The following is a 57,671-nucleotide window of genomic DNA, read 5'->3' as shown; positions in this document are numbered from 1 at the left end:
CCTTCAGCCAGACTTGGGTATACCTCCAAAAATATTAAAATGGTGGAGCCTAGCGGGATCGAACCGCTGACCTCCTGCGTGCAAGGCAGGCGCTCTCCCAGCTGAGCTAAGGCCCCATTTATCATGAAAGATGGTCGGAATGACAGGATTCGAACCTACGACCCCTTGGTCCCAAACCAAGTGCTCTACCAAGCTGAGCTACATTCCGTAAACGTGAATTTATTGGCGCGCCCGACAGGAGTCGAACCCATAACCTTCTGATCCGTAGTCAGACGCTCTATCCAATTGAGCTACGGGCGCATATTAATTAAAAAATGATGAGCCATGAAGGACTCGAACCTTCGACCCTCTGATTAAAAGTCAGATGCTCTACCAACTGAGCTAATGGCTCGTAAAATAAAAAATGGCTGGGGTACTAGGATTCGAACCTAGGCATGACGGAATCAAAATCCGTTGCCTTACCGCTTGGCTATACCCCAATTTTGAAATGGGGCGACTGATGGGAATCGAACCCACGAATGTCGGAACCACAATCCGATGCGTTAACCACTTCGCCACAATCGCCACTATAAAATAATAGCTATATATGAACGAGTACCTCAATACCTGGCAGGGGCAGTAGGAATCGAACCCACACCAAAGGTTTTGGAGACCTCTATTCTACCGTTGAACTATGCCCCTAAAATGGTGGAGGGGGACGGATTCGAACCGCCGAACCCTAAGGAGCGGATTTACAGTCCGCCGCGTTTAGCCACTTCGCTACCCCTCCAAGGGAATGGTGCCGGCGATAGGAGTCGAACCCACGACCTACTGATTACAAGTCAGTTGCTCTACCAACTGAGCTACACCGGCAATAATAATGGCGGTCCCGACCGGGATCGAACCGGCGATCTCCTGCGTGACAGGCAGGCATGTTAACCGCTACACCACGGGACCATAATGGTGGAGGATGACGGGCTCGAACCGCCGACCCTCTGCTTGTAAGGCAGATGCTCTCCCAGCTGAGCTAATCCTCCACAAAAAATAAGCGAAGCGATGTCCTACTCTCACAGGGGGAAACCCCCAACTACCATCGGCGCTAAAGAGCTTAACTTCCGTGTTCGGTATGGGAACGGGTGTGACCTCTTTGCCATCATCACTTCACTTATTCAGTTGAAAGACTTATTCTTTCAAAACTGGATAAACGTGCATTGAATGTGTCAAACGTTTTGGTTAAGTCCTCGATCGATTAGTATTCGTCAGCTCCATGTGTCACCACACTTCCACCTCGAACCTATCTACCTCATCGTCTTTGAGGGATCTTACTTACTTGCGTAATGGGAAATCTCATCTTGAGGGGGGCTTCATGCTTAGATGCTTTCAGCACTTATCCCGTCCACACATAGCTACCCAGCGATGCCTTTGGCAAGACAACTGGTACACCAGCGGTGTGTCCATCCCGGTCCTCTCGTACTAAGGACAGCTCCTCTCAAATTTCCTACGCCCACGACGGATAGGGACCGAACTGTCTCACGACGTTCTGAACCCAGCTCGCGTACCGCTTTAATGGGCGAACAGCCCAACCCTTGGGACCGACTACAGCCCCAGGATGCGATGAGCCGACATCGAGGTGCCAAACCTCCCCGTCGATGTGGACTCTTGGGGGAGATAAGCCTGTTATCCCCGGGGTAGCTTTTATCCGTTGAGCGATGGCCCTTCCATGCGGAACCACCGGATCACTAAGCCCGTCTTTCGACCCTGCTCGACTTGTAGGTCTCGCAGTCAAGCTCCCTTGTGCCTTTACACTCTACGAATGATTTCCAACCATTCTGAGGGAACCTTTGGGCGCCTCCGTTACCTTTTAGGAGGCGACCGCCCCAGTCAAACTGTCCGCCTGACACTGTCTCCTGCCCCGCTAAGGGGCATGGGTTAGAATTTCAATACAACCAGGGTAGTATCCCACCGACGCCTCCTTCGAAGCTGGCGCTCCGAGATCTCTGGCTCCTACCTATCCTGTACAAGTTGTACCAAAATTCAATATCAGGCTACAGTAAAGCTCCACGGGGTCTTTCCGTCCTGTCGCGGGTAACCTGCATCTTCACAGGTACTATAATTTCACCGAGTCTCTCGTTGAGACAGTGCCCAGATCGTTACGCCTTTCGTGCGGGTCGGAACTTACCCGACAAGGAATTTCGCTACCTTAGGACCGTTATAGTTACGGCCGCCGTTTACTGGGGCTTCAATTCGCAGCTTCGCTTGCGCTAACCACTCCTCTTAACCTTCCAGCACCGGGCAGGCGTCAGCCCCTATACGTCACCTTACGGTTTTGCAGAGACCTGTGTTTTTGCTAAACAGTCGCCTGGGCCTATTCACTGCGGCTCTCATGCGCTTGCACGCTCAAGAGCACCCCTTCTCCCGAAGTTACGGGGTCATTTTGCCGAGTTCCTTAACGAGAGTTCTCTCGCACACCTTAGGATTCTCTCCTCGACTACCTGTGTCGGTTTGCGGTACGGGCACCTCTCACCTCGATAGAGGCTTTTCTTGGCAGTGTGAAATCAGGAACTTCGTCCATACGGACTCGCCATCACAGCTCAACGTTACAGTGTGCGGATTTGCCTACACACACGCCTTACTGCTTGGACGCGCATATCCAACAGCGCGCTTACCCTATCCTACTGCGTCCCCCCATTTCTCAAACGGTGAGGAGGTGGTACAGGAATATCAACCTGTTGTCCATCGCCTACGCCTATCGGCCTCGGCTTAGGTCCCGACTAACCCTGAGCGGACGAGCCTTCCTCAGGAAACCTTAGTCATACGGTGGACGGGATTCTCACCCGTCTTTCGCTACTCATACCGGCATTCTCACTTCTAAGCGCTCCACCAGTCCTTCCGGTCTGACTTCAACGCACTTAGAACGCTCTCCTACCACTGACATCGTAGATGTCAATCCACAGCTTCGGTGAATCGTTTAGCCCCGATACATTTTCGGCGCAGCGTCACTCGACCAGTGAGCTATTACGCACTCTTTAAATGATGGCTGCTTCTAAGCCAACATCCTGGTTGTCTGTGCAACGCCACATCCTTTTCCACTTAACGATTACTTTGGGACCTTAGCTGGTGGTCTGGGCTGTTTCCCTTTTGACTACGGATCTTATCACTCGCAGTCTGACTCCCGTGTATAAATATCTGGCATTCGGAGTTTGTCTGAATTCGGTAAACCGGGATGGCCCCCTAGTCCAAACAGTGCTCTACCTCCAGTATTCTCATCACGAGGCTAGCCCTAAAGCTATTTCGGAGAGAACCAGCTATCTCCAAGTTCGATTGGAATTTCTCCGCTACCCACACCTCATCCCCGCACTTTTCAACGTGCGTGGGTTCGGGCCTCCAGTAAGTGTTACCTCACCTTCACCCTGGACATGGGTAGATCACCTGGTTTCGGGTCTACGACCACGTACTATTTCGCCCTATTCAGACTCGCTTTCGCTGCGGCTCCGCCTTCTAAAGCTTAACCTCGCACGTAATCGTAACTCGCCGGTTCATTCTACAAAAGGCACGCTATCACCCATTAACGGGCTCTAACTACTTGTAGGCACACGGTTTCAGGATCTCTTTCACTCCCCTTCCGGGGTGCTTTTCACCTTTCCCTCACGGTACTGGTTCACTATCGGTCACTAGGTAGTATTTAGCCTTGGGAGATGGTCCTCCCGGATTCCGACGGAATTTCACGTGTTCCGCCGTACTCAGGATCCACTCAGGAGGGAACGAACTTTCGACTACAGGGCTTTTACCTGCTCTGGCGGACCTTTCCAAGTCGCTTCATCTAACTCGCTCTTTTGTAACTCCGTATTGAGTGTCCTACAACCCCAAGAGGCAAGCCTCTTGGTTTGGGCTCTTCCCGTTTCGCTCGCCGCTACTCAGGGAATCGATTTTTCTTTCTCTTCCTCCAGGTACTTAGATGTTTCAGTTCCCTGGGTCTGCCTTCAAGACGCTATGTATTCACGTCAAGATACTACGCGATTAAACGTAGTGGGTTCCCCCATTCGGAAATCTCCGGATCAAAGCTCACTTACAGCTCCCCGAAGCATATCGGTGTTAGTGCCGTCCTTCTTCGGCTCCTAGTGCCAAGGCATTCGCCGTGCGCCCTTAATAACTTAACCAAGTTATTAAGCCTATAAAAAACTTAAAAAATAAATGTGTTTGTTACAATTTCAATGTCGTTTTATCCAGTTTTCAAAGAACAAGTTTTGAAGTGTTTCATTCAGAAAGAATGAACCTTCAAAACTGAACGCAAAACGTAATCTTACAAACCCAAGGTTTGTATTCCGAAATAATCCTTAGAAAGGAGGTGATCCAGCCGCACCTTCCGATACGGCTACCTTGTTACGACTTCACCCCAATCATCTATCCCACCTTCGGCGGCTGGCTCCAAAAGGTTACCTCACCGACTTCGGGTGTTACAAACTCTCGTGGTGTGACGGGCGGTGTGTACAAGGCCCGGGAACGTATTCACCGCGGCATGCTGATCCGCGATTACTAGCGATTCCGGCTTCATGTAGGCGAGTTGCAGCCTACAATCCGAACTGAGAACGACTTTATCGGATTAGCTCCCTCTCGCGAGTTGGCAACCGTTTGTATCGTCCATTGTAGCACGTGTGTAGCCCAGGTCATAAGGGGCATGATGATTTGACGTCATCCCCACCTTCCTCCGGTTTGTCACCGGCAGTCACCTTAGAGTGCCCAACTAAATGATGGCAACTAAGATCAAGGGTTGCGCTCGTTGCGGGACTTAACCCAACATCTCACGACACGAGCTGACGACAACCATGCACCACCTGTCACCGTTGCCCCCGAAGGGGAAACTATATCTCTACAGTGGTCAACGGGATGTCAAGACCTGGTAAGGTTCTTCGCGTTGCTTCGAATTAAACCACATGCTCCACCGCTTGTGCGGGCCCCCGTCAATTCCTTTGAGTTTCAGTCTTGCGACCGTACTCCCCAGGCGGAGTGCTTAATGCGTTAGCTGCAGCACTAAGGGGCGGAAACCCCCTAACACTTAGCACTCATCGTTTACGGCGTGGACTACCAGGGTATCTAATCCTGTTTGCTCCCCACGCTTTCGCGCCTCAGTGTCAGTTACAGACCAGATAGTCGCCTTCGCCACTGGTGTTCCTCCAAATCTCTACGCATTTCACCGCTACACTTGGAATTCCACTATCCTCTTCTGCACTCAAGTCTCCCAGTTTCCAATGACCCTCCACGGTTGAGCCGTGGGCTTTCACATCAGACTTAAGAAACCACCTGCGCGCGCTTTACGCCCAATAATTCCGGACAACGCTTGCCACCTACGTATTACCGCGGCTGCTGGCACGTAGTTAGCCGTGGCTTTCTAATAAGGTACCGTCAAGGTACAGCCAGTTACTACTGTACTTGTTCTTCCCTTACAACAGAGTTTTACGAACCGAAATCCTTCTTCACTCACGCGGCGTTGCTCCATCAGGCTTTCGCCCATTGTGGAAGATTCCCTACTGCTGCCTCCCGTAGGAGTCTGGGCCGTGTCTCAGTCCCAGTGTGGCCGATCACCCTCTCAGGTCGGCTACGCATCGTCGCCTTGGTGAGCCGTTACCTCACCAACTAGCTAATGCGCCGCGGGCCCATCCTATAGCGACAGCCGAAACCGTCTTTCAGTGTTTCACCATGAGGTGAAACAAATTATTCGGTATTAGCCCCGGTTTCCCGGAGTTATCCCAAACTATAGGGTAGGTTGCCCACGTGTTACTCACCCGTCCGCCGCTAACGTCGAAGGAGCAAGCTCCTTCTCTGTTCGCTCGACTTGCATGTATTAGGCACGCCGCCAGCGTTCGTCCTGAGCCAGGATCAAACTCTCCATAAAAGAAATTTGATTAGCTCAAATTGTTTTGCTGGCATCAATTTTGATGTCCAAAATTTTTGTTTCGTTCACTCGCCGAAGCTAGCTACTTAAAACTTTATTGATTACGTTTTGCTTGTTCAGTTTTCAAGGTTCATGTTTTGCTTTGTTTTAGCGTGTCACCCTGGCGACTTGTATAATACTACACCCTTATTTTAAAAAGGTCAACACTTTTCAAGAAAAAAATTTAACTTTTTTATTATCAAAGAAAAACTTCCTATATTAACAACTGCAAAAAGGATGATTAAAAAAATCTACTCCATAAGCTAGTTCAATGTTATACCGCTAACTAAAAAATAATTTTATCATAATTTCCTACAAAAAAATAATAGATCTTTTTATAAAACAAAAAACTCGGTAGAGAAACCGAGTTTTTAAAATGGGAAAAAGAATGGGATGGCGATCATCATGACAATAAACATAACAATTTGTAATGGTACCCCTATTCTTACAAAATCCATAAATTTGTAGCCCCCTGCCGTCATTACCAATGCATTAGTAGGGGAAGCAATTGGCGTAGCAAACGCCATACTTGCTGCGACTGCTACTGCAATCATAAATGTTGTGGGACTAACCTCCATTGCAATGGCAGCACTCATGGCAATCGGTGCAAACAATACAGCAGTTGCCGTATTACTAATAAATTGACCGAAAATGGCTGTCAAAATATAAACGCCTATAAGCACGCCATATGGTCCGAAATCACCTAAGGCATTAATAATACCATCGGATAAAATGGTCATGCCTCCTGTTTTTTCTAACGCTGTCGCCATTGGCAACATGGCAGCCACTAGCACAATACTTTCAAAATTCATATTACTATAGGCATCTTCCATGTTTCTCAAGCAGCCTGTTAAAATCATAAGTACGGCACCAATCATTACAGAAATTACAGCAGGGAAAATTTCAAATGCCATCAAAATAATCATGAACAACATAATAATCCCTGCAATTCCAGCTTTGCCTGTAGCTGCTGCTACACTTGCATGTTCTTTCGGCTGCCCGACAACCACGACATCCTGAGTTTCTCTTGCTAATAAAAGAATTTCATCCCATGCTCCCTGAACTAATATTGCATCTCCAAATTTTAATTTGTGAGACACCATATCCTGAAGCTTATATCCACCCTTGCGATTAATGCCAATGATATTTAAATTATATTTTTCTCGGAATCCGAGAGAGCTAACCGTTTCATTGATAAAGCTCGAATTGGGTGTGAGCAATACCTCCGCAATGCCAAGATGCTTCGATACCAGTTCATCGGCTTCCCCTTCTACTAATCCTTGCATCTCAAGATGATAATCCTCAACAAAACGACGAATATCCTCTACCTCTCCTTGAACGTATAGCTCGTCCTTAGCATGAATGACACTAGTTGGGCCTGCCATTTCTTGATAAGTCATCGGTAGTAAATTAATACCCTCCTGTGATTTACGATGAATTTTCATCATACAGAGCATATACTTAGCTGGCAGTTTTAATTCTGCTAAAGAGGTTTCAATAATAGGTGACTCATCAGGAACAGAGATTTTAAATAGACGATTATTTAAGTCATATTGCTTAATAATTTTCTTTGGTGAAAGTTTATACCCTTCATTAGTTTGTGTACGGTTTTGATCCTTTGGTAATAGAACATTCCTTACAAGCACTAAATAGGTAATGCCTGCAATCATCCCCACAATACCGATAGGGGTCACTTCAAAAAAACCAAGCTTGTTATAGCCTCGATCAACCAATAACTGACTGACAATTAAATTAGTTGGTGATGCAATCAGTGTCATTAGACCTGAAAGACTTGCTACATAGGAGAGTGGTAGTAGAAATTTTGAAGGACTAACTTTCATACTAATCGCTATACTTACAACGATCGGCATCATTAATGCTACAGTACCTGTATTACTCATAAAAGCACCAACAGATCCTACAATAATAAGTAGTAGCACAAATAGCTTCAGCTCACTATTGCCCGACCATTTAAGCAAAAGTTGCCCTGCCATTCCTGCCAGGCCAGTACGTAAAATTCCTGCACCTACGACAAATAGCCCTGCAATCATTAAAACTACAGAGTTTGAAAAGCCAGCTAATGCCTCTGTTGGCGTTAGAATATCCATAATGACAAAAGCTAAAAGTGACACAATGGCTACAAGATCTGCTCGTATTTTATTGGTCACAAATGTGAAAATTGTTGCTCCTAAAATAAGAAATGTTAATGTAAGCTGCACACTCATGAATTCCTTTCTAACATTAATCATTAATAATTATTAACGACGAAAAAATTATATTCCATTGCTATGTTTATTATAGCTTACCCTGAGCCACATATGATAAAATTCACCATCTTTTCAAAATTAAAAAAGTGTGGCACGTAACCACACTTTTAAACTTTCTTTCATTATTTTAGATAAAGGTGATGCTCTTTAATATAGTTGTAACAAGCAGTAGGCAAGAGGTATCTCGGTTCTCCCCCCATAGCAAATTCTTCACGAATATAGGTAGAGCTAATTTCCATCGCTAGCCCTTTATCTATAAGATGGAATCTTCCATCATCATTATTTCTTAAAATAGGGGAACGACTAATGGTAGATAGCATATCGATGCCATGTCTTGCCATTACAATAAATTTATTTTCCGCTACTAATGCGTCGCCCTTTCTCCATAACCCTGCACCAATATCCACTAGTAAATCAGCACCCATTATAAAATGTACCTCATCCTCTGGGTTCTTTTCTCTAAAGTATTTCATGGTGTCATATGTGTAGATATTCCAGCCTTCTTGATCCATCTCATAGGAATCTGCTATAAAACGATCGTCTTTAGCAATGGCTAACTGAAGCATATTCCAACGATGTGTATCGGCTGTTTTGATGGTTTTATCTTTGCGTTTATTTGAACAAGGCAAAAAAATAACTTTATCTAACTTACAACGGTGCGCGACAGTGCTTGCTGTCCAAAGATGAACATTGGTAATAGGATCAAATGATGAACCATAAATGCCTATTCTCGCCATCGTCTCTACCTCCTACCAGCTACTTTTAAAATTTCGAATTGATTCCTTGTGAAACCTTTTCTTTTATTGATTGTATGCTTGCCATTTTATTGTCCCAACATGCTTGACTTAAATCGACAGGATATTCTTCAGGATTCATTGTTCGTTTGTATTCACACCACAGTAAATGTAAATTTTCCTTTACATATTTTTGTGTTTCTTGAATAGTTGGCTCCTCATAAACAAGATTTCCGTTTTCTACGATGCTTTCATGTAACTCTTTTGCCGTAAAATTCGTAACAAATTTACTAATATACGTATGAATAGGGTGGAACATTTTCAATCTTCCTTCTTGCTGTATGTTTTCACTATCTAATGCAATATAATCTCCTTCAGCATGACCATTCTCTGTATTAATAATACGGTAAACACGTTTACGCCCTGGGGTAGTTACTTTCTCAGGATTTGCTGAAATTTTAATGGTATCTACCATTTCTCCACTTTCGTTTTCTATCGAAACTAATTTGTATACTCCACCAAGAGCTGCTTGGTCATAGGCTGTAATCAGCTTAGTTCCGATTCCCCAAGCATCAATTTGCGCCCCTTGCGACTTTAAATGCATGATTGTATACTCGTCTAAATCATTCGAAGCCATAATTTTAGCTGCTGTAAATCCTGCAGCATCTAGCATTTTTCTTGCCTGTTTTGAAAGATAGGCTAAATCGCCACTGTCTAAACGGATACCAATAAAATTAATTTGATTTCCTAGCTCCTTCGCTACACGGATAGCATTAGGAACGCCAGAACGTAGTGTGTCATAAGTATCTACTAAGAAAACACAGTCTTTATGTGCTGCTGCGTATTTTTTAAACGCAGTATACTCATCTCGATAGGTTTGAATCATCGCATGGGCATGTGTTCCTGACACAGGAATGCCGAATAATTTCCCTGCTCTTACATTGCTTGTTGAGGAGAGTCCGCCTATATAAGCAGCACGAGTTCCCCAAATAGCAGCATCAAATTCGTGTGCGCGTCTGGTACCAAATTCCATTACAATATCCTCACCTGTCACTTGTTTGATACGTGAAGCCTTTGTCGCGATCAGCGTTTGGTAGTTCACGATATTTAACAAGGGCGTTTCAATTAATTGGGCTTCTGCTAATGGGGCTTCTATTCGTAGGATAGGCTCGTTGGCAAAAACAAGTTCTCCTTCTCTCATCCCCTTAATGCTCCCTGTAAACTTAAGCTCTTGAAGGTATTGAAGAAAATCCTCTGGATACTGCCCCTCTTCTCGCAAATATTGAATATCACTTTGAGAGAACCCAAAGTTATTTATAAAATCAATAACCTTTTTTAAGCCAGCAAATACCGCATAACCATTGCCAAATGGAAGTTTTCTAAAATATAGCTCAAAAACAGCTTGACGTTGATGAACATCATCTTGCCAATAAGTTTGCACCATATTAATTTGATATAAATCTGTGTGTAACATGAAGCTATCATCCGCATATTTCATATTTTCCCCTCCATTCATGTCAAATAACAGTAGCACCTAGTGTATGCTCGAAATGATTCAATGCCCACTCATGTCCTGTTTGATTAAAGGAGGCGACAGCATTTTTATGAATGACGATATCGAACCCTTTATTATAAGCATCTACTGCTGTATGAAGAACACAGATATCTGTACAAACACCGATTAAGTGAAGCTCAGTAATTCCTCTTTCACGTAATTTCAATTCTAAATCTGTTCCTGCAAAAGCAGAATAACGCGTTTTATCAATGTAATAGACGTGATCTTGCTCTTTATTTGCTTCATATAATGGTTTTAATGCACCATACAAATCTCTCCCCTTTGTATTTCGAATATTATGTGGTGGGAATAGCTTGGTTTCTGGGTGGTATACATCCCCTTGTTCATGAACATCGATTGCAAATACTGTAAAATCACCACTCTTGATAAATTCCTTTGTTAAATCAACATTTGCATGTTCGAGCAGCTGCCCAGGCTCTCCACAAGTAAGAGCTCCATCTGTCGCAACAAAATCCACTGTATAATCAATATTAATTAATGCGCGTTTTTTCATCATCGTATTATCACTCCAATTTATTAATTAGTAATACTAAAATTACAAATTACTTTATTTAAAGCAATCAGGAAAGATGTCTCTTTCCTAATGATATATGGACTCCACGATTTCAAAATCATTGAATGTATAAAGTTGTGAAGGCCTAAATGAATTTCGCTTGGTTTTCTTTGGGTTACCTTCCTCATCCAACACTTTTTCGATAAAAGGTAATTTAGGTGCTTTTGTAAAAAATACTGAATCATTTGATATCCGGGGATCTTCTCCAACCGTCAGGAGCACCCGCTGTAATTCAGATAAAGTAAACGCTTGTGGTAAAAAGTTTTTGGCAACAGTTGTTTGTATCATATCCCTTTTAATAAAATGCAACGCATCAGAAATGATTTTTCGGTGATCAAAAGCTAATGGAAGTGTAAATACACTTTCTATGTCAAACAGTTCTACATCATCTGCATCATCATTCGCTTTGCGTTGCTCAATATATGCCTCAGGAACAATGGCATAAAACGCATTCGAAATCATCCAACCGCGTGGGTCTCGATCGATTTCATCGTAAACACCAAAATGTTGAACATGTAAACCTTCTACATTTGTTTCTTCTTTTAATTCTCTCTTTGCTGCAATATAGGCCGTTTCTTTTTGATTGGCATCTACAAAGCCTCCTGGGAGTGCCCATTTCCCTCCTTCAATATTGGGATTTCCAGCTGTATCCTTAGTAGCACGTTTAATTAACATAATCTTTAACGTCATGTTTGGCGGTGCCTTTTCCTCTGTTTTCTCTGAAGTAATTGTAAAAATGGCAATATCTGCTGTATATCCATCAGGTGTTTGATATTTTGAAGAATCATAATGTGCAAGCACTTCTTCTTCGGTACGGAATTTTGTCATTGTATAACCCCTTTAATAATTACAAGGTTTAAGTAATTTGTAATTCCTAAATTACTATTTATCAAAATTATAATCTTTCAACAAAACATTTGCAACTTATTTATAAAAAAAGCATAAATAAAGCATCTCCGCCTTATTTATGCCCATTATTATTATTGATCTTTCAGTAGAATTCCGTTTTGTACAACAACTTGCCCATTTTTGATTACTGTATGTGTATGGTTCATGCCGTAGAAGTATTGCAGCTGCTTGTAATTCGCAACATCAAGGATAAGTACGTCTGCTTTTTTATGTGCTTCAAGGGAACCAATTTGCTCGCCTCGATTTAGTGCATATGCCGCATTAATCGTTGTTGCCGTTAATACTTCCTCCAATGTCATACCCATATGCATGCAAGCTAGATTCATAATAAAGGGTAGACTCATTGTTGGGGATGATCCAGGGTTAAAGTCTGTTGATATCGCTACAGGTACTCCTTCGTCAATCATTAGACGCCCTCTTGCGAAAGGTGCACGTAAAAAGAATGCAGTCCCTGGCAGCAATACAGCAATTGTACCCGCTTCAGCCATTTTTCGAATTCCCTCATCAGAAGCAACTAACAAATGCTCTGCCGAAATGGCTCCTACTTCCGCAGCAAGCTCTGCACCTTGATATGGCTCGATTTCATCCGCATGTATTTTTGGTGTTAAGCCAAGTGCTTTTCCAGCCTCTAAAATGCGTTGAGATTGTTCTGGTGTAAAGACGCCTTTTTCACAAAATACATCATTAAATTCAGCCAACTCTAACTCTGCCACTTTTGGTAGCATATCATGGATCACAACATCCACAAATTCATCCTCACGCCCCTTATAATCACGAGGAACTGCATGGGCTCCCATAAACGTGCTAATGACATCAATATTGTGTGTAGCTTGTAATTCTTTTGTGACCTCTAGCTGTTTCTTTTCCGTTTCCCAGTCCAAGCCATAGCCAGATTTTGCTTCAACTGTTGTTACACCATGCTTTAAAAATACATCTAAATGCTGCATCGTCTTTTCATATAATTCATCAAAGCTTGTTTCTCGTGTACGCTTTGTTGTAGCATGAATCCCGCCACCTGCATTCATGATTTCCATATAGGTAGAACCATTTAGTCTCATATTAAACTCTTGCTCGCGTGTTCCACCGTGCACTAAATGTGTATGACAATCCACTAAGCCAGGCATAACAATCTTACCAGTAGCATCAATCGTTTCTGCTTTCTTTATTAATTCTGGGAAGTCGGCTTCTAATTGTTCATAAGCTCCAACTGCTACAATCCGCTCTTCCTCAATAAGAACACTACCATTTTCTATTACTGCAATTTCCTGCATTTGTTCTTTTGTACGTGGCCCTTGTGCATTACTTTTTAAGGTAACTACTTCATTGGCATTTTTTATTAGAATGGTCACTTCACATCACCCTTTAACATTGGTATATGGACACCTTTGTTTTTCGCAGTATGAATGGCAATATCATAGCCTGCATCAGCATGACGAGCAACACCCATTCCAGGGTCCGAAACTAATACACGGGCAATTTTTTCGGCAGCAAGCTCTGATCCATCTGCTACTAATACTTGACCTGCATGTTGTGAATAACCCATTCCTACACCACCACCATGGTGTACACTTACCCAGCTTGCACCACTCGCAGTATTAACAAGAGCATTTAAAATTGGCCAATCCGATACCGCATCCGAACCATCTAGCATTCCTTCTGTTTCACGATTTGGTGATGCTACAGAACCTGAATCTAAGTGATCACGACCAAAGACAATCGGTGCTGATAATTCACCATTTGCAACCATTTCATTTACCTTTAATGCAAAACGATGACGATCACCATACCCTAGCCAGCAAATTCGTGCAGGTAACCCTTGCCATTTCACCATTTTTTGTGCCATATCAATCCAATTGACTAGACCCTCATCTTCAGCAAACATCTCTTTCGCCAGTGCATCTGTTTTATAAATATCCTCAGGGTTTCCTGAAAGCGCCGCCCAACGGAATGGGCCCTTTCCTTCACAGAATAACGGACGAATATAGGCTGGTACAAAGCCTGGGAAATCAAAGGCATTTGTCACACCCATTTCTTTGGCATAGGCGCGAATATTATTCCCATAATCAAATACTTCTGCGCCCGCCTCTTGAAACTCTAGCATTGTACGAACATGCTCTGCCATTGTTTCTTTTGCTTTACGCTCATATGTTTTTACATCCTCTTTACGAAGTTTTAGCGCTTCTTCCAAGGTCATACCATTTGGTACATAGCCATTAATCGGATCATGTGCAGATGTTTGGTCTGTCACAAAATCTGGAATAATTCCTCGGTTCAACAGCTCACGATTAACGTCCGCACAGTTCCCAACAAGACCAATGGATGCCGGCTCTTTTTGGTCACGTAATTTATTGACTAAGGCAATGGCTTCATCTACAGTTTCTACAATATAATCACAGTAGCCTTCTTTAATTTTGCGCTCAATGCGAGCACGATCCACTTCAACAACTAAGATTACAGCACCAGCCATTTTCCCTGCTAATGGCTGTGCACCACTCATACCACCCATGCCACCTGTAAGGATGAATTTACCACGTAAATCCGCAGTACCAAATACCTTTTTCCCTGCTTCTACGAAGGACAGGTAAGTGCCTTGTAAAATACCTTGAGCTCCAATATAAATCCAGCTCCCAGCAGTCATTTGACCATACATCATTAAATTTCTTTCCTCTAATTCGTAAAAGTGATCCCAATTTGCCCATGCTGGTACAAGGTTTGAATTGGCAATCAGCACACGAGGAGAATGCTCATGTGTACGGAATACAGCTACTGGCTTTCCAGATTGGATTAATAGTGTCTCATCATTCTCTAATTCTTTTAAAGAAGCAATAATTTGTTCATAGCTTTCCCAGTTACGAGCAGCCTTACCAATACCACCGTAAACAATCAGTTCATCTGGGTTCTCTGCCACCTCTGGGTCAAGATTGTTCATTAACATACGCATTGCTGCTTCCTGTGTCCATCCCTTACAAGTTAGCTCATTTCCACGTGGTGCACGAATGTCTGTCTTAAATACCATTAAAAACACGCTCCTTTTCCTATTGAAAGTAATGTGAGTGATACAGCTTTAAAAAATACCGAATATTCAGACTTGCATATTTAAATAATTTCTAAGCAGAGGCTACTCGGAAGAAAACCGAGCCATGCCTCAACTTTTGCTATTTCATATCAGGATTCAACCAAATTTACACATACTCATTTACTAAATCATTACTTGAAAGTAAATATTTAGCCAATGCTTCAATTTCATCGCCAATTGGTTGATCGGCTAATAATGGTGGACAGAATTCACGCACTTTCTTTAAGAATTTACCTGTAGCTGGCGATAACTGCTCTTCTGCCTTGTCTAAATGGATAGCCTGTGATGCACAAATCAATTCGATTGCTATAACGCGTGCAGCGTTGTGAACAATCTGACGTACTTGACGTGCCGAAGTTGTTCCCATACTTACATGATCCTCTTGGTTACCTGATGTAGGAATAGAATCTACACTAGAAGGATGTGCTAAAACTTTATTTTCTGAGACAATGGAAGCTGCTGTATATTGAGCAATCATAAGCCCACATTCAATCCCAGGGTTTGTTGCTAGGAACGGTGGTAGCCCTTCATTAAGTTGAGGATTTACCATACGTTCTGTACGGCGCTCTGAAATATTTGCCCACTCACATACACCTATTTTCAAAAAGTCCATTGCTAAGGCTATTGGCTGTCCATGGAAATGCCCACCCGATAATACCTCCCCGCTTTCTAACACAATCGGATTATCAGTTGTAGCATTCATTTCAGTTTGAACCCGGTCCTGTGCATAGAAAAATGACTGCCAAGAAGCACCATGTACTTGTGGAATACAACGGAGTGAATAAGCATCCTGCATGCGAATTTCACCTTGCTTTGTCACACGTTTACTGCCATCAAGCCACTTACGAATACGCCCACCCACCAGTTCTAATTCTGGATGTGGTCTTACTGCTAAAAGTGCTGGATCAAATGCTGAGGTAATACCCTTTAAAGCTTCCAATGTCAAGCTAGCTGCCATATCCGCTGCAAGCCCAATCCGTTCAGCTTCATTGACCGTTAATACACCTATACCAGTCATAGCTTGTGTACCGTTAACTAGTGCCAGCCCCTCTTTAGCTTGCAGTCTAACAGGTGTTAACTCTGCTCGCTTTAGCGCCTCACTACCACTCATAATTTCTCCGTTAAACTCTGCCTTACCTTCTCCCACTAACACTAATGCCAAATGTGATAAAGGCGCTAAATCGCCACTTGCTCCAACTGAACCTTGTGACGGAACAATTGGATGAACACCTTTATTAATAAAATTCAATAATAGTTGGACAGTTTCCTCACGAATACCAGAAAATCCTCTGGCTAAAGCATTGGCACGTAACACCATCATTGCACGTACAACATCTGTTGGGAATGGTTCACCAACACCTGTTGCATCTGATCGCAATAAATTTAGCTGCAATAGCTCAATATCGTCTTCCTCTATTTTTATATTGCTGAGTTTACCAAACCCTGTATTCACACCATAAATGGTTTGGCCTTCTGCTAAACGTTTTTCAATACGCTCTCTACTTAAACGAATACGTTCTAAACTCTCAACAGAAAGAGCAACTGTTGCTTGCCCCTTAACGATTTCCTCTATTTGTTGTCTTGTTAATGTATTGCCATCAAGCTCGATGATTGATTTCACATGACATCCCCCTATTCCCTATATGGCTATGTAAATAAATTCTCTTCATTCATTTTTTCGTAATATCTAAAACATCAGTATTAAACTTCTTTTAAGCGTTTTCATAATAAAAGTTGGTTTCTGCTGATGGTCAATTACTCTATTTACATTGTACTAACAACCTTTTTTCAGAATATAGAGAATTTTAAAAGAGAAAACAAGACTTTTTTCAGATTCCTATGTTATTTTTATTAATATAACCGTACTTTTATATGAAACTAGAATATTTTAAGAAAGGTTGATGGTATGAAGCTGTTATTAATTGATCGAGATCCTACCGACCTAGCAGGTATAAAATGGTTTTTACATACATATTTCCCTGGAGATGTTTTCATTGAAATGTGTACAAGTATTTCAGAGGTGCCTCAAAGTATTCGGCAATTTGAGCCAGATGCCATACTGCTAAATATCGATTTATTTCCTAATAATCGTTTAGCAGCTCTTTATCGCGATTTACAAAAACTTTCCGGTGCGATTTTAGCAATGACAACAGAGCCATTATTTAAAAATGCGTTGAAGGCAATTGATTTACAGGTAGCTCATCTTTTTGTGAAGCCTATTGATTTAGAGCTATTAAAGAAAAAACTCACAGTCATTTCTCTTCGCACACCACAAGTTACGGAAGATGAGCAGGAGACTACGAACGATTCCTTCTATAATCAATTATTTTTAGATAATAAATCTAGCTCAATTGAAACAACGATACATTTTACAATGATTGAACCCGAACATATCGAAACGTTCAGTAAGCTTTACAATTGGCTTCAACAAACACCCATTCACTTTCATATGAAAACCTATCCTCTATCTAATAGAATCGTATGTCTTTTTCAAACAAATGATATAAAGATTGTAGAGAAGGATGTACGTACACTTATGAAGGAATGGCGATTGATTAGTAATAGTTCTTTAAATATCGGGATATATGACGGAACACCTACAACCATTAAAGATATGTATACATTAACAAAGCGTGCACTACATCAAAGTTTTTATGAAGGCTTTGGCCATATTTTTTATGCGAGCAAACAATTTGAAACACAGCCCTTTGATCCTTTACTAACACCAGAAGAGCAACAATTATTAATAAGTAGTTTGGAAGATGGGAACTTAGAGGCCGTTAAAACTTTTTTATATCGACTTTCTAATGAAGGCATCTATTACGAGCAAGATGACCTACGTATTCATCTGACGAGTGTTTTAGCACAAATTCGGCGCTTTATGCTGAAATATAAATTACATGAGAAAGCAGTTATCGAACAAAACTATCGTCAGCTATTTCACTTAATCATTGAGCATCCTATATTTTATACGATTCTCAATGGGATTATTTCTTTTACACAGACATTAATTGAATTAGCAAGGGAAGCTCGAATGGAGAAGCGAGCCGATTATGTTGAACTAGCTTTAGAAATAATTGATCAACACTTTAAAGATAGCGCATTGTCTCTTCCCTTTGTCGCTCATAAGCTCGGAATAAGCCCCAATTATTTAAGTACAATTTTTTCAAAGAAGCAAGGCTTGCCATTTCAGCGCTATTTACAGCAAGTAAGAATTCATCATGCCACAAAAATGCTGCTAGAAACAGATTTCGCAATTAGTGAAATCGCTCATTTAAACGGTTTTGATGATCCAAATTATTTCATAAAATTATTTAAGCAACAAATTGGTATTACACCTAACCGATATAGAAAAAATTAAAAGTTTGATTAAAATAATTTTCATTTAGTTGATTTTATTTTCAATAAAGATTTGTTCGATGAAGTCATTATCTTGAACTTTGCCTTACAATTGTTTTTAAAATTGAGATTTGAAAAGATAAATTAAAGTTAAAAACTATGTATAATCCGCATGTCTAGCGCATATATTTATAGTTTATACTTAAATATAAAAATTCTTTAACGATAATTATTACAATGTACTAGCAATTCTATTTTATATTTGTTATAGTTATAGATGAAGAGTTTGACTCACATTTTTTTCAGGAGGTAAACTAATATGACAAACGCAAATGATCGTAGCCGTCGTTTTACAACAGCAGGTGGTGCTCCAGTAGTAAGTAACCATGACTCTATGTCAGCAGGTCCACGCGGCCCTCTTTTACTTCAAGATGTATGGTTAGTTGAAAAATTAGCAAATTTCAACCGTGAAGTAATTCCAGAACGTCGTATGCACGCAAAAGGCTCAGGTGCATTTGGTACTTTTACTGTAACGCATGATATTTCACAATATACAAAAGCGAAAATCTTCTCAGAGATTGGCAAGAAAACAGAAATGTTCGCACGTTTCTCTACAGTTGCTGGTGAGCGTGGCGCAGCAGATGCTGAGCGAGATATTCGTGGCTTTGCCCTTAAATTCTATACAGAAGAAGGGAACTGGGATTTAGTAGGGAATAATACACCTGTATTCTTCTTCCGTGACCCATTACACTTTACAGATTTAAACCACGTGGTAAAACGTGACCCACGTACAAATATGAAAAATGCCAACTCTAACTGGGATTTCTGGACTTCATTACCTGAAGCACTTCATCAAGTGACAATTGTTATGTCTGACCGTGGTATTCCAGCTGGTTACCGCAATATGCACGGTTTTGGATCTCATACGTATAGCTTTATCAATGCTGATAATGAGCGCGTTTGGGTTAAGTTCCACTTCCGTACAGAGCAAGGCATTAAAAACTTAACTGGTGCCGAGGCGAATGAGATTATTGGTCAAGACCGTGAATCTTCACAACGTGATTTATATGAAGCAATCGAAAAAGGCGATTTCCCTAAATGGAAAATGTATATTCAGGTTATGACAGAGGAGCAAGCTCGTGAGCTACCATACAACCCATTCGATTTAACAAAAGTATGGTATAAAAAAGATTTCCCATTAATTCCTGTAGGTGAGTTTGAGTTAAATAAAAACCCGGACAACTACTTTGCAGAAGTGGAACAAGCTGCATTTGCACCATCTAACATTGTTCCTGGCATCAGCTTCTCACCAGATAAAATGTTACAAGGTCGTATTTTTGCCTATGCGGATGCACAACGCTACCGTTTAGGAGTAAACCACTATATGCTTCCTGTCAACGCACCAAAATGCCCATTCCGTACTTTCCACCGCGATGGAGCAATGCGCTTTGACGGCAACCTTGGTTCAACATTAGGCTATGAACCAAATAGCTATGGTGAATGGGAGCATAACTTAGACCATAAAGAGCCTGAATTACGCATTGATGGTCATGCAGGTATTCATGACTTCCGTGAAGACGATAATAATTACTTTGAACAACCAGGTAAACTATTCCGTCTATTGACTGCGGAAGAGCAACAACGCCTATTTGAAAATACAGCGAATGATATGGCTTCTGTTGAAGAATTCATCAAGCGTCGTCACATCCTTCACTGCTATCTAGCTGATCCAGCATATGGTGAAGGTGTTGCAAAAGCGATGGGTCTTTCATTAGAAGGTATGGACCTTACAAACCCATATGTAAAACAACCAACAAACGTTTAATATTCCACTTATTATTGATATCCAAATCCAACTTTTACTCCATGTGAATCCATCATTCACATGGAGTTTTTTGATTAAGAAAAGGCCTATGTCTATAATTTGACATAAGCCTTTTCTTTCATTATTGGTAAATTTGACTACCTGCTTTTTTAAACTCCTCCGCCTTATCCTTCATACCTTGATGGATCGCTTCAGTAGTATTTAAATCCTTTTCTTTAGCATAATTACGGATATCCTGTGAAATTCTCATACTACAGAATTTAGGACCGCACATAGAACAAAAGTGAGCTGTTTTTGCTCCCTCTGCTGGCAGTGTCTCATCATGATATTCCACTGCGCGTTCTGGATCTAATGACAGATTGAATTGATCACGCCAACGGAATTCAAAACGTGCTTTAGACAGTGCATCGTCTCGTTGTTGTGCACCAGGATGCCCTTTTGCTAAATCAGCAGCATGTGCAGCAATTTTATAAGTAATAACGCCCACGCGAACGTCCTCACGATTCGGTAAGCCAAGATGCTCTTTCGGTGTCACATAACAAAGCATCGCTGTACCAAACCAGCCAATCATCGCTGCACCAATGGCTGAGGTAATATGATCATAACCCGGAGCAATATCTGTTGTTAGTGGGCCTAATGTATAGAAGGGCGCTTCCTTACAAACCTCTAATTGCTTATCCATATTTTCTTTAATGAGATGCATCGGTACATGACCTGGCCCTTCAACCATCACCTGAACATCATGCTTCCAAGCAATTTGCGTTAGTTCACCTAGTGTTTCAAGCTCTGCAAATTGTGCCTCGTCATTGGCATCTGCAATTGAGCCTGGACGTAAACCATCACCTAAGGAAAAAGCAACATCATAAGCTTTCATAATTTCACAGATTTCATCAAAGTGTGTATAAAGGAAATTCTCTTGATGATGATATAAACACCACTGTGCCATTATAGAACCCCCACGAGATACAATGCCTGTTACACGATTTACCGTAAGTGGTACATAGCGTAAAAGGACACCTGCATGAATAGTGAAATAATCAACACCCTGCTCGGCTTGCTCGATGAGGGTATCACGATATACCTCCCATGTTAAATCCTCTGCTATGCCATTCACTTTCTCTAAAGCCTGATAAATTGGCACAGTTCCCACTGGCACTGCAGCATTTCGAATAATCCATTCTCTCGTTGTATGAATATGCTTACCTGTTGAAAGATCCATAATGTTATCTGCACCCCATCGAGTTGCCCACGTCATTTTCTCAACTTCTTCTGCAATGGACGAAGATACCGCCGAATTCCCAATGTTTGCATTGATTTTCACATGGAAATTACGGCCAATAATCATTGGCTCTGCCTCAGGGTGATTAATATTAGAAGGCATAATAGCTCGCCCTGCTGCAATTTCTGAACGAACAAATTCAGGGTCCATATTTTCACGGATGGCTACGAACTCCATTTCAGGTGTTATAATGCCATTTCGCGCATAATGAAGCTGTGTTACATTTTTACCTTTTTTAGCACGTAAAGGCTTTCTTGCTAATTCAGGAAAGACATTTTCATGATTACGCGGGTCATCTGCACGACGAAAACCATTATCCTCTGGTTTAATGGAGCGCCCCTCATATTCTTCTACATCGCCCCGCTCTTGAATCCATGAACTTCGTAAGGCAGGTAAACCTTTCGTAATATCTACTTGGTAGGCTGGATCTGTATAGGGCCCACTCGTATCATATACTCGAATAGGTGCATTTTCTTCATCCCCAAAGCTACCTGTTGTGGGACTTAATGCGATTTCACGCATAGGTACTAAAATATCGGGGCGCGATCCTTCCAAATACACTTTTTTGCTTCCTTCAAAGCTGGACATAATCGTAATATTCTTTTCACTAACTACTGACATGAGCTACTTCTCTCCCTTAAATGTATTTTGATACAAGGACCGAATCTAGCTCACCCCAACAATCAAATAAATAAAAGCCGAATCCAAAATAATTATTTGGATCCGGCCATGAATGTAAAGGTCTATTAATTGCATACTCTGCAATAGCTTCTTAACTTTCCCACGCTGGTATGAGCCAGATCAGGTCCAAAGGGTCAAGAAACCTCTAAGCGTTTCTCTCTCAGCCTGACTCATCAGACTCCCCTAGTTAATACTATTTAGTTTGATGCTAGTGTAGCAGATATTACTAAGAGATGGAAGTTATATTTTTTATCTTTCAACTAACTAGGTAAATAATACTTCTGCAAAATAAATCACAATTGTTACGGTTATACAGCTCACAATAGTTGAAAATAAAACAGCTTGCGCGGCTGTTGCTGATTCTACATCATATTCCAATGCTAGACTAGAACTATTACGAGATGTTGGAAAGGCACTGGCTATAAACAGTGATTGTGCGACGACTCCATCTAATCCCAATACATAAATAATGACTAATGCAACAGCTGGTCCAATAATTAATCGTGTAAAACAGCTGACAAAGACCGTTTTATTAAACATTGATTTGATCTCAAGTTGTGACAATTGCGCACCCAAGGTAATTAATGCCACAGCAATAAATCCATCTGCCACATGCTCTACCGGTATTTTGATAAACTGCGGTATACCAATATCAAAATAGTTCATAGCAACGCCTATAATCAGTGCATGAATAATGGGCATTTTAAAGAAATCTTTGATGATTGTCATACCCGACTTCGTAGAGGAAATTAAATTGTACAAACCATATGTATAAGTAGTCATATTTTGAAAGATTACAAGCATGACCTGAATGGCTACGCCAATAGGTTGCGTAGCAAAAATCATTTGAGCCACTGGAATACCGTAATTGCCAGAATTAATAAGCACCACACTATTTTTAAAGACTGCTGCCTCTGTTTTGGCTAAACCTAGCCCTTTCGCCATCAAATGACTGAGTATCATTTGACTACCGATAAAGAGCACAATAAATAATCCGACTTCTCCCAGAACAGATAATTCTACATGTGTTTCATATAAATTTACAAAAACAGCCGCTGGCATAAAGCAATATGTAATAAGCTGAGACAATGCTTTTAAGTTAAAGCGAAATTTCTTTTGTAGTATAGCGCCTATTACAAGTAACACTAAAATAGGTACAACAATTTGAAAGAAAATCATTCCGAGATACATCATATCAATGTCCCCCTTCCAGTGTTAATAGTAGTGCTGAATTCTTTTTAGGTCAATTTCTCTTACTTTCACAATAAAAGAAAGACTGCCTCTATATTGAAGGCAGCCTTTCCTTTTAAGCAAGCTTAAATCGATTTACAACTTCTTGTAGCTCATTTGAAATATCGTTCATACTTTGAATAGACTCTGCTACTTTTTGTAATTCTGCTTGTTGATCCATCGCAGAAGCACTTACTTGTTCTGCAGAAGCTGCTGTTTGCTCTGAAATAGCCGAAATACTTTGGATGGACATGATTGCCTGATTTTTATGCTCTAACATACTAGATAGTTTATTCATTAATTCACTAATAGAATTCGCAATTGAACCTGACAAGTCACTGCTATCTTTAAATGCTAGTTGCGTGCTTTGTACTGACTCATTTTGAGCGTGCATTAAATCTGCATTAGATGCAATGACTGCAACCGTTTGCTGAGAATTTTCAAGAATGCTTTCTACTGTACTCTTAATAATTTCTGTTTCATTCTTAGATTGTTCCGCCAGCTTTCTAACTTCCTCTGCAACTACCGCAAATCCTTTACCATGTTCACCAGCACGTGCAGCCTCAATACTTGCGTTTAAAGCTAGCAGATTAGTCTGCTCGGTAACGCTCTGGATTGAAGCAATAATCTGATTAATATTCGCAATATTAGAGGCCAATGATTCCATTTGCTGCTGGATACGCCCATTCATCTCATTTGTCTCCATATTACGCTCCCGTAAGCTTTCAACTTCATGCAATCCTTTTTCTGTCGTTACACCTGTTTTATGAGATAGCTCATCCATTTCGTTGGAAAGAGCCGTAATGGCATCAATTTGATCAGATAAATCCATCATTCGATAATTTGTTTCTTCTGTATCCTCTGATTGCTTCGAAGCTCCTTGTGCAATTTCATTGATAGCTACAGAAACCTCCTGACTAGAAGCAACTACTTCATTAAACGCCTCATGTACCTGATTAGAAGATTGGTTCAATAACATCGTAGAATTAAGCACGGATTGAATCGCACTATTGGTTTTATCTAGCATATTATTATAAGCAATCGCCACTGCACCAATTTCATCAGACTTAATATATTTCTCTTCTACCTTTTGTGTTAAATCTCCCTCAGCTGCAGTTTCAATCGATGCACGTAAAAATTTAAGTGGCTTTAACTGTTTATAGATGAATAACACACTTGCTGCTGTCATCAAAACAACCATAATAATAGAAGCAATAATCGTAAATACAAATACATGATTATATGTCTCTAGAATCTTTGATTCAGCTAGCACGACTTGAACAGTCCATGTTTCGTCAATATCCTCTAAAATCATTGGAGCAAAAACATTATATGCTTTTTCCTTCAGCTGATTAGAATCAACGTATATACTTGTTAGCTCACCATTTTCCATTGTCTTACTAATACTTGTCCAAGTAGGATCCTCTTGCATATTGCGCCCAACTAGCTCTTCACCAAAACTGTTAGCTGTTAGCACACCTTTATTGGTAATAATTGCTGCGTAACCGCCTTCTGGGGCATTCGATTTTGTTAAATCATTTAAAAAATCTATCGATACATCCGCTGTCAATACACCGAAAAATGTTCCAGAAGCATTGATTAATGGCACCGAAATGGTTGTCATTAAAACGCTTTGTCCGTTTACATTATACTCATAGGGCTCCGTCAAAACTGCACGTCTCTCTTCTTTTGGTACCCAATACCATTCAGAAACACTCTTATCATCAATACCTTCGATTAGAGCAGCCGTGATATCATTTCCGTTTTTACTTAAATAAGGCATAAAGCGCTTTTTAGTATCTATTAAAGCTGCCTCAGTTGGTTCTAGAATAATAGAATCTTGCTCAAATATTGCTCCTACCCCAAGAATGTCATTATTGTTAGCTAAATTATTTTCCATTATGTCTATGACACCTTTGGTAGACAACGTATTATTCTTCTCCAGGCTTTCTATGATACGCTTTGTTGTTTGTAATGTCGTATTGGCTTTCTTAAAGCGTTCACTCATAATAGCGGCAGAAGATTCAGCTGTTTGCAATGTTCCATGCTCTGCGTCTTCAACACTTTGCTTTTTTATAATAATCCCTGTTGTTACTGTATAGGATAAAAATAAAATAAGAAATAATCCTATTATTAGGGAAGAAAGTTTTAAGGCAATTCCTCTTGATTTTTTCATAACTAACACCCCACTTTTATACTAATAATAATGGATGGATGATTGTATCACAATAAAATAATTAGCGAATAAAGTAGAAAATTTACAGAATTATAGAGAAAAATACCGATGCTTCATCAATCATTTATTTTTCAATACAAAGGACTAATGACTTATTTGAATTGAGATTCATAGTAAAACATCCTCTTCGAATTCTAAATTATAGAAGAATATGATATATTAACTATTAAATAGAATGATTGGAGTGACTTACATGAAAAATAAAGCGCTATCAACATTAATGGCCACGGCTATTACAGCGACACTAGTATTACCAATGTCTACTGCAAATGCCGCATCATCTCAAATTCAATCAAATTTATATGAGACACAGGTAGCAGCAGCAAAAAAGGTGATAGGTGAATCCGTAACTATCAAAAACATTACAAAAGATACTGTAATAACATCTAATGGTACATTTAGAATTCATTCGGCATTAAAGCCCCTATTTAATACTTCAAATAAAACAGCTTTAACAAATGCCCGAGCTACTATTGTAGTGAAAAATGGTCAAATTACCGACGTTACCGCATTAATATTAAACAAAGCAGGTACAAGCAAAAAATCTGTCTATTTTGATGGAGGTGACGCACAAATCTCTGGAGATCTTACAGTAAATGCAGACTATGTAAAGATTCAAGATGTTAGTGTGGATGGTCAGCTTATCATTACAAACAGAGTAAAAAAAGCCGTTACACTCGATGAAGTAGCAGTAGATGAAACAATTACACTAAAACCAATTGTAACGAAAAAAGTAAGTTGGCTATACGTTACTTTAATCGATATGAAATCATCAAACATCAATTTGGAACGTACGAAAGTCAATGTATCTTCTGACCAAACTCTTTCCAAAGTAGATGTAGTAGGTAAAGTTGCATCTTTTGAAGCTATGTCTAATATAGAAAAGCTTACAATTGATGTGGCGAAAGATTTCAACCTTTATGGTGAGGGTAAAATTGAGCAAATCGTTGTAAAAGGCGGTACTAAAGTAGCTTTAGATTCAGGACATCTTGTAAACAATGTACAAGTAGACGATAGTCGTGTCTCCGTAACGCTCCCTGTAATTGATAAAAAAGAACTCAATACACTAATCGCATCCCCACCATATGTACAAGTATCAGTAAACGGCTATGATATTTTAAATACGGATAAATGGACAACACAAGCAGACCGCACAGTGTTTGATTCTGCTGTAGCAAGTGCAAGAGTCATAGCAAATAATTCAAATGCCTCACAAGAACAAGTGAAGAATGCCATTAATCAGTATAAAAATGCACTAGCAGTCTACCAAGCTGCTCAGAAGAGTGGTACAAAATATGGTTATGGCGATAAAGCTTCACTACAATCTTTAATTAATTCTGTTCAATATGTTACGGTTTCTTGGGACGGATCAAATGTACCTTATAATTCTCCTTGGACTACACAAGCAGAAAGAAACGCAATCGAATCTGCTGTTTCTTCTGCACAGTTAATTGTCAATAATTATTATGCGACTCAAACTGATATTGCCAACGCGACCAATAATTTAAACAATGCTATTCGAACTTATAAAAATGCTTATAAGTATGGCACAAATGGTGGCTATAATGTCGATAAATCTTATTTAGAGTCACTTATCACTTCAGCCTATAATGACCTTGTTTCAATTTCGTACAATGGCGATGGCAGTGATGTACCTTATTATTCAAAATGGACTTCACAAAATGAGTGGATCTATATAAATAACTATATTGAACAAGCGAAATCAATTGTAAACAATTATTACGCAACTCAACTCGAAGTCGTAAATGCTTATAATAATTTAAACGGCGCAATGAGCTATTACAACTCTGCTAAGCGTGATGGTTTATTACACTAAAAGAAGAGGCTGGGACAATCAGAACCACCAGTATAACTGGTGGTTTGCTCTGCGCGTGAAACGCTGGGGTACTGGCCCATGTCTAAAGACATTCTGAATGGTCCGTCAACCGCACTCCGTTTTCACACAAACCGCTAAAGCGGCTTACTTATTTTTTCTTTCTCTTGATTTCTTCTCCTGTGAATGGGTCAATGAATTCTTTCATCGTCATTTGATCTTGCAGGATATCTTCTTGTAATTGATTTTTTATATACTCCTGTATCTTTTTCTTATTTCGGCCGACTGTATCCACATAGTATCCTCGACACCAGAATTGACGATTACCGTATTTATACTTTAAATTTGCATGTCGGTCGAAAATCATTAGACTACTCTTCCCTTTTAAATAACCCATGAACGCAGATACACTCAATTTCGGAGGAATACTTACCAACATATGAATATGGTCAGGACAGGCTGTTGCCTCTATGATTTCTACATCTTTTCTTTCACATAATTGGCGCAATATTCTTCCAACATCTGCTTTAATTTGACCATAAATAATCTGCCTTCTATACTTTGGCGCAAAGACGATATGATACTTACAATTCCACGTTGTATGTGCTAAACTTTTATTATCCATTTATGGTGGCTCCTTTCGTACGAAGTCGGTTGACTAGACCTGACTTTATTGTACGTTTGGAGTTTTTTTATTGTCCATAGCTAAAAGCTTTCCGGAACCCCCTGCATAGCAGGGGGTTTTCAAAGCACACAAAAAGAAAAAATGTTAGACCAAGATATAATTGGTCTAACATTTTTTTGATTTAGGAAGGCATATTTAACTTCTTAAAGTGAAAAAGCTAATATCCATTTTTATTGTTTTTCAATATAATCGAGTTCTGTCCCAGCCTCTTAAAAATTTTGACTAGTTAAAAGCATCTACATGAGACATGGTATTTGTCTGTTTCCAGCTTCGATACCAATCCTCAATCTCCTCACTTGGTTCCACTGCCAAATGCTCTTGAAGCATCTTTTTTAATAGCCAGTATTGCTCCTCAACAGCGGCTGTATTATTAAGTAGATCGTAAAGCTTCATTAAAGTAAAATAGTTCTCCTCTGCATCAGAGAATAGTGCTTGCACTTTTTCCTGCACCTTTATGGCAGCAATGTAACTTTCATTTCTTATGTAAAACTCGCTTAGTTGCTGAGCATGATGCAACCACAGTCTCCTTAAGCGTTCTCTTTCACTTTCCGCCCATAAATAATCACAATCTCCTAAATAATCACCCGTATACATCTGGAATATCTGTTCATGTTCATCTACTGTTGTCTGCTGTATTGGAGGTAACAATTTTAAGCGAGATAGCCATTGTTCTACATCCACCACAATATTTTCAACTACTAGTTTGTAGCCCGAATTTAGCAAAGGACTTGAAATTTTTACGCCATCTACCCCATAGTTTTTCAATGTTTTCCGTATTGTATAAATGGCTGTATAAAGTTGTTTAGATGCTTTATCAATATCAGATTCTGGCCAAAATAACTCTAGAATCGTATCACGATAAATCATTTCATTTCTATGCTCTAGCATGTATGCAAATAGTTCTTTAGCTTTAGATGTCCGCCATTTCATGTACTGTGTATGACCGTTTGGAGCAACAACATTAAGCCCTCCAAAAAGCTTAATAACTGTATGTTTAGTTGTGATATTTTTATGTTTATTATTAATTTGTTCAAGACGTTCTAAGGTCTTTTCTAACCGGATTTTTTGTATAGGTTTTAATAAATAGTCAATAGCATGTAAATTAAATGCATCTATTGCATACTGATCAAACCCTGTTGTAAAAACAAATTCCACGTCAGGCATTAATTCTTGTATTTTTTCACCCAGTGCTAAACCATCAATATTGGGCATCACTATATCTAAAAATACAACATTCGGTTGTAGCGTCTGAATTTCTTCAATTACTTTTAGAGAATCGGTGTATTCTCCCACTATTTTAATTCCCGGGACATTACTATTTTCTAGTAAGTTTTTTAGTCTCTTTAATGGTAAAAGTTCATCATCTACTAGCACGATTCTCATATTTGCTCCTCCTTAAAAACTAATCCTCTACTTATTATCGTTTATTTTTTGAAATAATTGATAGAAAAACCGTTACCTTTGAAGGGAATTAAGCCTATTTGTCGAAATCTATTATTTATAATGAAAAAGAAAATATTTTCCAATAATTTTACTATTTTTCTAATTGCAGGTTTATTTTTTTGTTTTCTAACTCTTACACGCTTCACTTGGATGAGTTTTACTAACACTTCAACGGGAGTCGCAGCTATTCAAGGGATTGTTGATTTAAGAAATGTTGATACAAGCCAAAATTTTAGTATTAAACTACAAAGTGAATGGGAATTTTATCCTAACACCCTTCTCATTTCAGAAAATACCAAATCATTTAAACGAAATAAAATTTATACGAATCAGCCAGAATCTTGGGATCAGTATTTTGAAAATAATGATGAAATTCATTATGGTTCTTATCGTCTAACTATTTTAAAAGAACATACATCTTCTCTGATGTATGGCATTACAATACCTGAAGGCTTAGCACCTTATGAGCTTTATATAAACGGTCATTTCATTGGAGGACTTGGAAATCTAGCGACGAACAATACTCAAATTGCCCCTATTGGTAGACCCTCAACCTATTATTTTACGCTCAACACTACTAAAAGCGAAATTATTATACAAGGTGTTCAAGCTAATCGTTATGTACAAGGTGGATTTCAACGAGAAATTATTTTTGGCGATTTACACTCAATGGAGCGGTCAAAGTTTTTTTCCATTTCAACTCAAATGGCCGTTTGTTTAGTCTTTTTCTTTTATCTATTATTTACGATTTTACTTTGGTTTATAGGCATTCGAAATAAATCTCTTCTTTACTTTTCCATGATTATTATTTCGACTTGTGTGACGATACTTGTTTCTAGTAATAAGATTTTATTTAGCTATATTTCTATTAATTGGATTTGGGCAAATAAACTATATTATTTTTCTTACATTAATAATATGATGTTTTTTGTTTTATTTTTACGTGAATTAATGAAAGAATACTCTAAACCTAAAATATTGACGATCGTCCCTTTGCTATGTGCTACCTATTTATCTTTTATTGTAATAGCTCCAATTGAATATATTTTTAAAACCAAAATTATTTTTACAATACTTTTTATTGTCTCTCCTACCATTATAACTATTTTCACATTCAATATAGTTATAAAAGGGCAAAAGGGCGTAATATTTTTATTATTAACAGGAACAGCTGTAGCAACCAATTCATTATTTTTCTCTTTACAGCAAAATAAAGTCTTGCCTTATAGTCATTACCCTTTTGATTTACTAATCGGTATTACTGCATTATCAGCATTTTGGTTTACACGTTATTTTCAAACAACCTTACAAACAGAAAAACTTTCTGTGAAATTGCAAAAGGAAATAAATACAAAAGATGATTTTCTCGCAAATACCTCACATGAACTCCGTAACCCTTTACATGGCATGATGACTATTGCCCAAACCATTTTAGCTAAGCAAGAACATAAAGGAGCTCAAAGCGATTTAAGACTACTTGTAAGAATCGGTAATCATATGACCCACATACTAGATGATTTATTGGATTTAGTGAAATTAAAGGAAAAAACCCTTCGACTGCAACCAAAACCTTTGAATGCTTATAACCTAGCAAGTGGCGTAAGTAATATGTTTCGTTTTATGCTGAAAGGGAAACCAATCGAGCTTGTTGTGCGCATACCAATCAACTCACCACTTGTTTTAGCCGACGAAACAAGATTAATTCAAATCTTTGCGAACTTAATTCATAACGCCATTAAATTCACTGAGCAAGGTTCCATTACGATTGATGCCGAAGTAGTCGGTAAAAAACTATATATTTCAGTTGCAGATACAGGAATTGGTATTGAAAAAGATATCCAAGAAAGAATATTTGATCCTTATGAGCAAGTTGATTCAACAATGACTTCTATAGGTGGTGGACTTGGATTGGGTTTAAGCATTTGCCAAGAACTTATAGCCTTGCATGGTGGGACAATATCGTTAACCTCTTCTGTTGGAAAGGGCTCAATCTTTACTTTCTCTTTACCAGTAGCAAAAAGTCAGACAGTAGCGGACAGAGATTTAAATGTTGAGAAGGATACAATGTTATTAAAATATTCTTCATTGATGAATGGTTTCACGCAAATAGAACAAAGCATTGCCACTTCCACTGAAAAGCATACCTTGGTGTCAAGCCATGCACGAATACTCATTGTTGATGATGATGCTGTAAACTTGCAGGTCCTAGTTAATGCATTTTCAACTGAACCCTTTGAAATTGAAACGGCTTTAAGTGGCGCTGAAGCTCTGGAAAAACTACAAGAGAATAGTTTTGATTTAATTATTTCTGATATTATGATGCCACATATGTCGGGCTATGACTTGGCAAAGCACATTCGTGAAAAATTCTCTATATCAGAACTACCATTATTGTTTTTAACTGCTCGACAGCAAAGTGAAGATATTCAACTAGCCTTTCTAAGTGGGGCAAATGATTACATCAAAAAGCCCATGGAATATATAGAGCTTAAATCACGGGTTCAGGCACTGATACAGATGAAGCAATCTAGTGAGGAACGTCTTCGCATTGAAGCAGCATGGCTTCAAGCACAAATTCAGCCTCATTTCTTCTTCAATACCTTAAACTCTATTATCTCCTTACAGGGTGTAGACAATGAAAAAATGGAGGAATTATTGCTTGCCTTCAGTGATTACCTACAAATGAGCTTTGATTTCCAAAATGTCGATTTAACGGTGCCAATCGACTATGAATTAAAGCTGGTCAGAGCCTTTATAGCAATTGAACAAATTCGCTTTGGCGACAGGATACGAGTTGAGTGGGATATTCCTAATCAGATGAAGTTGTTTGTTCCTCCACTGTCGATACAAACTCTTGTCGAAAATGCTATTCAGCATGGCATTTTACCACGTCAGGAAGGTGGCACTGTGACCATTTACATCGAAGAGAAGAAGGAGAACTTTACAATAGCCATAACCGATAATGGTGTTGGTTTTGAAACAAAGACGTCTAAAGAGAAAACGAGCGTTGGTCTCATCAATACGGAACAACGCCTGAAGCAATTATTTGGCGTGGAATTAGCGATAGACAGTGTTATTGATCAGGGTACAACCATTTCCTTTTCCATCCCTAAAAAAATATAGTGTAGTGTGTGTCGTTCTATCCATCAGTCCCGGAGGTTAATCCGTCACTTTCAGCGCTTTATCCATTTCTCTCGGGATCTTATCTGTTGCACTAATCAAGAAAGACTAGGCTCACAAAAGAAGCCTAGTCTTTCTTGGTTTGTTTAAGATTTAAGACATTGACAAGATTACATAAAATAGTTTACTACAACATGCTGAACAAGTTCTGAACATCTATATCATTTAGCTACTACATCTGTCACTTTGCCTGTAAATGTTCTATTGTCATGTATTACCGCCACTAAGTTGACACTACAAACACATCATGCACTTGTTGAGTTTCGTATGTACTTGTTACAACAAAATATTTTTTGTATTTTTCAAAACCTAGTGATTCCGTACATTACCTTTCGTTGCACCTCTAACAACTGAGAAACATTCTAACCTATTTGATATTTTTTCCATGCTGCCAATGGGGATTTTTTCATATTTTATGATCCTAGCAACAACTTAAATGACTATTGTATAAAGCGTAGACATGTGAATCCGTATATTTATTCGCAATCTATTGTAAAACTACAAGCTTTATATCATGTTGCTTGAGATATTCAAGTATTTTGGGCAATACTTCAACAGTTTTACTTGTTTCATGGAATAAATAGATCGAACCTGACTTGCCATTTTCTCGTATATATTCGATAATTTCTTCTGAATCCTCTACTCTCCAATCTTCAGGGTCCCGATTCCACATAACCATTTTCATATTTTGATTACGAGCATTTTGTTTCAACTGTTCATTAAAGGCCCCGTATGGAGGACGAAGTAATGTCACAGGCTCCCCTATTATAGAAGATAGTACTTCATTTGTTTTATTTAAATCTGTTATTTGCTCACTTGAAGATACTTCTGATAGTTCTTTATGCTCCCAAGAATGACTCCCTATAGACATTTGTTGTTGTTTTGCATATGTTACGTACTGAGGGTAATTAACTGCATTTTGGCCTATAAAAAAGAATGTCGCCTTTATATCATGATCGACTAAAATATCAACAATTTCCTTCGTATATTTAGATGGACCATCATCAAAAGTAATGGCTGCATACCCCTCAGGTAGACTATATGTCATTTCAGATTCGGTTATAAAATAATCCTCTGCATTGACCTTCTTAATAGGTTCCTCATTCAAAACAACATCAGTCTTACTCACCTCATCACCCTTATTAGTATTAGCTGCAACAGAATTCATGTTTTTTTCCGAGCTAATCTTAACAACCTTTTCATTTTCAGTAGTTTCTGGGAATATGTTTACGTTAATCATGATATTGTTAAATGCAATAAAAAAGGTTACTAGAATGACAACAACACCTATGACCATTTGAATGAGATGTTTAATCCTTTTTTGGGGGATCTTTTGAGAGTCTCGTTTTTGCTTGGTACGCTTTTTATCTACTTCAGAACAAATTGTAATAAATTTATATTTCTGATCAATAGAAAGTTTTTTTGCACTTTGAATAGTATTTAGCTGATTTAATATTTCAACATATTGTTCAGAACACTTAAAATCATACGATTCAATAATAGAGCCGTTACTTTTAGTAATTGTACTTAAAAACTCGTTTCGGAAAGGATCCCACTTTGACCTCAAAGAAAGCCGATAGCGAGAATAATTATCAAAGATAACAAGCTTCTTAAATTGATCATATGTTTCACTATCAATTTCTAATTCTAAGAAAACGGTTTTCTTATTTAAGATTGTCTTTACATTCAACAAAAAAAGTATGGAATCACTTCTAATTGAATGTAATTCAATTATATTAGTCTTATAGTTACTCATATTGGGTCTCCTCTGCTATTGGGTCTCCTTTTCTATTGAGTCATCTTGCTACTTATAGAACAGCATGACTTAGAGCAGTATGCTATTCATTCCTCTTGTCTCTTTTATAATCTAAAAATGAGGCAGACATTCTATTTGTGAAATCACTTGCCATGCTCATTAGATATTCGTTTTCCTTACGAATGTGCTCATTTTGTTCTTTATAATTCGCGTTTTCAGATTCTAATTTTAAGATTATATCTTCCTTTTTCTTCAATTTATTTACCCAATCTAAAGTTTCTTTCTCATATTGTTCATTAAAGGATTGATACTTCTTGTTTTCTACATTAATAATATTTTTTAATTCTTCAATTTCATTCGTTAATGAAAATTGCATTTCTTTATAGTCTTCCATATGCTGATCTAATTGTAGATTTTTATCGGTTATTTTCTTTTCAAGCGTGTCTATTCTACTTTCTTTACTTTCTATAATCTTATTTAATCTATTAACTTCTTTGATTCTTTCAGATAATTGTTCTGAGGTGTGTTTATATCTGTTTTGTAGCTCAATATATCTATGTTCAGACATTTGATGTTGATGAGCAATTTGCTCGGTAGAAACGATTAAATCCATCACAGCTTTATTATTTTTAATACTACTAGGAATATGAAATAGGCTTTGTGACTCAGGTTCATTCTTTTCCTCTTCATTAGCATTATTTTGTTCTTCTTCATCAACTTGTTGCTCAGTTATTGCGTTAATTTCATTCGTATCAGCCTGATCTTTTTTCTTTAGAAATTGAAATCTACTAAGCATACTATCATTCACCTTCCCAAACTGTTGTTCAACAAATTTCATCTAATCAATCCTTTTTCTTGGTGCCTTTATATCAAATACACTATTTTCCAACATTATTTTTTACAAATTAACAAAAATCTCTACAACGATAGACAATTTTAAATTATTTTAGCAATCAGAAATATACAATATCTATACCAGACATCTACAAAACATCTACAATCTTATTTCATGGTATATATTAAGAAGATTTGCTTATGTCATCAAAATATAGCACTAAAAATGCAAATTTCTTGAAGAAGCCCTTTTTTAAAAAGAACAGAAATATAAAAGTTAACCTTGAAAGGAAATACTTCACATACAATGCAATGTTCCTTTGTCTCTCCAACGTTTTTAATTTTCTACTTGCTTAGAATTTGCAATATGAACATCACTAGTTTGTCTAATAAATACAAAAAAGATTCTAGTCTATGTTAAGATTGAATTAACACCATATATTGTATATATTCCCTTCGATTAACCAAAAACATTAAACACAGGAGGATTCTTACATTATGAAATCTAACAAAAGACTTGTCTTACTGTCTTTAGTGGCAGTTCCCTCACTTCTATACAGCGCGTCAGTATCGGCTGCTGAGATACCAAAACCAGCCTACATAACTGCTAACTACAATGCTAACGTGTCAAATGTTGTGCAACTTATTAACAACATTAACAATACAACCGCTACCTTCCAGACAAATTTAGAGGCAGCTCTGAAGGCTTATAATGCTTTAACAGCAACAGAAAAACAGTATGTCACGAACTATTCCACATTATCAGCACACCAGCAGACAAGAATAGCTTATCGTAAGCTTGCAACACAAATTGAAGAGAAATTGTATTCTGTGGATTCTACATCCTCAAATTATTATCAAAATGTTATTGAAACAAGAGATTGGTATAATACCTTGAATGCAGCACAAAAAACTTTTGTAAGTGCATCTGCGCAAAAAATATTAACTTCCAATATTGCACCAAATACATCTGTTGAAAAAGTAGTCAATAAAATTCAATTAATTAATTCATCTCGTCTCTCGTTCCATAAAGATGTAGCCGATGCCCGAGCAGAGCTTAATGTACTGCGTAAGTTTTCTAATGTTTCTTTACCTGTGGGTATTGAACAGCTGTTACTTGATGCTGAACAGCTTGTCGTGAAGGATAAGGCAGCGGCTAAAGAAGTGGAAAACGCAATTGCAGCTTTATCACCAAAAACGTCGACAGCTCTGGATGTACAGGCGGTCAAAACATCTTTTGAAGCATTAACACCTGTCCAACAGCAACTTGTGCCAAACGTTTGGACTTTAGTGGATTTTGTACAAGGAAAATATACACTTCCTCCAAAGGACAGCATACCTAAAACACCTACATTATCAGATACTGCGGCTATTCCAGGCAAAACGACAGCAATGACAAAAAATAAAAACACTTATAAAGCCAAAATTAATGTTGCCGCATCAGAAATTGACACGGAACGTTTTATTCTAACAACAAAAGACAAAATGACCATCATCATTCCGCCACTTTATACACTAGTCAATGAAGATGAAGGGGTAATGGATATTCAAGTAACCAAAAAGGCAAACCGTATTACACTTCAGGCTACCTTAAATAAAAAACCAGTAACCTTTGATGCAAATATGGAAATCATCATTGAGGGTTTAACAGCTAATTCATCCATCGTTCACTCAAATGATTTGGGTAAGCGAGTACCTGCCGATTTCATCATCAGCGGAAATCGCCATATTATCCAAACAACTACATCTGACACATTCCAAATCATAAACAATTAAATGAAAAGCACTAAAGAAATACCAACGAGACTTATGTTGGTTTCTTTAGTGCTATCTTTTTTTTACTCATTCCCCTCAATTTAGTTCGAAAGAGAAGACCGTAAGTTGTCGACAAACTATATTATTGGAGTGGCCCTAAAAAAAATAATAGACAAAGTCAAAAAATCGACTTTGTCTTATCCTAAATGAAAATAAATATACCCCATAAATGTTAAGCATAAACAAACATTTATGGGGCAATCAATAACTTTTATTTAATTTATTTTGTCGTAGCTACTAGTTGATCCACAATGAAATCAAGCTGTTTTGACAATGAATAAATGTCGTTGTAGTAACAAAAACCAAAATCCATTTCAATAAGCCTTCCTTCTTTAATGGCAGGAATATTAGACCAAACTGGATGATCTGTTAAATCTACCATTCCGTCATAGGATGAACGGAATACATAATCACCTGCATAATCTGTTAATACTTCTAAAGAAACATCGATCGCTTCATCGGTGTTGTTTTTATCATCAATTTTCTTTTGAATAATGTCTGGTGCTTTCATTCCTAAATACTCGTAAATAGCTTGGGAGCCACGTCCAAAGGTATAGCTTGTCACAACTGACATTTTCCCTTTGCCGCCCTCCATAATACTAACCGTTTTATCTGAAATACCTGCCTCTTTTAACTGCTCTTGACTATCCTTTACTTTTGTATAGAAATTAGCTAATAGCTCTTTTGCTTCTTTCTCTTTCCCTAGAACTTCACCAATCTTCGTTAATCGTTCATCTAGTGATGTTGAGAAATCGATCATGACAGTAGGCGCAATTTTTTGCATTTGATCGTAAAGCTCATCCTTACTTGGAATAATGATGACATCAGGTTTTAATTGAATCACTGCCTCAACATTCGGTTCAAACCATTCACCTAAACTTTCAACTGTTTTTAATTCTTCCTCAAATGCTGCTCCCTCTTGTATTTTAGAGGAGCCCACTGGTGTCACATCAAAAGCTAGTACATCACCTGTATAATACATCACCACTACTCGCTCAGGGTTAACGGGTATTTCTACGTCTCCTTTCATAGTAGAGACCATTTTTGTTTGTGATTCGCTGGCTGCTTGTGTAGTAGAGACTTGTTTTTCTCCGCCTCCTGTATTGCTTGATGTTCCGCTGCTGCAAGCACTTAGTAAAAGCGTCAGGCAAAGGAAAAGTGTTGCAATAGCTGATAATCCTTTTTTATTCATTGGTTCATACTTCCTTTCATTATATTGATAACCATTCTCAATATAATCTTGGAAGCTCCAATCGACAATGGAGTATCTTTCAGACATTGAAGGACTATCTTTTACCAGATCACTTACTTGTTTCTTTTGACGGAATTTTGTTGGTGAAACGCCTACTCTCTTTTTGAAAAGTCTACTAAAATAATAGACATCGCTATAGCCGACACCCATAGCGATATCGCGTAGGCTAGCATTCGTCTTCTCAAGCAAAATAGAAGCTTTTTCAATACGTAGCTGAATTAAATACTCAATAGGGCTATAACCTATTTGTTGCTTGAATTGAATGGATAAATGAGATGGACTATAGCGCAATGCCTTCGCAATCGATTCTAAGGTCAATGGCTTTGCATAATTTTGTTCTAGATAGGCTTTAATTTGACTAGAGACATTCAGTTTTTGAATGTCGACACTGTCCTGATCTAACTGCATAAAAATTTCATTTAATAATTGATAGAATAGCGATTTAACAGTAAATTTGCTGAGGTTATTGGCATTTTCCCACTTCATATACATGTAATATACTTTTTCAAACATTGTAATAGGTGAGTTAGGAACAAGACTATATTGATATTTGAAAGGATTATTTCTTTGCATGGCTCTGGCTATCATTTTATTTGGGGTTAAAGGAATGGCAGCTCGATAAAATATTAAAAAATATTCAAAGCCTTTGTCTGTAGCCTCTATTTGTAGGGTTGAGCCCTTTCCACCGTGAATAAGATGAAAACCCTCTAGTGTATAGCTTATTAAATCAATTTGAACTTCCGCACCACCACCTGTGGCATAAAGAAACATATTAGCAGGCAATTTATATGATTTTCCGATTTCTTCAGGTTTGAATAGCTCATATCTTATATCAAGCACTTTAATCGTTGCATGATTCCAGAGAAAAAGAAACTCCTCCTTTGGTAGCATCCTACATCATTCCTTCCCATTTATCACTTCATTCAAGTTTATTATAATTGATAATCATTCTCAATATAATTTTCTAACAATCTTGCATGAAGCATAAAAACACAAATAAATTGAAAGTGTTCACTACTTTTTATGGAGGGGTGTTGTCACTGATGATTCTCCTCATTGAAAATTAGAGCCTAACCTTTCTCTAATAGATATTTTGTTCACTACTGTTAGGAATAGACACTTTTGCAGAATGGTAGATTGAAGTGGAGCCAACCACTCACCTTGCCAAAAGATCTTTTTCTGCTATTGATCTTTTTTTAACAACATGAAAATCACTCAAGCAATCCAATGCTTGAGCGATTTTAAGGGAAATCATTTATTTTTCTTTCGCATGCTGTACTAGCATTTCTGTCACTTCTTCAATCTGTCCTAGGATTGAAATAGGATCTGAAAACCAGAAACTCCAGCCATCAATTTCAAAAATTTGATCATTTTGCACAGCATCTAGCGTTTTCCAAACTGGTTCGTTTTTATAATCATATGTTTCTGTCGCTTTATCGACAGCCACAAAAATATAATCACCTGCATAATCTGACAGTAATTCAGGTGATAATTCCAGCCACGGCTTTTCAGGATCAATTTCCTCTACTACTTTTGCGGGTGGCGTTAGTCCAAGCCCATCATAAAATGATCGCCCTGTATAACCATTACCGTATAATGTTATATTCTTTGTTGCTCCACCAGCAAAAATCGTCACGGTTTGATCCTTACCAATGATATCTTGAACTGTTTGTCTCGCTTTTGCTACCTTTTGATTATAGTCATTTAACCAAGCCTTCACTTCTTCCTCTTTATCTAAAATTTTACTAAACTCCTCCAATGTTGCATCCATTTCTAAATTAAAGGGTATTAAGACTGTAGGCGCTATTTTGGCATATTCTTCGTATTTCTTATCATCCCCAGTAATGATAAGGTCGGGCTTCAAATCAACTACTGCTTCAAGGGATTCTTCAAAATAAGTAATTCCTTCATTATGCTCCTTCAGGTAGGGGCTTTTCATATAAAGCTCCTGTGTTCCTACTGGTTTAATGCCCATAGTTAATAAAAAACCTGGGTAATAATCGGTTACGATGCGTTCTGGGTCAACAGGAATTTCGACATCCCCCTTCACAGTGGATACAATTTTTGTTGTCGACTGTACTTCCGTTGACTCATTAGCTGGTGCTTTTGTTTCTACATTATTAGAAGCAGTAATGGCAGTACCAGAACATGCGCTAAGCAATAAAGTGAAGCATAGCAATAAAGTCGCCATCATAGAGGACTTTGTTTTTCTATTCATTGATAAATCTCCTTTTGCTTTATATTGATAATAATTATCATTATCAATATAATGTCGTATCCACTTTTTATCATCAGACAAAGCAAGCCGATACATAGGACGATACGATTTATGCTTATCTGGCTGTTGTTTAAATTGCATTGGGGTTTGCCCACTGTACTTTTTAAAGATACGGATAAAATAAGAGACATCTTCATAGCCAACACTCGAAGCAATCTCCTGCAAGCTCGAAGTTGTATGTATTAACAACTGCTGTGCTTTTTGTATTCTTATCTGAATAAGATAATCAATGATACTTCTACCCGTCTTCTGCTTAAATTGCTTAGCTATATAGGGCACACTATAATTTAACATTTGGGCAAGCGACTCCCGGGTGATGGGTTGACTGTAGTATTCTTCTATATAAATTTGGATTTGCTCCACAAGATCTGGCTGTTGAACAATGACATGCTGTTGGCTTAGTTGCTGCAAAAGCTCATAAACACATTGATAAAAAAGTGCCTTGACATGAAAATGCTCTAGATTGTCCTGTTTGAGCCATTGCTGGTACATCGTTTCAACTTTTTGTTGTAATGTGAGTGCATTCGAAACTTGAAAAACATATTGAAGCTGAAAAGGTTTTTCACGTTCCCATAATGCTAGTAAACCTTTTCTATGGGGAAGAGGTAGTGTTGCTTTATAGAGAATTAAATAGTACTCTACTATATCTTCTACAGCACTGATGTGTAGACAACTTCCTTTACCAACATGAGCTATATAAAAATTTTCTATCTTATAGGATTTACTATCCAACAATATAGTAGCTTTTCCTTTTATTGTGTACAAAAAACCGCTAGCTGGTAAACGATAGGAGCTGAGCTGTTCATCACGTTGCATCTTTGTATAACGAATATCCAACACTTGAATGGAAGCTGCTTTCCATAGAAGGATATGATCATCTATATTCACTATTTATTTTCACACCTTTCTAGTCAAATCATAGAATGGGTCCCTTGTGAACATTATAAATGATAAACATTCTCATTAATATCTTTAATTGAAATAACAAAAAAGAAGCACCTTCATTACTAAAGATGCTTCCTCTTTTCCCAAATTATTTAGCTTATTTTTTATTCGTTAGCCAGTTTGTTAATTCCTCTACCTGAGCCAACACGGCTGTTGGGTCATAATACCATGAACGCTCCTCAGGCCAAATATAAAGATGATTATTTTTTACTGCAGGCAGGCTACCCCATATTGGATCGTTCTTAAAATCTTCAACTGTGCGATCGTCTGAAGTCAAAATAATGTAGTCTCCTGCATAATCTGCCAGCACCTCTTCGGAAATTTCAGCCCACTGCTTTTCCATAATTTCATCTGCTACTTTAGCAGGTGGTTTGCGACCAAGTGCCTGGTAGACTGGTTGTCCACCACGTCCAAAGTTATCACCATATGCATAATAAGTTTTGCCTGCATCCTCTATAATAGAGAAGCTTGCATCCTCTGGAATAATCGCATCTACCTGTGCTTTGGCATCGGCAATCTTTTGATCATATTGCGCCAGCCAATCCTTAGCTTCTTGCTCTTTGCCAAGTAACTCACCAAAATAGGTAAGTTCTTCGTGTGCATCCTTCAATTCACCATAAGGAATGACAACTGTAGGAGCAATTTTACTTAAAGCATCATAATTTTCCCCATTGCCAGTAATTATCAAGTCTGGTTTGAGCGCTATAATCTTCTCAATGGACGGTTTCCCATAATCGCCTATTTCTTCGACATCCTTTAATGCATCCTTTAAATAATAGTTTTCAAGAGCTAACCCAGGAGCTCCCACAGGTTTCACATCTAATACGAGTAAACTAGCAATATACTCCTCTGCTACAAGACGCTCTGGATTAGTCGGAATAACAACCTCACCATTTGTCGTCTGAACCGTTTTTGTCTCTGCTTCTTTTGTATCTTGTTCTGCAGTCGGACTAGCGGTCTTTTCCTTTTCACCACAAGCCGTTAACAGAAGCAGTAATAGAAGAAACAATGGTACTATGAATTTTCTATTTTGTTTAAGCAATTTTTTCCCTCCATACATTTCAGTTGATAATCATTCTCAATAATTGTAGAAGAATGTTAAATAACTGTCTATGCATGAAAGTGATTTGTTCCCCTGTACATTTATGATGTTAATACTTCCATTAATTTTTGCAATTGAGTAGCTGTAGATAATGGATCATAGCCATAAAATATTTCATACTGATTCATAAAATACACCTGTTTCTTTTGCACTGCTGTAAGTGACTGCCATTTTTCTGAATGTAATACCGTTAAGAGACGCTCTTTTCCAAAATCTTTTGTAGGAAGAGCGGTGACAAATATATAATCAGCTGGATAGTGAGCAATATCTTCAATATCTACTGTTAAGTAACCTGTTTGTTCAATATTTCGTGTGACAATCGCATCTGGTCGACTAAAGCCCAAATCTTCGTACAGTATATGACTCCCTCTCCCATGACTACTATTTAAACAATACGCTTGATGACTTCCTATTTCCCAAACAATAGCAGTACCCCTTGCCCCAATTTGTTGGTCAAGAATATCGTTACATTGAGCTATCTGTTCATCATATTGCTGGAGCCAGCTCTTACATACTTCTTGTCTATCAACGATATTGGCAATCAACCCAAATTGCTCTCGCCAACTTAATTGTCTACATGGTAGCTCGAATATAGGAGCTACTGATAGTAATGATTGTTTTTCATTACCACCACTGTAGTTAATAATGACATCTGGACATGCTGCGGTGATCTCCTGATAATTTGAAGCAATACCATACTCATAGATACCATACTCATAGCCTTTAAGTTTCTGCGAAGTAGAGACAGGCTCGATACTCTCTAGAAATGGAGAGTATACACCCAACACTGGCGTAATACCAAGAGCTAGTAAGCATGCTGTATGATTGGTATTGAGCGCAAGGACACGCTTTGATTTCTGATAATAGGCTGTTGGTGATACACCCACTAATTCTTTAAATTTCCTACTTAAATAAGTCCCCTCATTGTAGCCAACTTCCTGAGCAAGCTCATCTAATTTAGGCATTGAAAACAATAGCCTTTTCTGTGATTCTCGTATTCTTAGCAACGTTAAATATTCACTATACGTGTAGCCTGTATGCTTATGGAACGTACGAGAAAAATGCTCTGGACTTACTTGTGCTTTTTCAGCCATCTGCTCTCTTGTTAATTCTTCACGGAAATATAGATTAATATAATGAAGTACTTTATCAATCCATAGTCCTTCTTGTTGTTGTTTATTATCACGTAAATGGCTGTACAGCACTTCTAGCAATTCACCGAATAGTTTTTGTAAACGAAACGGATTATTGCCCTCAGCGTTCGCTTCTTTTTCTACTTCTTTAGCTAAATTCATAAGTCGATAGGAGCATTGCTCAATTAAGATAGCATCTTGTAATAAACGATCCGTTTTGCAGCCATATACACGATATTGAATGACGATTCCTTTACTTTCACATGTTTCAAGTAGATGAAAATCGTCAGTATCATCTAAAAGCATAACAGAATTTGGACTAAGCTGAACGTGCCTACCTTGAAGCGTACACTCTAAATATCCCTCATACACGATGACCATAAATGGGTGGGTGGATTGTGTTCCTATGTCACTTAACATTTCATTTAATTTCACTATTTGTATAGGTTGATAAAAAAGATGGGACAGTAACTGATTGTCTTTGTACATTTTAGTTCTATCTCCTAAACATCAAATTGATATTGATTATCATTTTCATTATAATGAAATAGAATGATAGAAATCAATTGAAATAGGAGGCTTATAGCTTTGAAAAAATTTATAAAAAAGAATGCCTTTTTAACTGGCATTTTAATTATTTCCATCCTTTTGGCTGCATGTGGAACTCCATCTTCTTCCACAACAGAGAAAGTAAAGGAAGAAAGCTCCAATCGAGTCTTAACAGATTCAATAGCCCATGAAGTGACCATTCCTAAAAATCCCCAACGAATCATAGCTCCCTATCTAGAAGATCACCTTGTAGCATTAGGTTTAAAGCCCGTTGCACAGTGGTCCGTAAAGAGTGGGACATCTATCCAAGACTATCTTCAGGATTCATTAAAAGATATTCCAACGATTGAATTTGACCTTCCCTATGAAGCTGTTACAAGCTTTAATCCAGATTTAATTGTAATCGGTTCTCCTGAAATTGCTGAAGGTGAAAAATATGAGCAATATAGCAAAATTGCCCCTACTTATGTAATGGGAGCTGAGGATAATAATTGGCGCAATAAACTATTAAAAATGGGCGCAATTTTTGGTCAAACAGATAAGGCAAAGGAAGTCCTAGCAGATTATGATCAATTCGCTAAAGAGGCAAAAGAAGAAATTCACAACAAAGTCGGAAATCTTTCAGCCACTGTGATCTGGAATATTAAAAATTCAATCTACATGGTAAGTGACACAGCTTCTAGTGGTGTTGTTCTTTATGAGGATCTTGGGTTACAAACTCCAAGCCTTGTGAAAGAGGTGTCAGCATCTGCTGCTGGTGATTGGTCACAGGTTTCTTTAGAAAAATTCGTTCCAATAGATGCTGACTATCTTTTTGTTATTAACAGTGATAGTGCAGGTAGCTCTGAATTGCTAAGCGATCCTCTTCTAGCTAATATACCTGCCGTTAAAAATGGTCATGTTTATGAATTCGATTCAAGTTCGAGTTGGTTATATTCAGGTGCTATTGCCAATCGCCAAATTATTCAAAATGTATTGGATAGCATAGTGAAGTAAAAAAAGTCCCTTCAGCTTTGTCCAAAAGCTGAAGGGTTTTATTGTGATCTGTATCTGACAAAGTCTCGCGGATTCAGCCCATATTTCTCCTTAAAAACCTCTGCAAAATGACTCGGATTAGAATACCCAACAGCATTCGCTACTTCCATAATATTCATTGTCCCGCTTTGTAATAAATAACATGCCTTCTCCAAACGTTTTTCACGCAAATAACCAAATACTGTTGTGCCATACATTTCTTTAAAACCCTTTTTCAATTTATAATCATTTAATCCAACTAAACGAGAAAGCTCCATTAACGATGGAGGATTCAGCATATTTTCTGCCATAATGATGCGTGCTTGAACTAGTTTTGCTCTATCATCCCGTGAGAATTCCATTGGGTTTGTTGAATGAGGAAAAAAGGTTTGGCATGTTCTTGTTAAAAGCTGTAAAGCCGTACTTTCTAGCTCCAAATTAGTCAATCGATTAGCTGCTAGCGCTTCTAACAATTGTTTTACCATAAGCATATCTAGTGGATTAATATTCTCCTGAAAGAAACGAAAAGGAGATCCACCAAGAACTGTTGAAAACTTGGTAGAGGTACCATCATTCCCATTAATTTTTTCCATGTAATGATTAAAAGTTGTTACAGGGATACCAATGCCAACCATCTGATAAGACTCATCTTTATTAAATATAAAATTTGCCTCTACTTGCTCCATCAATTGCATTGTACATGTCCCAGCCGTTACTTCAAACTCACAATTGGAAATATGTACACCTCGCGTCCCTTGCAAGCAATAGCTAATTTCCACCATTGGCTTTGCTGTGGAGACATTCATTCGATGTTCCTGATGAAAGGAATAATCCGATACAACTACCTCTAAATCTGTACGAGGTATAAAACGATGTATTGCCCCTTCCTTCAAAGTTGATTGGAATGACATATATTGTGTTGATTTTTCCTGCGGTTCTAGTATTTCAAGCGCATGAAAAAATTGAGCAAAATTTTGATGAAAATCCACACTCATAGCGTTCACCATCCTTCAGCACTTTATTGAGAATAATTATCAATAATCAACTAAAGTATAGCAAAGAGACATCCTTTCCGCTATGAAAATTAGCTTTCTTCTGTAGTCAGCGAAAATGCTAACAAGATACCTAAAAAGAAAACTGCCGCTCCAAAGCCATAAGCAACTGAAAATCCTCCAGCATGCTCAATTAACCAGCCAGCTAATCCTGGCCCCATCATTTGACCTACTGCATAAAAAATTGAAATAAACCCGATAGCCGATGCAACATATTGGGGCGATACTTGCTGACTGGCTTTCATCTGTATCAGGACAAGAACACCACCAAGTGAAGAACCCCAAATAATAGAGGATAGTATAAACCCTCCAATGTTTTCAAACATCATTGGCAATAAATCGCCGACAACTGATAGTAGTAATGCCGTTGTTAATGCTTTTTTAACACCCATTCTATCTGCTAACATTCCCCAGAATGGAGCGCCTCCAATCGACACAATTCCAGCAATGGCATAAATGGAGCCTGCTAGCCCATTGGATAGTCCAAGACTTTTCATATAACTTGTTTGGTATAGATTAGGAATAAGATAGACTAAACCAACGGCAAAATAAATACCTGCAATGATATACAGCTGCTTACTGCGCCATGTTGTTGTTTTTTCCTGTACGGTATCCCTCTCGACAAAATTTGGTTGCTTTATCGCCCAGGATGCTAGCAACACGACGATCAGTGTCAAAATCGCAAAAACTAACCAAGCTCCACGCCATCCTAGCGTAGGAAATCGTTGCAGCATAAAGGGTACAAGTAAACCTGATAATAGCATCCCTATCCCGGCTCCACTCATTAACAGCCCCATGACTGTACCTCGTTTTTTAGGATACAGGTTAATGGCTATCGATAGTAATGGCGTATAGACAAGTGCACTCCCTGCCCCTGCAAGGAACAGTGTGATGGCAGCCCACGAGAAATTTGTGACGAACACCAGTCCCATTAACCCTAAAATGACACAGGCTCCCCCTACTAACAGAACATTTTTTGCACCAATATGTGTTGTAAGTACTCCGGAAAGCCCTACTGTTAGTAAATAGCCTAAAAACAACATTGTTCCTAAGTAACCAGATTGAGAGGTTGTAAAACTCAATCCCTCCTGCATAAATGGCAAAATAATTCCATATGCCATACGACCAAAACCCGTAGTTGTAACGATTAATAGCATACCTGTTATGACAAACATCCAAAAATTCTTCATCTTTAAACCCCTTTCATTACACGAATCTTAATCCAATGAAAGGTCCATTCTCCACCAATGGAAGGATGCTGATACGGTAAAACGGATTTTATTTTAAAGAGACAGTTAGATTTTTGGATAAACCTTAATGACCCCTTTTCAGTTTGTCCATTGTCCTAGGCCACAGACTAATTTATGCTAGCCTATATCGATAATGATTATCATTTACGGAGGAAGAGACATGAAAAAATTAAATCGACATATGCTCATTTGTAGCCTATTATTGCTGGTTGGAATCATGCTGGCTGCTTGTGGTTCAACTAATGAAGAGACAAAGAAAGAAGAGACGAAGAAAGAAGAGGCAACAACGTCAGAATCAACAACTCGTGTTTATAAGGATTATTTAGGTCATGAGGTTGAAATTCCAGTAAATCCTGAGAGAGTGGTTTATCATGGAGAAGGATACGGTGATTTACTTGCATTAAATATCAAAACAGTTGGTGCTGGCTTCTCTTGGATTACAAATTATGCTTGGGAAGATCGTGTAAAAGATGTGGAGGACGTTGGTTTTCCTATTAATGTTGAGAAAACATTGTCATTAAAGCCTGATCTTATCATTATTGGTACTTCAGATGATAAGACATATTCACAGCTTTCTAAAATCGCTCCAACTATCGTGTTTGATACTTTCGCGCCATTAAGCCAACGTTTAACAGAGCTGGGCGATATACTTAATAAAAAAGAAGAAGCAACTCAATGGATGGATGCTTATACAGAAAAAGCGGATAAAATGTGGGAGTCGCTTGTAGCTGATGACATCATTAAACCAGATGAAACGGCATCGGTTTTAACATATTATCCAGGAGATCGATTATTTGTCATGGCACGTGCTGGACTTTCTCAAGTTTTATACGATTCAAATGTTCTTAAACCTGGTGACAAAATACAAAAAATACTTGATGATGGAACAGGCTTTGCTGAAATCTCCACAGAACTTCTTCCGGAATATGCTGGTGATCGAATTTTCATCCTAACACCAGTCGATGATGAAGCAAAACAATCGACAAAAGAAATGATGGAAAGTCCAATTTGGAAGAACCTACCGGCAGTGAAGAACGGTCATGTCTACACATTTGATATTGAAAAAAGTGATAGCGATGCCTCAACAAGAGAATGGCTGTTATCACAATTACCTACTATTTTAAAAAAATAACTAACAAGAGACATTTCATCTTTGTTGAAATGTCTCTTTACTTTTTATACAATACAGTTAATTGATAATCATTTTCATTTACTAAGGAAGTGAACAGATGGAAGACAACAAATCAGCTTCTATTAACAATGATTTACTATTTCATTTAGAAGATATTGACTGTATTTCGCAGAGCTATCCGTTTATCTCGACTGCTCATCATACGATGATACTTTTTACAGATGGCTGTGGGACATTAACGATTGATGATATACCCTATTTGGTGACGAAAGGAAAAATTTTTCTTGTACAGCCCCATTCTATGATTGATTTATCGGATATAAATCATGGTTACCGTTTCTATAAAATTGCCTTTTCAGCCTTTCAGCTAAAACATAAGCACCCTTCTCCACATCTAGGATCTATTTTTTCTGATGAAGTGGAATATACAATTTATCCTTATACACGAATAATTCGTCTTACCGAAGATCTGTATAATTTAAATCCTAAATTGGATTTTCTTAAACAACAAGGAGTCTTGTATGAACTATTAAATTTATTATTTGAACATCAGCTTCATATAAACTACCAGTTGACAATGACAAAGGCAGTTGAAGAAACTATCGACTATATACATAACTATTTTCAACAGCCTTTAACAGTGAAAAAGCTAGCGGAGCTCGCCCATATAGCTCAATGGCAATATAGTACGATCTTCCAAACCTTAACTGGGAAGAAACCGCTAGATTATATTACAGATTTACGTCTTACAAATGCCAAGGAATTATTACTACAAACAAATGAGCCATTAAAAGATATTGCGCAGCAAGTCGGATTTGATGATGAATATTACTTTAATCGCCGCTTCCGACAGGTAATTGGGATTCCTCCAAAACAGTTTGCACGACAATATAAACAAAAAACAGTTGTAAAAGATTGGACTGGACATGAGGTAGCCATTCCTTGCTCACCTCATCGTATTATTTATCATGGAGAAACGTTTGGAGATATGTTGATTTTTGATGTGCAGCCAATAGGTGGTGACAAAAACTCTATTAGTAAATCCTTTTATAAAAACCATGTTCCTTATATTCAAGATGTTGCCTTTCCAATCAATCTTGAAAAATCTTCGAAGCTGAATCCTGATTTAATTATCTTTACCAGTAGTGACGAGCAGCAATATCAAGCGCTATCATCTATTGCACCAACGATTACCCTCAATTCCTGGGATTCATTAGAAGAGCGTGTTCTTTTATTAGGGCAGTGGCTTAACCAACAACAGCGTGCAGAAGATTGGCTAGAACATTTTAAAATCCAAGAAAAAACTATGTGGCAGCAGCTACAAACAGTTGTAGAGCCTGGTGAAACGGCATCAGTTTTGACTTTTGATCATGGCAAACGCCTTTATATTATGGGCTGTATAGGACTGTCCCCTGCCCTTTTTCATCCAGATGGATTTCAGCCTCACCCACAAGTCAAAAAACTACTTCAAGCAGGTGAGGGGTATAGAGAAATACCAATAGATCACTTACCTCAGTATGCTGGTGACCGCATCTTTATGTTGTTATCTAATAAACCAGAATCGCAAATGGCTACGATGGAATTGATTAATAGCGCTATTTGGAAAGGACTCCCTGCTGTACAAAATAACCATGCTTATTTAGTAGATGCAACAAAGTGGAATTATGGTGATGCCTTTACAAGAGAGAAGTTACTCGGTGCATTACCAAAGCTATTGGTTACTGCAAAGTAATTCTCACACTTATAATAAGGGGTGACATTAAGATATGAAAACGGAAAGTATGACAGATATGACTACTCAAATATCATTAAAGGATATACGAGATTATATTGCTAAAAACCATCATCAACCTCTCACAATTGAGCATCTAGCACTCATTTCTGGTCTGAGTTCCAGCTACTTTGGAGAGGCCTTTAAAAAGGCATTCGGTCAAAGTGCCACAGATTATTTAACGGCGCTACGCATTGGACATGCCAAGCAATTACTGCGTGATACTGATTTATTACTTCGTGAGATTGCTAGAAAAGTTGGTTACAGTGACGAATTTTATTTTAGTAGAAAATTTAAAAAGGAAGTTGGAATTTCACCTTCTGCTTATAGTAAAATGGCTCGCCAGCGAGTTTCTACTTTTTCGGTATCCGCTACTGGAAACTTATTAGCGCTTGGTATCATACCAGTAGCAGCTCCGCTGAATGCTAAATGGAGTCCTTATTATTACAATCATTACCAAGAGAAAATTCCAGTGCATGTTAATATATTTGATGCAGAATCAGAGGACAACTTCAAAAAATTAGCCTCTGCTAAGCCAGACATTCATATTTTTCAAGAGGAACCCTCCCTCTCCATGCTTGATTGGCTTCAAACAATCGGCATCAAAAATGTCTATATACAAGCAAAGGATTGGCGAACACAACTGAGAGAAATAGCTGTAGCTGTCAAAAAGCAAAGCGTGGGTGAGCATTTCATTCAAACATATGAACAAAAGGTATTACAGGCAAGGTTAGAAATTAATCAAGTTACTGGAAACGATACTTTTGCCGTTCTTCGTTTATGCGGTGATCAATTATTTTTATATTGTAATAAAGGGATTCAGGATGTACTGTTTACAGATTTGCAGCTTCGTCCTGTCAATGCGCAACAACAAACATATAACGAGCTTATTACACTTGATCAGCTAGTCAATTTAAACCCTGACCGTTTGCTATTTATCATTTGTCCAGATTCGCCAACTCGAAATTATTGGCTTACTTTACAATACCTTGATCGATGGAAAGAGCTCCATGCCGTAAAAAATGGACATGTCTATGTTTTACCTTCGAATCCTTGGTTTGAATACTCAGCTATTGCTATAAACCGAATGCTAGATGAAATGTTGCTTATGCTAACCGGAAAAAATCCAAATCCTTTTCCTGTCCCCGTCCATGGTAACGTATCTGACGGTGATTTATAATTCTATTTGAGAATGATTATCACCGGAAGGAGACTTTGATGAACAATGAAACAAAATTGTCGTAATCAATGTCATACAATTATAAAATCTGCCTATTTATTAGCTATGTTTTTGCTAACGATTGGCATACTAACGGCCTGCAATACCCAATCAAGCAATAAAGAGGAACAGGTAGAAACGCAGGCAACCTCCGAAAGTACAAAGGAGCAAAGTGTTTATCCGTTAACACTAAAAGATGAGGTCGGTAATGAGGTAATACTACCAGCTAAGCCTACTAAAATTTTTGCACCTGTCATGGAGGATTCGTTATTAGCTCTTGGTATCAAGCCTACTATGCAATGGTCCAACGGTGTTAAACCACAGCTCTATTTACAAGATCAGCTACAGGGTGTACCTGAAATTAGCTTTGCAAGTGGTCCCCCATCAGCCGAAGCAATTATGGCAGATAAACCAGACTTAATTATTTTGCACAATTCATTTTATGTGGAAAATGGCACATATGAAAAATACGCAAAAATCGCACCAACCTATGTTTTCAATAATGCCGCAAGTGATTTACAAGGCTCTATTAAAGTTTTAGGGCAACTACTTGATGAAACAGACAAAGCTGAGCAGGCTTTACAGGGTTATCAAGAAAAGGTGGATGCAGCAAAAACAAAGCTAGCTTCCATAACAGAAGGTAAAAAGGTCGCGTTAATTCGCTTTAATGCAAAGGGTATGTTTTTTATGACGGATGAGTATTTCAGTGGGTATGTCTTAACACATGAATTAGGATTTGAACAAAGCAGCTACGTGAAAAATGGTGCCTTCGAGGTATCATTGGAGATTCTACCTGAACTAGATGCAGATTATATTTTCTTAATTAATGATGGTAGCCTAGGGGATGAATTTTTAAATGAGTTGAAGAATAGTCAAATTTGGCAAAGTACGTCGGCATTCAAAAACAATCAAGTATTTGAAACATCCGAGGATTATTGGCTAAATGGTGGTATTCATGCACAAGGTAAAGTGATAGAGGATGTATTGGAGTTTCTAGCGCCATGACAATAATGACTAAGAAACCATATACATCCGAAAACTACTTTGAATATGCCATGACGTCTCGTCAACAGCTAGACTATCGCATTTTAATTGCAGCCCCAACAGATGAACCACCAGCAGATGGTTATACTGTTATTTACGCCTTAGATGGGGATGCCCTTTTTCCAACGCTTGCAGAGGCAGTGAAATTACAAACACGTAAACCAAAAGGCTATGATCCCATTCTTGTTATTGGCATCGGCTATCCCTCAAAGGAACCTTTTGATATGGAGCGACGCTGTCACGATTTTACACTACCTGTTAGTGAAGAACATCTGCCACCACGTCCAGATGGAACGCCTTGGCCTCCAAACGGGAAAGCCAATGAGTTTCTAGACTTTATTGAAGATGAGCTCATGCCTGCTGTCGCAAAGGAATGGCCAATCAATAAAAAGAAACAAGCGATTGTTGGTCATTCCTTAGGTGGTCTTTTCACACTATATGCTCTATGTGCTAGACCCCATTTATTTAGTCATGTAGTAGTCGGAAGTCCCTCTGTTTGGTGGGCTAACAATGCCGTACTAAAAGAAATAGATCGATTTGCTGAAGCTTGGAAAAGTCAGCATACTATTAATCTCCTACTTACAATCGGTGCTAACGAGCTGCCAGATATGCTTGAAGGAGCTGATCAAGCGGCTGAACGAATGAAACGTTTAAGCAACCAAAACATTCATACTAATTATGTGAAGTTTGATGAGGAGGACCATGTGAGCGTCCTACCTTGTATGCTTAGTCGCCTTCCCCGTTTTTTAGATTCCTAGCAGAAAGCCCAAGTGGTAATCATTCCACTTGGGCATTTTTATACTATTTACTTCTCTTTCTCTAAACGATCCTTGAGCATGCTAGCGATTTCCTCAACCTGTGATTCTACAGCAATTGGATCATAGGGCCAGAAACGTTCTGGGTTTAAGTTGAATACTCTATTATTTTTAACTGCTTCAATTGTCAATTGTACCGTGCATTTATAAGAAAAATTGTGAGGAACCAGTCATTTAAAAACGAAAGTTAGTTCTAAGATCATTTAACCAAGAATAATGCTTTTTTAAACTAAATGGCTTATTAATTTTTTGCATTCTTTATTTTCTTTTTACGGATAACCTTAAATAAAATGGTTACGATGATTATGATCATTATAAAACTTAAATATGGGATCCACCATTTAATAGTTTCAATTATTCCCTCCGATAATCCAAAACCCATTAGAAATTCAGTCATATTACCTACTCCTTTTATTTAAGTCTATTGTCTAAAATTACTTGTTTTGCACTCTGATAAGTTGCAATGAAATATATTACATATAGCAACAAAATAATACCAAAGCTTAAATACATATTCTGTTTGATAGAAACTTCAAAAAATGGTTCTAATTTTTCTAATACAACCTTAGTAGTAAAGATTGATATGAAACTAGCTAAAATTAAAGGTGAAATAAAATAAAATCCAATTTGTCTAAATAACAACCTATTAATCATTTTTTTATCTGCACCAATTTTCGATAATGTCAGGTATCTTTCTTTGTTATCCTGGGTTTCTGTTAATTGCTGTAATGCTAGTATTGATAACGTGACAATCATTAAAATTATTCCTAAGTAACTGCTAATAAAAGCTATTACTCCAAATACGCCAAAGTAAGTGTCTTGTATCACACTCTTAGTTACATAATAAATCTCTCCATCAAGAGATTTTTCAACCCATTTATTATTCATTATTTTATAGACCGTGCCCTCAATTTCTTGAGAGGGAAAAACACCATTCAATAAGAAACTATCAGGATTCATATAATTTCTCATATTGTCTGGAACAACCACTGTTCCTACATCATTTGCCCTGGTTGAATTTGTTAAGTAAGTAATGTTACCAAATATTTTTTTGTTTGCAGGAGTAAGCTCCTTGTCACCAATTCTTATTTTCCCCTCTTTATTTAAGAAATTTTGAATATGTTTATTAAAGGGTTCATAGTTTGCATTAATAATGAATTTATTTTCTCCCAACCGAATTCCTTCTTCTCCAGATAGTTCCAATATTTTATTGTAATCTGTTTCAGTTATTAAAGTAACTTGTGACATAAGTATCTCTTGTTCTAAATCAGATAGTTCTACTTGTTGCTCTTTAAACAATTCTCCATAAGTTAAATCTGCATTAAACAACATTATCTCTACATAACTTTTAAGATTTTCTTTGAGTGGAATGCCATCTTGTTTTGCTGTTTCTAAAAGATTTTTGTTATCCTCATAGGGTTTTACAATTGTTAAGTCAAATGGAGTTGCCGTGGTAACTTGTTTATTCATAGAACTTGTAACACTAAATCCTGTACCTAGAACTACTAGTGAAGCTATCAGTAATGCACTTAAGATACTTATTACTAGAAAATTAATTTGCATTTTACTTCCGAATTGTCGAAACAAAAATGAATTTAGTTCTTTAAAATACAGCTTTTTGTTTCTTTTAGCCAAGAACACCATCACACCGGAAATTGTATAATAAAACAAAATAATACCAAAACCAAGAAGCGAGACTATCACAGTTAAATAATTCTTATCAAGTCCGAATTTCATCAACAATAGTATTCCAGTAGTTATTAAAGTAATTGCTACTAAAAAAAGGCTACTTGTCGCCCATTTGTTATAGACCTTTAACTCTTGATTTTTACGATTCGCAATTAATAAATCGATAAGTTTAATATTCATAATATTACGAGCATTAAAAAGTGCTACTATAATATAAATAATAGAAAAACTTATAATAGTTTCTTTTATAGCTTCTTTTGATAACAACAATTTATATCCTACTGCATCACCTACAAACATTTTTAAAGCTAATATCGAGATTACTTGTGACATTAAAAATCCTAGCCCAAGGCCTATAATTAAAGCAAATAACCCTACCAAAAAAGTCTCACCTACAAAAATAAAGGATATCCGCCATTTACTCATCCCTAATGTCATATAAATACCCATTTCTTTTTTTCTTCGCTTCATTATAAATTGATTGGCATATATGATAAGAAAAGCAAAAACAATTGCAATAAACCTTGTTAATAGTCCAATATACGTAACTAATGCATCCCCAAAAATCTCCATAGAATAATTTAAATCATTTAAAGCTGGTTGAGATGATACTGAATTAAATGCATAAAATAGGCTAACACCTAAAACAAGAGTTAGAAAATAGATAGCATAATCTTTAATACTTCTGCCTACATTTTTATATATCAATTTAAAACTCATCATTGATATTTCCTCCTAGTAGTGCAACAACCTCCATTATTCGATTAAAGAAAGTTTTACGATCATCTTTTCCTCGTATTAGTTCATTAAAAATTTCTCCATCCTTTAGAAAAATAATCCTTCTGCAAAAACTTGCATTATAAGGATCATGAGTAACCATCAAAGTTGTGGCATCTTGTTGCTGATTTAATATTTCTAAATTTTTCAGCAACATTTTAGCAGATTTACTATCAAGAGCCCCTGTTGGCTCATCGGCTAATAATAATGTAGGCCTTGTAACAATTGCTCTCGCTGCCGCAATTCTCTGCTGTTGTCCTCCTGACATTTGATATGGGTATTTGTACAATACTTCCTTTATATCCAAAGCAGCGGCAACTCTATCGACTTCATGTTCAATTTCATTCACTGGATAATTAATTATAGATAATGCCAAAGAAACATTTTCAAAAGCAGTTAGTGTATCTAGTAAATTATATTCTTGAAAAATAAAACCTAACTTCTCACTTCTAAATTTTGATAATTTATGGCCCTTTAATTTTGTGACATCTTCGCCATCTATAAATACATGACCAGCCGTAGCAGTATCAATGGTTGAAATACAATTAAGTAAAGTCGATTTACCACTTCCACTTGGTCCCATAATTGCTATAAAATCGCCTTTTTGCACTTCAAATGAAATGTTTTTTAATGCATGGGTTACATTACCCTTATTACCATACACCTTTTCAATATTTTCAACTTTTAATATTGTATTCACTTCCCAATTCCACCCCTTTTATGGATGACTTATCCTTTTGCTACCATAATATTACCATTCAATGAATTAACAAAAAATCGATTATTGTATCATAATATTACCGTTTTGTAAGTTTACTTACTATGCACTATAATATAATTAAAAGATATAAATAATGGAAATAAAGACATTCATTGGTTCAATTAAGGGGAAATTAAAAATGAAAATATTCATTATCGAAGATGATCCAATTATCAGAAAGGAACTTTTTGATTTTCTAGAGAGATATGGGTATGAATGCATAAGTGGCGATGATTTCACAAAAATTGTAGAAGATGCTCTACAAAGCATGCCGCATTTAATTATTTTAGATCTTAACCTTCCTTTTCAAGACGGTTTTCAAGTGTGTCGTGAAATTCGGAAATTGTCTTCTGTGCCCATTATTATAGTAACTAGCCGTGACACTTCCTTTGACGAACTATTAAGTCTTCAAATAGGAGCAGATGACTTTATTACAAAACCATATGATTCACAAATCCTTTTAGCTCATATTCAATCCGTTTTAAAAAGAACTTACGAAATTTCCAAAAGTGCTATTCTTTCTTATAAAGATTTAACACTGGAAATATTAAAGAGCAAAGCTATTTATAATAATAAAGAAATAGAACTTACAAAGAATGAATTATGTATTCTTAGATTATTGATGATGAATAAAGGAAACGTAGTTTCTAGAGATGAAATAATGAATGAGCTTTGGCAAAACGGAGATTTTGTTGATGAAAATACCTTAAATGTTAATATATCAAGGTT

36 protein-coding genes, 12 tRNA genes, 3 rRNA genes and 1 riboswitch (2 of these 52 running past the window's edge) are annotated in these 57,671 nt (G+C 37.8%); of the genes, 12 read left to right on the top strand and 39 right to left on the bottom strand.

Annotated features, from left to right (window positions below; genetic code table 11):
* The 23 genes from MHB40_RS01335 to hutH form a co-directional block, all read right to left on the bottom strand.
* Positions 1-27: transfer RNA gene (locus tag MHB40_RS01335), tRNA-Ser, on the bottom strand; it reaches 66 nt to the left of the window's first position.
* 13 nt (positions 28-40) lie between these two features.
* Positions 41-116, bottom strand: a tRNA-Ala gene (locus MHB40_RS01330).
* A gap of 15 nt (positions 117-131) precedes the next feature.
* Positions 132-208 (bottom strand) — tRNA-Pro (locus MHB40_RS01325).
* Between the two features lie 15 nt (positions 209-223).
* A tRNA-Arg gene (locus MHB40_RS01320) sits at positions 224-300 on the bottom strand.
* Positions 301-318: 18 nt separating this feature from the next.
* Positions 319-391, bottom strand: a tRNA-Lys gene (locus MHB40_RS01315).
* A 13-nt stretch (positions 392-404) separates the two neighbouring features.
* Positions 405-479, bottom strand: a tRNA-Gln gene (locus MHB40_RS01310).
* Between the two features lie 9 nt (positions 480-488).
* Positions 489-564: transfer RNA gene (locus MHB40_RS01305), tRNA-His, on the bottom strand.
* 43 nt (positions 565-607) lie between these two features.
* Positions 608-681, bottom strand: a tRNA-Trp gene (locus tag MHB40_RS01300).
* A 4-nt stretch (positions 682-685) separates the two neighbouring features.
* Positions 686-769, bottom strand: a tRNA-Tyr gene (locus tag MHB40_RS01295).
* A gap of 7 nt (positions 770-776) precedes the next feature.
* Positions 777-852 (bottom strand) — tRNA-Thr (locus MHB40_RS01290).
* 8 nt (positions 853-860) lie between these two features.
* Positions 861-936: transfer RNA gene (locus tag MHB40_RS01285), tRNA-Asp, on the bottom strand.
* A 4-nt stretch (positions 937-940) separates the two neighbouring features.
* Positions 941-1,016 (bottom strand) — tRNA-Val (locus tag MHB40_RS01280).
* Between the two features lie 11 nt (positions 1,017-1,027).
* Positions 1,028-1,143: ribosomal RNA gene (rrf, locus tag MHB40_RS01275) — 5S ribosomal RNA — on the bottom strand.
* A gap of 65 nt (positions 1,144-1,208) precedes the next feature.
* Positions 1,209-4,136: ribosomal RNA gene (locus MHB40_RS01270) — 23S ribosomal RNA — on the bottom strand.
* 181 nt (positions 4,137-4,317) lie between these two features.
* A 16S ribosomal RNA gene (locus tag MHB40_RS01265) occupies positions 4,318-5,869 on the bottom strand.
* The 16S, 23S and 5S rRNA genes sit together here with 12 tRNA genes alongside, the layout of an rRNA operon.
* A 410-nt stretch (positions 5,870-6,279) precedes the next feature.
* Complete coding sequence (locus tag MHB40_RS01260) at positions 6,280-8,133, bottom strand: SLC13 family permease (RefSeq protein WP_205446498.1); 1,854 nt, start codon at positions 8,131-8,133, stop codon at positions 6,280-6,282.
* A 164-nt stretch (positions 8,134-8,297) separates the two neighbouring features.
* Positions 8,298-8,912 carry a nicotinate-nucleotide adenylyltransferase gene (nadD, locus tag MHB40_RS01255; protein ID WP_205446497.1) on the bottom strand — a complete coding sequence of 205 codons (615 nt, stop codon included), beginning with the start codon at positions 8,910-8,912 and terminating at the stop codon, positions 8,298-8,300.
* Positions 8,913-8,937: 25 nt separating this feature from the next.
* Positions 8,938-10,407, bottom strand: coding sequence for a nicotinate phosphoribosyltransferase (locus tag MHB40_RS01250; RefSeq protein ID WP_342442240.1), 1,470 nt, complete (start codon positions 10,405-10,407; stop codon positions 8,938-8,940).
* Between the two features lie 19 nt (positions 10,408-10,426).
* Positions 10,427-10,981, bottom strand: a complete 555-nt coding sequence (locus tag MHB40_RS01245) for an isochorismatase family cysteine hydrolase (RefSeq protein ID WP_205446495.1) — start codon at positions 10,979-10,981, stop codon at positions 10,427-10,429.
* 84 nt (positions 10,982-11,065) lie between these two features.
* Positions 11,066-11,866, bottom strand: a complete 801-nt coding sequence (locus MHB40_RS01240) for an NUDIX domain-containing protein (RefSeq protein ID WP_205446494.1) — start codon at positions 11,864-11,866, stop codon at positions 11,066-11,068.
* A 152-nt stretch (positions 11,867-12,018) separates the two neighbouring features.
* Complete coding sequence (gene hutI, locus MHB40_RS01235; protein WP_342442239.1) at positions 12,019-13,296, bottom strand: imidazolonepropionase; 1,278 nt, start codon at positions 13,294-13,296, stop codon at positions 12,019-12,021.
* A complete protein-coding gene (hutU, locus tag MHB40_RS01230; RefSeq protein WP_342442238.1) occupies positions 13,293-14,963 on the bottom strand; it encodes a urocanate hydratase in 1,671 nt (556 codons plus the stop codon). The genes hutI and hutU overlap by 4 nt, the downstream gene beginning before the upstream one ends.
* Positions 14,964-15,129: 166 nt before the next feature.
* Complete coding sequence (gene hutH, locus MHB40_RS01225; RefSeq protein ID WP_342442237.1) at positions 15,130-16,644, bottom strand: histidine ammonia-lyase; 1,515 nt, start codon at positions 16,642-16,644, stop codon at positions 15,130-15,132.
* Between the two features lie 285 nt (positions 16,645-16,929).
* Between hutH and MHB40_RS01220 the strand changes: the two genes are divergently transcribed.
* On the top strand, positions 16,930-18,384 hold the full coding sequence (locus MHB40_RS01220; protein ID WP_342442236.1) for a helix-turn-helix domain-containing protein: 1,455 nt from the start codon (positions 16,930-16,932) through the stop codon (positions 18,382-18,384).
* A gap of 297 nt (positions 18,385-18,681) precedes the next feature.
* Positions 18,682-20,187 (top strand): catalase, encoded by a 1,506-nt coding sequence (locus tag MHB40_RS01215; RefSeq protein ID WP_342442235.1) that lies wholly within the window; start codon positions 18,682-18,684, stop codon positions 20,185-20,187.
* Between the two features lie 121 nt (positions 20,188-20,308).
* Here MHB40_RS01215 and thiC read toward each other — a convergent pair whose 3' ends face one another.
* The 3 genes from thiC to MHB40_RS01200 form a co-directional block, all read right to left on the bottom strand.
* Complete coding sequence (gene thiC / locus MHB40_RS01210) at positions 20,309-22,087, bottom strand: phosphomethylpyrimidine synthase ThiC (RefSeq protein WP_342442234.1); 1,779 nt, start codon at positions 22,085-22,087, stop codon at positions 20,309-20,311.
* A 140-nt stretch (positions 22,088-22,227) separates the two neighbouring features.
* A riboswitch (TPP riboswitch) is annotated at positions 22,228-22,342 on the bottom strand.
* Positions 22,343-22,411: 69 nt separating this feature from the next.
* Entirely contained in the window at positions 22,412-23,341 is a 930-nt protein-coding gene (locus MHB40_RS01205; protein ID WP_342442233.1) for an AEC family transporter, read from the bottom strand.
* A gap of 112 nt (positions 23,342-23,453) precedes the next feature.
* Positions 23,454-25,553 (bottom strand): methyl-accepting chemotaxis protein, encoded by a 2,100-nt coding sequence (locus MHB40_RS01200; RefSeq protein ID WP_342442232.1) that lies wholly within the window; start codon positions 25,551-25,553, stop codon positions 23,454-23,456.
* Positions 25,554-25,806: 253 nt separating this feature from the next.
* Between MHB40_RS01200 and MHB40_RS01195 the strand changes: the two genes are divergently transcribed.
* Positions 25,807-27,450: an S-layer protein gene (locus tag MHB40_RS01195; RefSeq protein ID WP_342442231.1), complete on the top strand. Its 1,644-nt coding sequence runs from the start codon at positions 25,807-25,809 to the stop codon at positions 27,448-27,450.
* A 148-nt stretch (positions 27,451-27,598) separates the two neighbouring features.
* Here the strand turns inward: MHB40_RS01195 and tnpA are convergent, their stop codons facing one another.
* Together tnpA and MHB40_RS01185 are read right to left on the bottom strand one after the other, a co-directional pair.
* Positions 27,599-28,072 carry an IS200/IS605 family transposase gene (gene tnpA, locus MHB40_RS01190; protein ID WP_036129052.1) on the bottom strand — a complete coding sequence of 158 codons (474 nt, stop codon included), beginning with the start codon at positions 28,070-28,072 and terminating at the stop codon, positions 27,599-27,601.
* 282 nt (positions 28,073-28,354) lie between these two features.
* On the bottom strand, positions 28,355-29,515 hold the full coding sequence (locus MHB40_RS01185) for a response regulator (RefSeq protein ID WP_205446484.1): 1,161 nt from the start codon (positions 29,513-29,515) through the stop codon (positions 28,355-28,357).
* Between the two features lie 210 nt (positions 29,516-29,725).
* Here MHB40_RS01185 and MHB40_RS01180 point away from each other — a divergent pair, with 210 nt between their 5' ends.
* Positions 29,726-32,698 (top strand): ATP-binding protein, encoded by a 2,973-nt coding sequence (locus tag MHB40_RS01180; RefSeq protein ID WP_342533740.1) that lies wholly within the window; start codon positions 29,726-29,728, stop codon positions 32,696-32,698.
* 544 nt (positions 32,699-33,242) lie between these two features.
* On the opposite strand, the gene MHB40_RS01175 is transcribed toward MHB40_RS01180, so the two are convergent.
* Positions 33,243-34,445 (bottom strand): polysaccharide deacetylase family protein, encoded by a 1,203-nt coding sequence (locus MHB40_RS01175; RefSeq protein WP_342533739.1) that lies wholly within the window; start codon positions 34,443-34,445, stop codon positions 33,243-33,245.
* 148 nt (positions 34,446-34,593) lie between these two features.
* Positions 34,594-35,349, bottom strand: coding sequence for a hypothetical protein (locus MHB40_RS01170; protein WP_342442227.1), 756 nt, complete (start codon positions 35,347-35,349; stop codon positions 34,594-34,596).
* Positions 35,350-35,843: 494 nt separating this feature from the next.
* On the opposite strand from MHB40_RS01170, the gene MHB40_RS01165 reads away from it, so the two are divergent.
* On the top strand, positions 35,844-37,121 hold the full coding sequence (locus MHB40_RS01165; RefSeq protein ID WP_342533738.1) for a hypothetical protein: 1,278 nt from the start codon (positions 35,844-35,846) through the stop codon (positions 37,119-37,121).
* A gap of 259 nt (positions 37,122-37,380) precedes the next feature.
* On the opposite strand, the gene MHB40_RS01160 is transcribed toward MHB40_RS01165, so the two are convergent.
* The 4 genes from MHB40_RS01160 to MHB40_RS01145 form a co-directional block, all read right to left on the bottom strand.
* The gene (locus MHB40_RS01160) at positions 37,381-39,303 is read right to left on the bottom strand and encodes an AraC family transcriptional regulator (RefSeq protein ID WP_342533737.1); all 1,923 of its coding nucleotides are present in this window, start codon (positions 39,301-39,303) and stop codon (positions 37,381-37,383) included.
* A 364-nt stretch (positions 39,304-39,667) separates the two neighbouring features.
* Positions 39,668-41,578, bottom strand: coding sequence for an AraC family transcriptional regulator (locus MHB40_RS01155; RefSeq protein WP_342533736.1), 1,911 nt, complete (start codon positions 41,576-41,578; stop codon positions 39,668-39,670).
* A gap of 154 nt (positions 41,579-41,732) precedes the next feature.
* Positions 41,733-42,677: an ABC transporter substrate-binding protein gene (locus MHB40_RS01150; RefSeq protein WP_342533735.1), complete on the bottom strand. Its 945-nt coding sequence runs from the start codon at positions 42,675-42,677 to the stop codon at positions 41,733-41,735.
* Between the two features lie 101 nt (positions 42,678-42,778).
* Positions 42,779-44,359: an AraC family transcriptional regulator gene (locus MHB40_RS01145; protein WP_342533734.1), complete on the bottom strand. Its 1,581-nt coding sequence runs from the start codon at positions 44,357-44,359 to the stop codon at positions 42,779-42,781.
* 99 nt (positions 44,360-44,458) lie between these two features.
* On the opposite strand from MHB40_RS01145, the gene MHB40_RS01140 reads away from it, so the two are divergent.
* Positions 44,459-45,415, top strand: a complete 957-nt coding sequence (locus tag MHB40_RS01140) for an ABC transporter substrate-binding protein (protein WP_342533733.1) — start codon at positions 44,459-44,461, stop codon at positions 45,413-45,415.
* Positions 45,416-45,453: 38 nt separating this feature from the next.
* Here MHB40_RS01140 and MHB40_RS01135 read toward each other — a convergent pair whose 3' ends face one another.
* Together MHB40_RS01135 and MHB40_RS01130 are read right to left on the bottom strand one after the other, a co-directional pair.
* A complete protein-coding gene (locus tag MHB40_RS01135) occupies positions 45,454-46,428 on the bottom strand; it encodes an AraC family transcriptional regulator (protein ID WP_342442220.1) in 975 nt (324 codons plus the stop codon).
* A gap of 89 nt (positions 46,429-46,517) precedes the next feature.
* On the bottom strand, positions 46,518-47,675 hold the full coding sequence (locus MHB40_RS01130; protein WP_342442219.1) for an MFS transporter: 1,158 nt from the start codon (positions 47,673-47,675) through the stop codon (positions 46,518-46,520).
* Positions 47,676-47,895: 220 nt separating this feature from the next.
* Between MHB40_RS01130 and MHB40_RS01125 the strand changes: the two genes are divergently transcribed.
* The 5 genes from MHB40_RS01125 (at position 47,896) to MHB40_RS01105 (ending at position 53,659) form a co-directional block, all read left to right on the top strand.
* On the top strand, positions 47,896-48,867 hold the full coding sequence (locus tag MHB40_RS01125; RefSeq protein ID WP_205446472.1) for an ABC transporter substrate-binding protein: 972 nt from the start codon (positions 47,896-47,898) through the stop codon (positions 48,865-48,867).
* Positions 48,868-48,964: 97 nt separating this feature from the next.
* Complete coding sequence (locus MHB40_RS01120; protein WP_342442218.1) at positions 48,965-50,599, top strand: helix-turn-helix domain-containing protein; 1,635 nt, start codon at positions 48,965-48,967, stop codon at positions 50,597-50,599.
* Between the two features lie 34 nt (positions 50,600-50,633).
* Positions 50,634-51,818 carry a helix-turn-helix domain-containing protein gene (locus tag MHB40_RS01115; RefSeq protein WP_342442217.1) on the top strand — a complete coding sequence of 395 codons (1,185 nt, stop codon included), beginning with the start codon at positions 50,634-50,636 and terminating at the stop codon, positions 51,816-51,818.
* Between the two features lie 45 nt (positions 51,819-51,863).
* Positions 51,864-52,862 carry an ABC transporter substrate-binding protein gene (locus tag MHB40_RS01110; protein ID WP_342442216.1) on the top strand — a complete coding sequence of 333 codons (999 nt, stop codon included), beginning with the start codon at positions 51,864-51,866 and terminating at the stop codon, positions 52,860-52,862.
* Positions 52,859-53,659: an alpha/beta hydrolase-fold protein gene (locus tag MHB40_RS01105; RefSeq protein ID WP_342442215.1), complete on the top strand. Its 801-nt coding sequence runs from the start codon at positions 52,859-52,861 to the stop codon at positions 53,657-53,659. The genes MHB40_RS01110 and MHB40_RS01105 overlap by 4 nt, the downstream gene beginning before the upstream one ends.
* A 47-nt stretch (positions 53,660-53,706) precedes the next feature.
* Here the strand turns inward: MHB40_RS01105 and MHB40_RS01100 are convergent, their stop codons facing one another.
* From MHB40_RS01100 to MHB40_RS01090, 3 genes are all read right to left on the bottom strand, one after another.
* Positions 53,707-53,847: a hypothetical protein gene (locus MHB40_RS01100; protein WP_342533732.1), complete on the bottom strand. Its 141-nt coding sequence runs from the start codon at positions 53,845-53,847 to the stop codon at positions 53,707-53,709.
* Between the two features lie 280 nt (positions 53,848-54,127).
* Complete coding sequence (locus MHB40_RS01095; protein ID WP_342442214.1) at positions 54,128-56,128, bottom strand: ABC transporter permease; 2,001 nt, start codon at positions 56,126-56,128, stop codon at positions 54,128-54,130.
* Positions 56,115-56,882 (bottom strand): ABC transporter ATP-binding protein, encoded by a 768-nt coding sequence (locus MHB40_RS01090; RefSeq protein WP_342442213.1) that lies wholly within the window; start codon positions 56,880-56,882, stop codon positions 56,115-56,117. Before MHB40_RS01090 ends, MHB40_RS01095 begins: the two co-directional genes overlap by 14 nt.
* A 199-nt stretch (positions 56,883-57,081) precedes the next feature.
* Between MHB40_RS01090 and MHB40_RS01085 the strand changes: the two genes are divergently transcribed.
* Positions 57,082-57,671 carry the 5' portion of a response regulator transcription factor gene (locus tag MHB40_RS01085; protein WP_342442212.1) on the top strand. The gene runs 73 nt beyond the window's last position, so 590 of the gene's 663 nt are visible here — the first part of the coding sequence; its start codon is at positions 57,082-57,084; the stop codon falls past the right edge of the window.

It is taken from the genome of Lysinibacillus sp. FSL K6-0057 (assembly GCF_038630885.1).
Taxonomy (GTDB): domain Bacteria; phylum Bacillota; class Bacilli; order Bacillales_A; family Planococcaceae; genus Lysinibacillus; species Lysinibacillus fusiformis_F.
Note: the sequence above shows the minus strand (reverse complement) of the source record. Positions and strands in the feature narration are given on the sequence as shown.

Coding starts and splice junctions, on each gene's coding strand:
- MHB40_RS01105 (WP_342442215.1), top strand. CDS start 52,859: ATGACAATAATGACTAAGAAACCATATACATCCGAAAACTACTTTGAA.
- MHB40_RS01245 (WP_205446495.1), bottom strand. CDS start 10,981: ATGATGAAAAAACGCGCATTAATTAATATTGATTATACAGTGGATTTT.
- MHB40_RS01130 (WP_342442219.1), bottom strand. CDS start 47,675: ATGAAGAATTTTTGGATGTTTGTCATAACAGGTATGCTATTAATCGTT.
- MHB40_RS01205 (WP_342442233.1), bottom strand. CDS start 23,341: ATGATGTATCTCGGAATGATTTTCTTTCAAATTGTTGTACCTATTTTA.
- MHB40_RS01165 (WP_342533738.1), top strand. CDS start 35,844: ATGAAATCTAACAAAAGACTTGTCTTACTGTCTTTAGTGGCAGTTCCC.
- MHB40_RS01250 (WP_342442240.1), bottom strand. CDS start 10,407: ATGAAATATGCGGATGATAGCTTCATGTTACACACAGATTTATATCAA.
- MHB40_RS01240 (WP_205446494.1), bottom strand. CDS start 11,866: ATGACAAAATTCCGTACCGAAGAAGAAGTGCTTGCACATTATGATTCT.
- MHB40_RS01195 (WP_342442231.1), top strand. CDS start 25,807: ATGAAAAATAAAGCGCTATCAACATTAATGGCCACGGCTATTACAGCG.
- MHB40_RS01125 (WP_205446472.1), top strand. CDS start 47,896: ATGAAAAAATTAAATCGACATATGCTCATTTGTAGCCTATTATTGCTG.
- hutU (WP_342442238.1), bottom strand. CDS start 14,963: ATGGTATTTAAGACAGACATTCGTGCACCACGTGGAAATGAGCTAACT.
- MHB40_RS01120 (WP_342442218.1), top strand. CDS start 48,965: ATGGAAGACAACAAATCAGCTTCTATTAACAATGATTTACTATTTCAT.
- tnpA (WP_036129052.1), bottom strand. CDS start 28,072: ATGGATAATAAAAGTTTAGCACATACAACGTGGAATTGTAAGTATCAT.
- nadD (WP_205446497.1), bottom strand. CDS start 8,912: ATGGCGAGAATAGGCATTTATGGTTCATCATTTGATCCTATTACCAAT.
- MHB40_RS01160 (WP_342533737.1), bottom strand. CDS start 39,303: ATGCTACCAAAGGAGGAGTTTCTTTTTCTCTGGAATCATGCAACGATT.
- MHB40_RS01260 (WP_205446498.1), bottom strand. CDS start 8,133: ATGAGTGTGCAGCTTACATTAACATTTCTTATTTTAGGAGCAACAATT.
- MHB40_RS01115 (WP_342442217.1), top strand. CDS start 50,634: ATGAAAACGGAAAGTATGACAGATATGACTACTCAAATATCATTAAAG.
- MHB40_RS01180 (WP_342533740.1), top strand. CDS start 29,726: ATGAGTTTTACTAACACTTCAACGGGAGTCGCAGCTATTCAAGGGATT.
- MHB40_RS01095 (WP_342442214.1), bottom strand. CDS start 56,128: ATGATGAGTTTTAAATTGATATATAAAAATGTAGGCAGAAGTATTAAA.
- MHB40_RS01110 (WP_342442216.1), top strand. CDS start 51,864: ATGAAACAAAATTGTCGTAATCAATGTCATACAATTATAAAATCTGCC.
- MHB40_RS01220 (WP_342442236.1), top strand. CDS start 16,930: ATGAAGCTGTTATTAATTGATCGAGATCCTACCGACCTAGCAGGTATA.
- MHB40_RS01145 (WP_342533734.1), bottom strand. CDS start 44,359: ATGTACAAAGACAATCAGTTACTGTCCCATCTTTTTTATCAACCTATA.
- MHB40_RS01135 (WP_342442220.1), bottom strand. CDS start 46,428: ATGAGTGTGGATTTTCATCAAAATTTTGCTCAATTTTTTCATGCGCTT.
- MHB40_RS01185 (WP_205446484.1), bottom strand. CDS start 29,515: ATGAGAATCGTGCTAGTAGATGATGAACTTTTACCATTAAAGAGACTA.
- MHB40_RS01170 (WP_342442227.1), bottom strand. CDS start 35,349: ATGAAATTTGTTGAACAACAGTTTGGGAAGGTGAATGATAGTATGCTT.
- MHB40_RS01200 (WP_342442232.1), bottom strand. CDS start 25,553: ATGAAAAAATCAAGAGGAATTGCCTTAAAACTTTCTTCCCTAATAATA.
- MHB40_RS01215 (WP_342442235.1), top strand. CDS start 18,682: ATGACAAACGCAAATGATCGTAGCCGTCGTTTTACAACAGCAGGTGGT.
- thiC (WP_342442234.1), bottom strand. CDS start 22,087: ATGTCAGTAGTTAGTGAAAAGAATATTACGATTATGTCCAGCTTTGAA.